Annotated in this window: 56 protein-coding genes, 1 tRNA gene, 1 pseudogene and 1 riboswitch (2 of these 59 only partly in view); of the genes and pseudogenes, 22 read left to right on the forward strand and 36 right to left on the reverse strand. The window is 69.9% G+C overall.

Features of this window, described 5'->3' with window-relative positions:
* From ACWGKT_RS02945 to ACWGKT_RS02955, 3 genes are all read right to left on the reverse strand, one after another.
* Positions 1–788, reverse strand: partial view of a DUF6531 domain-containing protein gene (locus tag ACWGKT_RS02945; RefSeq protein ID WP_453272214.1) — the 5' end (the start) only. 3,589 nt of this gene lie to the left of the window's left edge; the window shows 788 of its 4,377 coding nt (coding positions 1–788); it begins with the start codon at positions 786–788; its stop codon lies beyond the left edge, outside the window.
* 56 nt (positions 789–844) lie between these two features.
* Positions 845–1,156 (reverse strand): hypothetical protein, encoded by a 312-nt coding sequence (locus ACWGKT_RS02950; RefSeq protein WP_356159690.1) that lies wholly within the window; start codon positions 1,154–1,156, stop codon positions 845–847.
* A 126-nt stretch (positions 1,157–1,282) separates the two neighbouring features.
* Positions 1,283–2,074: a class E sortase gene (locus ACWGKT_RS02955; RefSeq protein WP_453272316.1), complete on the reverse strand. Its 792-nt coding sequence runs from the start codon at positions 2,072–2,074 to the stop codon at positions 1,283–1,285.
* A 225-nt stretch (positions 2,075–2,299) separates the two neighbouring features.
* On the opposite strand from ACWGKT_RS02955, the gene ACWGKT_RS02960 reads away from it, so the two are divergent.
* Entirely contained in the window at positions 2,300–2,737 is a 438-nt protein-coding gene (locus tag ACWGKT_RS02960) for a DUF3592 domain-containing protein (protein WP_453272215.1), read from the forward strand.
* A 183-nt stretch (positions 2,738–2,920) separates the two neighbouring features.
* Entirely contained in the window at positions 2,921–3,934 is a 1,014-nt protein-coding gene (locus ACWGKT_RS02965; protein ID WP_453272216.1) for a hypothetical protein, read from the forward strand.
* 51 nt (positions 3,935–3,985) lie between these two features.
* Here ACWGKT_RS02965 and ACWGKT_RS02970 read toward each other — a convergent pair whose 3' ends face one another.
* From ACWGKT_RS02970 to ACWGKT_RS02980, 3 genes are read right to left on the reverse strand one after another with little or no spacing between them, the layout of a single operon-like run.
* Positions 3,986–5,059 carry a YDG/SRA domain-containing protein gene (locus ACWGKT_RS02970; RefSeq protein WP_453272217.1) on the reverse strand — a complete coding sequence of 358 codons (1,074 nt, stop codon included), beginning with the start codon at positions 5,057–5,059 and terminating at the stop codon, positions 3,986–3,988.
* Between the two features lie 55 nt (positions 5,060–5,114).
* Positions 5,115–5,693 carry a class IV adenylate cyclase gene (gene cyaB / locus ACWGKT_RS02975; protein WP_453272218.1) on the reverse strand — a complete coding sequence of 193 codons (579 nt, stop codon included), beginning with the start codon at positions 5,691–5,693 and terminating at the stop codon, positions 5,115–5,117.
* Positions 5,694–5,716: 23 nt separating this feature from the next.
* Positions 5,717–6,568 (reverse strand): helix-turn-helix domain-containing protein, encoded by an 852-nt coding sequence (locus tag ACWGKT_RS02980; protein WP_453272219.1) that lies wholly within the window; start codon positions 6,566–6,568, stop codon positions 5,717–5,719.
* A 914-nt stretch (positions 6,569–7,482) separates the two neighbouring features.
* Here ACWGKT_RS02980 and ACWGKT_RS02985 point away from each other — a divergent pair.
* Together ACWGKT_RS02985 and ACWGKT_RS02990 are read left to right on the forward strand one after the other, a co-directional pair.
* A pseudogene (locus ACWGKT_RS02985) lies at positions 7,483–7,831 on the forward strand (hypothetical protein); the annotation flags it as partial.
* 170 nt (positions 7,832–8,001) lie between these two features.
* Positions 8,002–8,304 carry a hypothetical protein gene (locus ACWGKT_RS02990; protein WP_453272220.1) on the forward strand — a complete coding sequence of 101 codons (303 nt, stop codon included), beginning with the start codon at positions 8,002–8,004 and terminating at the stop codon, positions 8,302–8,304.
* A gap of 25 nt (positions 8,305–8,329) precedes the next feature.
* On the opposite strand, the gene ACWGKT_RS02995 is transcribed toward ACWGKT_RS02990, so the two are convergent.
* Complete coding sequence (locus ACWGKT_RS02995) at positions 8,330–9,304, reverse strand: GlxA family transcriptional regulator (protein WP_453272221.1); 975 nt, start codon at positions 9,302–9,304, stop codon at positions 8,330–8,332.
* Positions 9,305–9,447: 143 nt separating this feature from the next.
* On the opposite strand from ACWGKT_RS02995, the gene ACWGKT_RS03000 reads away from it, so the two are divergent.
* The gene (locus ACWGKT_RS03000) at positions 9,448–9,897 is read left to right on the forward strand and encodes a hypothetical protein (protein WP_453272222.1); all 450 of its coding nucleotides are present in this window, start codon (positions 9,448–9,450) and stop codon (positions 9,895–9,897) included.
* A 9-nt stretch (positions 9,898–9,906) separates the two neighbouring features.
* Here ACWGKT_RS03000 and ACWGKT_RS03005 read toward each other — a convergent pair whose 3' ends face one another.
* Positions 9,907–11,382: an MFS transporter gene (locus tag ACWGKT_RS03005; protein ID WP_453272223.1), complete on the reverse strand. Its 1,476-nt coding sequence runs from the start codon at positions 11,380–11,382 to the stop codon at positions 9,907–9,909.
* A gap of 51 nt (positions 11,383–11,433) precedes the next feature.
* A complete protein-coding gene (locus tag ACWGKT_RS03010) occupies positions 11,434–12,777 on the reverse strand; it encodes a DUF445 domain-containing protein (protein ID WP_453272224.1) in 1,344 nt (447 codons plus the stop codon).
* 165 nt (positions 12,778–12,942) lie between these two features.
* Here ACWGKT_RS03010 and ACWGKT_RS03015 point away from each other — a divergent pair, with 165 nt between their 5' ends.
* Entirely contained in the window at positions 12,943–14,307 is a 1,365-nt protein-coding gene (locus tag ACWGKT_RS03015) for an SGNH/GDSL hydrolase family protein (protein WP_453272225.1), read from the forward strand.
* A 43-nt stretch (positions 14,308–14,350) separates the two neighbouring features.
* Here ACWGKT_RS03015 and ACWGKT_RS03020 read toward each other — a convergent pair whose 3' ends face one another.
* From ACWGKT_RS03020 to ACWGKT_RS03035, 4 genes are read right to left on the reverse strand one after another with little or no spacing between them, the layout of a single operon-like run.
* Positions 14,351–15,208, reverse strand: coding sequence for a DUF1707 SHOCT-like domain-containing protein (locus tag ACWGKT_RS03020; RefSeq protein WP_453272226.1), 858 nt, complete (start codon positions 15,206–15,208; stop codon positions 14,351–14,353).
* A gap of 33 nt (positions 15,209–15,241) precedes the next feature.
* Complete coding sequence (locus ACWGKT_RS03025) at positions 15,242–16,207, reverse strand: ABC transporter ATP-binding protein (RefSeq protein WP_453272227.1); 966 nt, start codon at positions 16,205–16,207, stop codon at positions 15,242–15,244.
* 7 nt (positions 16,208–16,214) lie between these two features.
* Positions 16,215–16,991, reverse strand: a complete 777-nt coding sequence (locus ACWGKT_RS03030) for an ABC transporter permease (RefSeq protein WP_356142901.1) — start codon at positions 16,989–16,991, stop codon at positions 16,215–16,217.
* A gap of 37 nt (positions 16,992–17,028) precedes the next feature.
* Positions 17,029–17,829: an ABC transporter permease gene (locus ACWGKT_RS03035; RefSeq protein WP_453272228.1), complete on the reverse strand. Its 801-nt coding sequence runs from the start codon at positions 17,827–17,829 to the stop codon at positions 17,029–17,031.
* Positions 17,830–18,479: 650 nt separating this feature from the next.
* On the opposite strand from ACWGKT_RS03035, the gene ACWGKT_RS03040 reads away from it, so the two are divergent.
* Positions 18,480–21,119 carry a transglycosylase domain-containing protein gene (locus ACWGKT_RS03040; protein WP_453272317.1) on the forward strand — a complete coding sequence of 880 codons (2,640 nt, stop codon included), beginning with the start codon at positions 18,480–18,482 and terminating at the stop codon, positions 21,117–21,119.
* Positions 21,120–21,129: 10 nt separating this feature from the next.
* Here the strand turns inward: ACWGKT_RS03040 and ACWGKT_RS03045 are convergent, their stop codons facing one another.
* The 3 genes from ACWGKT_RS03045 to ACWGKT_RS03055 all read right to left on the reverse strand — a co-directional run bounded on the left by ACWGKT_RS03045 (position 21,130) and on the right by ACWGKT_RS03055 (position 22,336).
* Positions 21,130–21,450, reverse strand: coding sequence for a DMT family transporter (locus ACWGKT_RS03045; protein WP_453272229.1), 321 nt, complete (start codon positions 21,448–21,450; stop codon positions 21,130–21,132).
* Between the two features lie 32 nt (positions 21,451–21,482).
* A riboswitch (guanidine-III (ykkC-III) riboswitch) is annotated at positions 21,483–21,553 on the reverse strand.
* 52 nt (positions 21,554–21,605) lie between these two features.
* Positions 21,606–21,962: a GroES family chaperonin gene (locus ACWGKT_RS03050; RefSeq protein ID WP_356142842.1), complete on the reverse strand. Its 357-nt coding sequence runs from the start codon at positions 21,960–21,962 to the stop codon at positions 21,606–21,608.
* Positions 21,963–22,006: 44 nt separating this feature from the next.
* Complete coding sequence (locus ACWGKT_RS03055) at positions 22,007–22,336, reverse strand: DUF3618 domain-containing protein (RefSeq protein WP_356142840.1); 330 nt, start codon at positions 22,334–22,336, stop codon at positions 22,007–22,009.
* A gap of 94 nt (positions 22,337–22,430) precedes the next feature.
* On the opposite strand from ACWGKT_RS03055, the gene bcp reads away from it, so the two are divergent.
* The 4 genes from bcp (at position 22,431) to ACWGKT_RS03075 (ending at position 24,493) form a co-directional block, all read left to right on the forward strand.
* Positions 22,431–22,898: a thioredoxin-dependent thiol peroxidase gene (bcp, locus tag ACWGKT_RS03060; RefSeq protein WP_235458454.1), complete on the forward strand. Its 468-nt coding sequence runs from the start codon at positions 22,431–22,433 to the stop codon at positions 22,896–22,898.
* Between the two features lie 148 nt (positions 22,899–23,046).
* Positions 23,047–23,700, forward strand: coding sequence for an HNH endonuclease signature motif containing protein (locus tag ACWGKT_RS03065; protein WP_453272230.1), 654 nt, complete (start codon positions 23,047–23,049; stop codon positions 23,698–23,700).
* Positions 23,697–24,365 carry an HNH endonuclease gene (locus ACWGKT_RS03070; protein ID WP_453272231.1) on the forward strand — a complete coding sequence of 223 codons (669 nt, stop codon included), beginning with the start codon at positions 23,697–23,699 and terminating at the stop codon, positions 24,363–24,365. The genes ACWGKT_RS03065 and ACWGKT_RS03070 overlap by 4 nt, the downstream gene beginning before the upstream one ends.
* A gap of 55 nt (positions 24,366–24,420) precedes the next feature.
* A tRNA-Leu gene (locus ACWGKT_RS03075) sits at positions 24,421–24,493 on the forward strand.
* 57 nt (positions 24,494–24,550) lie between these two features.
* Here ACWGKT_RS03075 and rdgB read toward each other — a convergent pair.
* The 4 genes from rdgB to ACWGKT_RS03095 form a co-directional block, all read right to left on the reverse strand.
* Positions 24,551–25,153 carry an RdgB/HAM1 family non-canonical purine NTP pyrophosphatase gene (gene rdgB, locus ACWGKT_RS03080; RefSeq protein WP_453272232.1) on the reverse strand — a complete coding sequence of 201 codons (603 nt, stop codon included), beginning with the start codon at positions 25,151–25,153 and terminating at the stop codon, positions 24,551–24,553.
* A 47-nt stretch (positions 25,154–25,200) separates the two neighbouring features.
* Positions 25,201–25,608, reverse strand: coding sequence for a hypothetical protein (locus tag ACWGKT_RS03085; protein ID WP_453272233.1), 408 nt, complete (start codon positions 25,606–25,608; stop codon positions 25,201–25,203).
* Between the two features lie 126 nt (positions 25,609–25,734).
* Positions 25,735–26,472: a ribonuclease PH gene (gene rph / locus ACWGKT_RS03090; RefSeq protein ID WP_356142832.1), complete on the reverse strand. Its 738-nt coding sequence runs from the start codon at positions 26,470–26,472 to the stop codon at positions 25,735–25,737.
* A 77-nt stretch (positions 26,473–26,549) separates the two neighbouring features.
* Positions 26,550–26,783: a glucose PTS transporter subunit EIIB gene (locus tag ACWGKT_RS03095; protein ID WP_235458450.1), complete on the reverse strand. Its 234-nt coding sequence runs from the start codon at positions 26,781–26,783 to the stop codon at positions 26,550–26,552.
* 186 nt (positions 26,784–26,969) lie between these two features.
* Here ACWGKT_RS03095 and ACWGKT_RS03100 point away from each other — a divergent pair, with 186 nt between their 5' ends.
* Together ACWGKT_RS03100 and ACWGKT_RS03105 are read left to right on the forward strand one after the other, a co-directional pair.
* Positions 26,970–28,268 (forward strand): PTS transporter subunit EIIC, encoded by a 1,299-nt coding sequence (locus tag ACWGKT_RS03100; RefSeq protein WP_453272234.1) that lies wholly within the window; start codon positions 26,970–26,972, stop codon positions 28,266–28,268.
* 722 nt (positions 28,269–28,990) lie between these two features.
* On the forward strand, positions 28,991–30,256 hold the full coding sequence (locus ACWGKT_RS03105) for a PTS transporter subunit EIIC (protein WP_356142828.1): 1,266 nt from the start codon (positions 28,991–28,993) through the stop codon (positions 30,254–30,256).
* A 65-nt stretch (positions 30,257–30,321) separates the two neighbouring features.
* On the opposite strand, the gene ACWGKT_RS03110 is transcribed toward ACWGKT_RS03105, so the two are convergent.
* Positions 30,322–31,074: an MBL fold metallo-hydrolase gene (locus ACWGKT_RS03110; RefSeq protein ID WP_453272235.1), complete on the reverse strand. Its 753-nt coding sequence runs from the start codon at positions 31,072–31,074 to the stop codon at positions 30,322–30,324.
* A gap of 260 nt (positions 31,075–31,334) precedes the next feature.
* Between ACWGKT_RS03110 and ACWGKT_RS03115 the strand changes: the two genes are divergently transcribed.
* Positions 31,335–31,793 carry a type II toxin-antitoxin system PemK/MazF family toxin gene (locus ACWGKT_RS03115; protein WP_453272236.1) on the forward strand — a complete coding sequence of 153 codons (459 nt, stop codon included), beginning with the start codon at positions 31,335–31,337 and terminating at the stop codon, positions 31,791–31,793.
* A gap of 6 nt (positions 31,794–31,799) precedes the next feature.
* On the opposite strand, the gene ACWGKT_RS03120 is transcribed toward ACWGKT_RS03115, so the two are convergent.
* The 9 genes from ACWGKT_RS03120 to clpS all read right to left on the reverse strand — a co-directional run bounded on the left by ACWGKT_RS03120 (position 31,800) and on the right by clpS (position 39,639).
* On the reverse strand, positions 31,800–32,357 hold the full coding sequence (locus ACWGKT_RS03120) for a hypothetical protein (protein ID WP_453272237.1): 558 nt from the start codon (positions 32,355–32,357) through the stop codon (positions 31,800–31,802).
* Positions 32,358–32,483: 126 nt separating this feature from the next.
* Positions 32,484–34,541 (reverse strand): putative Ig domain-containing protein, encoded by a 2,058-nt coding sequence (locus ACWGKT_RS03125; protein WP_453272238.1) that lies wholly within the window; start codon positions 34,539–34,541, stop codon positions 32,484–32,486.
* A gap of 219 nt (positions 34,542–34,760) precedes the next feature.
* Positions 34,761–35,711, reverse strand: coding sequence for a PLP-dependent cysteine synthase family protein (locus tag ACWGKT_RS03130; protein ID WP_453272239.1), 951 nt, complete (start codon positions 35,709–35,711; stop codon positions 34,761–34,763).
* Positions 35,712–35,727: 16 nt separating this feature from the next.
* The gene (locus ACWGKT_RS03135) at positions 35,728–36,006 is read right to left on the reverse strand and encodes a MoaD/ThiS family protein (RefSeq protein WP_235460697.1); all 279 of its coding nucleotides are present in this window, start codon (positions 36,004–36,006) and stop codon (positions 35,728–35,730) included.
* A 123-nt stretch (positions 36,007–36,129) separates the two neighbouring features.
* The gene (locus ACWGKT_RS03140; RefSeq protein ID WP_356142817.1) at positions 36,130–36,237 is read right to left on the reverse strand and encodes a putative leader peptide; all 108 of its coding nucleotides are present in this window, start codon (positions 36,235–36,237) and stop codon (positions 36,130–36,132) included.
* Positions 36,238–36,316: 79 nt separating this feature from the next.
* The gene (locus tag ACWGKT_RS03145; RefSeq protein ID WP_235460698.1) at positions 36,317–36,739 is read right to left on the reverse strand and encodes a Mov34/MPN/PAD-1 family protein; all 423 of its coding nucleotides are present in this window, start codon (positions 36,737–36,739) and stop codon (positions 36,317–36,319) included.
* Positions 36,740–36,872: 133 nt separating this feature from the next.
* Positions 36,873–38,297, reverse strand: a complete 1,425-nt coding sequence (locus tag ACWGKT_RS03150) for an amino acid permease (protein ID WP_356142815.1) — start codon at positions 38,295–38,297, stop codon at positions 36,873–36,875.
* 406 nt (positions 38,298–38,703) lie between these two features.
* Entirely contained in the window at positions 38,704–39,309 is a 606-nt protein-coding gene (locus ACWGKT_RS03155) for a DUF2017 domain-containing protein (protein WP_235460700.1), read from the reverse strand.
* Positions 39,310–39,321: 12 nt separating this feature from the next.
* The gene (gene clpS, locus ACWGKT_RS03160) at positions 39,322–39,639 is read right to left on the reverse strand and encodes an ATP-dependent Clp protease adapter ClpS (RefSeq protein WP_235460702.1); all 318 of its coding nucleotides are present in this window, start codon (positions 39,637–39,639) and stop codon (positions 39,322–39,324) included.
* Positions 39,640–39,777: 138 nt separating this feature from the next.
* On the opposite strand from clpS, the gene ACWGKT_RS03165 reads away from it, so the two are divergent.
* Together ACWGKT_RS03165 and ACWGKT_RS03170 are read left to right on the forward strand one after the other, a co-directional pair.
* Positions 39,778–41,124: a nicotinate phosphoribosyltransferase gene (locus ACWGKT_RS03165; RefSeq protein WP_356142813.1), complete on the forward strand. Its 1,347-nt coding sequence runs from the start codon at positions 39,778–39,780 to the stop codon at positions 41,122–41,124.
* 128 nt (positions 41,125–41,252) lie between these two features.
* Positions 41,253–41,837 carry an isochorismatase family protein gene (locus ACWGKT_RS03170; protein ID WP_235460948.1) on the forward strand — a complete coding sequence of 195 codons (585 nt, stop codon included), beginning with the start codon at positions 41,253–41,255 and terminating at the stop codon, positions 41,835–41,837.
* A 12-nt stretch (positions 41,838–41,849) separates the two neighbouring features.
* Here ACWGKT_RS03170 and ACWGKT_RS03175 read toward each other — a convergent pair whose 3' ends face one another.
* Positions 41,850–42,179, reverse strand: coding sequence for a hypothetical protein (locus ACWGKT_RS03175; RefSeq protein WP_356142811.1), 330 nt, complete (start codon positions 42,177–42,179; stop codon positions 41,850–41,852).
* Between the two features lie 121 nt (positions 42,180–42,300).
* On the reverse strand, positions 42,301–44,655 hold the full coding sequence (locus ACWGKT_RS03180; protein WP_453272240.1) for an immune inhibitor A domain-containing protein: 2,355 nt from the start codon (positions 44,653–44,655) through the stop codon (positions 42,301–42,303).
* 407 nt (positions 44,656–45,062) lie between these two features.
* Between ACWGKT_RS03180 and ACWGKT_RS03185 the strand changes: the two genes are divergently transcribed.
* Positions 45,063–45,353 (forward strand): hypothetical protein, encoded by a 291-nt coding sequence (locus ACWGKT_RS03185; protein ID WP_356142807.1) that lies wholly within the window; start codon positions 45,063–45,065, stop codon positions 45,351–45,353.
* A 94-nt stretch (positions 45,354–45,447) separates the two neighbouring features.
* Here the strand turns inward: ACWGKT_RS03185 and ACWGKT_RS03190 are convergent, their stop codons facing one another.
* Positions 45,448–46,215 carry an RDD family protein gene (locus tag ACWGKT_RS03190; protein WP_453272241.1) on the reverse strand — a complete coding sequence of 256 codons (768 nt, stop codon included), beginning with the start codon at positions 46,213–46,215 and terminating at the stop codon, positions 45,448–45,450.
* A 64-nt stretch (positions 46,216–46,279) separates the two neighbouring features.
* Positions 46,280–47,815, reverse strand: coding sequence for an RDD family protein (locus ACWGKT_RS03195; RefSeq protein WP_453272242.1), 1,536 nt, complete (start codon positions 47,813–47,815; stop codon positions 46,280–46,282).
* Positions 47,816–48,075: 260 nt separating this feature from the next.
* Between ACWGKT_RS03195 and ACWGKT_RS03200 the strand changes: the two genes are divergently transcribed.
* On the forward strand, positions 48,076–48,489 hold the full coding sequence (locus ACWGKT_RS03200) for an SsgA family sporulation/cell division regulator (protein ID WP_453272243.1): 414 nt from the start codon (positions 48,076–48,078) through the stop codon (positions 48,487–48,489).
* A gap of 77 nt (positions 48,490–48,566) precedes the next feature.
* Here ACWGKT_RS03200 and ACWGKT_RS03205 read toward each other — a convergent pair whose 3' ends face one another.
* A complete protein-coding gene (locus tag ACWGKT_RS03205) occupies positions 48,567–49,982 on the reverse strand; it encodes an FAD-binding oxidoreductase (RefSeq protein ID WP_356142800.1) in 1,416 nt (471 codons plus the stop codon).
* A 92-nt stretch (positions 49,983–50,074) separates the two neighbouring features.
* Here ACWGKT_RS03205 and ACWGKT_RS03210 point away from each other — a divergent pair, with 92 nt between their 5' ends.
* Positions 50,075–51,547: a tetratricopeptide repeat protein gene (locus ACWGKT_RS03210; protein WP_453272244.1), complete on the forward strand. Its 1,473-nt coding sequence runs from the start codon at positions 50,075–50,077 to the stop codon at positions 51,545–51,547.
* A gap of 89 nt (positions 51,548–51,636) precedes the next feature.
* Here ACWGKT_RS03210 and hppD read toward each other — a convergent pair whose 3' ends face one another.
* A complete protein-coding gene (gene hppD / locus ACWGKT_RS03215) occupies positions 51,637–52,788 on the reverse strand; it encodes a 4-hydroxyphenylpyruvate dioxygenase (RefSeq protein ID WP_235452810.1) in 1,152 nt (383 codons plus the stop codon).
* Between the two features lie 121 nt (positions 52,789–52,909).
* Between hppD and ACWGKT_RS03220 the strand changes: the two genes are divergently transcribed.
* The 3 genes in view from ACWGKT_RS03220 to ACWGKT_RS03230 are tightly spaced (at most 29 nt apart) and all read left to right on the forward strand, a layout consistent with a single transcriptional unit that may run on beyond the window.
* On the forward strand, positions 52,910–53,389 hold the full coding sequence (locus tag ACWGKT_RS03220) for an Lrp/AsnC family transcriptional regulator (protein WP_453272245.1): 480 nt from the start codon (positions 52,910–52,912) through the stop codon (positions 53,387–53,389).
* Between the two features lie 29 nt (positions 53,390–53,418).
* Entirely contained in the window at positions 53,419–54,066 is a 648-nt protein-coding gene (locus ACWGKT_RS03225; protein WP_453272246.1) for an ABC transporter permease, read from the forward strand.
* On the forward strand, positions 54,059–54,776 hold the 5' portion of the coding sequence (locus tag ACWGKT_RS03230; RefSeq protein WP_453272247.1) for an ATP-binding cassette domain-containing protein. The gene runs 569 nt beyond the window's last position; the window shows 718 of its 1,287 coding nt (coding positions 1–718); the start codon lies at positions 54,059–54,061; the stop codon falls past the right edge of the window. Before ACWGKT_RS03225 ends, ACWGKT_RS03230 begins: the two co-directional genes overlap by 8 nt.

Here is a 54,776-nt window from a genome sequence, read left to right on the forward strand (position 1 = left end):
TCGAAGGCGGCGCAGTTGAGCTTCATCCCCTTGGCCAACTCGGCCAACTGGCTGGGCTTGAGCGCCTTGAGCCCCTTGCCGAGCGCCTTGCCCAGCACCCCGAAACCGACGCCCATCAACGCGCCCTCGGTGAGGATCCCGGCCAGCTTGTCCGGGTCCTCGAACGCGCCGGGATCCTTCAGCAGCGTCTCGAACGCCGAGAACTTCGCCCCCTCGGCCGCCATCTTGCCCACCTCGGCGACACCGCGGATCTCCTTCAGCGCCTTCAATGCCCGCTCCACGCCCCGGATGACCTCCATCACCCCGCGCACCACGGACCCGAGCGCCGTACCCTCCTCCTCGATCCGCCCGACCAGCGCCACGACCTTCAGCGCCCGCTCGCCGGCCATCAGGTTCGAGGCCACCTCCGAGGCACCAGCGGTGAGAATCGACAGCGCAAGCCCCGCGATCTCGAACTCGGCGATCTCCGCGAGCATCACGCCGATCTCGGACAGCATCTCGTGCGCCTTGTCCGCGAAGTCGTCCAGCGCCTTCGCGCCCTCCCGCAGCGAATGCGCCATCTCGTTCGCGCTCTTGCGGGCCGACTTGTTCCGCTTGTGGAAGGCCTTGGCCGCCTTCCCCTCCCACTCCACCCCCGACAACGCACGTTCGGCGGCCGACGACGCGTCCTCCAGCCCCTTCGCCAGATGCCGCCACTTCTTCGCGATCTCCCGGACCCCGTCCGGATCCACCGCCGGATCCGAGATCCCCAGAAACTCCAGACCGCTGGCGATCGAGTCGCCGAACATGTGGTTGAACTTGTTGACGTAGTGCAGCGGGTTGAGATCCACCATGACCGTGCCGCTCAGCCCTTCTTCGCCCGGGCCTGCGCCGCCAGCAGAAGGTCCAGCAGATCGAAGGCGTCGGACACCTCACCGATCAGCTTCGCCTCCGCCTCCCACTCCTCCTCCAGCTGCTTGGTCAGCTTGGACAGAGTGGTCATGCCCTTCTCTATCTCGTCCTTCGCACCCAGCAACGACCCCAGCGCCCCCAGCGCCTTCAGATGGTGCTGCTGCTCCTTGAACTCCGCCAGCGGCTTCGTCGTGTGATGCCCCACCGTCCGCAGCCCCGACGCCGCCTTGTGCATCGACGCGGCTTCCTTCGCCAAGTCAGACATGCGACCCACCCCCGTAACTTCCCCGTATGTGCACGCACTTCGCTCTGTGCACATGCCAACCCTCCGACACTAGGGAGAGGGGTCATGCGGAAGGTATGGCCGACGCCAAGTGCGGGCAAAGATCGGCTACGACCGAGGCCGCATCGACGTCAACTTCCCCCACACCACCATCCGGTACCGCGACGTGAACTCCGGCGTGCAGGTGGTGAGGGTGATGTAGTAGCCGGGGTCGTCGTAGCCGTAGGCGCGTCTCACGACGGAGTGCGGTACGGGACGTATCACGCCGGAGTCGCGGGACGAGGTCTGCGGGAGGATCTTGTCGACGGTGTACGTGTACGTCGCCGACCGCGTCTCGACCTCGACGACGTCCCGGGGCCGCAGCCGGGGAAGGTACCGGAACGGCTCGCCATGGGTGTTGCGGTGGCCGGCGACGGCGAAGTTGCCTGCCTGGCCCGGCTGTTGGGTGCCGGGGTAGTGGCCGACGTACCCCCTGTTCAGGACGTTCGGCTTGCTCACGCCCTCCGCGACCGGCACCCGAAGGTGCAGGCGGGGGATGGTCAGGATGGCGTACGCCTGGGAGCCGCGCGGCCGGGATGAGCCGACGGGGACGTACGACCGCTGCCGCGCGGCCGCCCCCGTACCAGGGGATGGGGACGACGATCCCGGCGGGGACGTGTCCGCATCGGTGGGCGGAGCGGAGGAGTCGCCCCCGTCCTCCCCGCCCCATTCCCGCTCCAGCGCCTCCACCTTCCGTTCGGCCGCCCGTCTGGCCTCCCGGTTGGTCCACCAGAGCTGGTGCACGACCAGCAGCATGAGGACGACCCCGACGGTGACGAGAACCTCGCCGCCGCCCCACAGCACCCGTCGGCGCCGAGCGCGCCGCCGCAGGTCGCCGTGTCCCACGACGGGAACCCGCATGACCCGCATGCGTACGCCTCCCTCCGGGCCAGTACCCTTCCACGGCCGGGCTCGCGGGGCCCAGCCCCGCTCATTCGGACCCGCGAAGACCCAGGCCTCCTCAATCGGGCCGACAGAGGCCCGGTCCCCCTCGATCGGACCCGCAGGAGCCCCGACTCCCCCTCCACCGGACCCGCACGATAAGCGCTCCCCCTCCAACTCACCAGACCCATAAGCTCCCTGCTCATGAGTGCGTACTGGCTTCTCGCCCTGGTCCCCTTCATCGCCGGCCTCGCCGTCACCGGCCACCAGGCCCGGATGGCGATCACCGAACACCTCCTGCGGCGCACGGGCCGTCGTGTGGAGGGGACGGTGACGGGACACATCGCGTCGCGGGAGGGGACGTACGCCGCACTGCACCCGGTGATCCGCTGGGTCGGCGAGGACGGCAGCGAGTACGAACGCGCCGTCCCCGACACGATCGGCGCCCACGCCCTCCCCGAGGGCAGCCGCGTCCACCTCCTGTGCACCCCGGGCTCCCCCGACACGGTGGCCCTGGACAACCTCGCCCGCTACCGCTCGGCGGTACTGGGGATGTGGCTGGGGGTGCTGCTGTGGGCGGGGGCCCTGACGGCGGTACTGATACGGATCGCGACGCTTCTGCCGGAGCCGTACCGGTACTGACGCAGCCGTACCGATACTGACGGCAGGCTGGCGCAAGGGCCGACGCCCGCCCTGCGCCTCTCCCAGCCCCCTTCACTCTGGGGTGTCACCCGCACCCGGCCCGCGCGGGAATCACGCCTCCTTGCCGCTGCCGACCAGCACATACCTCTCCCTATGTCGTTGGTCGGCAGTACGGTGTCCCCCATGCGCCCCGACACGCCTGCCGAGAACGTCGACCACACCGCCGAAGCGGCACGCCTGGAGCGGACCGCCGGCCTCTATCCCGAGGACACCGAGGCCCTGCTCCTCCAGGCCGCGGCCCACCTCGAACTGGCCGACGACCGCCCCGCCGCGACCGCGCTCTACGACCGCCTGCTGTCCACTCCGGACTCGCTGGAGAACCCCCATCTGGTACGAGCCCTGAAGGCCTCGAACCTCTGGGAGTACGGCCATGAGGCCGAGGCCCGCGCGATCATCGACGGAGTCCGCGTGTCCGCCCCGCGTGACCCGGCCCCGTGGGTGATCGTCGCCGAGGCCCTGGAGTCCCACGACGAACTGGAGGCGGCGCAGGACACGTTCACGGAGGGCACGACCCTGCTCCTCACGGACGCGACGGAGACCCCGTACTCCACACACCCCCTCCTCTACGGCCGCCACAGGGTCCGCCGCATGCTGGGCCTGCCCCACGACGAGTGGGACGCCCTGGCGGACACCCTGCACTCCTCGTCGGTGTCGCTGGACGAACTCCACGACCCCAAGCGCGTCTGGTCCCTGGGCTCGGACAACCCGGCGGAACTGGAGGCGGAGATCTCGCGGCTGCGGGCGGAACTGGGGGCATACCGAGAGGCCCTGTCCCGCCCGTTCCCGGTGGCGGTGCTGCACTGGGCACAGGGTGAGCTGGAGGAGCTGGTGGGGACGTATCCCTCCCTGGCGACCGAGTATCCGTCCCGCGAGGAGCACCTGGCGACGATAGAGGCCTCGCTCCGCGAGCTGGCATCGTCCGGCACGCCGAACCTGGGGATCGTGACGGGGACGGTGCCTTCTTATGAGGCCTTCGCCGCGTCGGAGGGGGCATCACCGGGAGACGTGACGCTGCTGCCGCAGTATGCGACGACGTTGGCGGCGCGGGGGCGGGCGGTGGTTTGGCCGCCGCAGCGGGGGGCCGTTTGTTGGTGTGGGGCGGGGCAGGTCTATGGGGTGTGTCACGGGGCCGAGTAGACACTTCGGCCCCTAACACCGGCGTCCCACTTGAGGCTGTGAGCCCCGGCCTTACGGCTGGCTGGGGCCACCACGTCGTTGCCACCAGTCTCGGTGATACCGGATGTACTCCTGGTGCACCCTGTGCTTCTTGTGCGTATTGAGCTTCACCCGCACATTTTCTCCGAACACTCCAGCGCGCACAATGATCGACCAGTCATCCCCGATAAGGATCGCCCCAATATCCAGTCGCACATGACAGTTAGGGCAGAGGCACAGAATGTTCCTCTCAACGTCTGGGCCATTGTGCGGCGCACCGAGGGGTTTTATGTGGGCGCCTTCGCTGTACGACTTCCCATCTGGGCCAGCCAAACGAAGGTCGCATATCTGGCACTCATCGTTGTAAAGATCCTTGATGCGCCGCGCTGCAGCAGCATCGCGCACTATGCGCTGTATGCGCGTCGCGCGTGTCGTGGGGAACCTCTCCCCTTCCGGCCACTCGCCATCGCTTCGCTCGTCCGATCCGCTCTCCGGTTTGTCGTCGAGCAGCTCTTCCTGCTGCTCCAACACCGAGGCGATCCTGCGCTCCGCGGAGGTCAGCTCCTGCTCAGGCCCAGGGAGTCGCTCCAAGTCGAACTGGCATATCTCGATGGGTGAGCCATCGGGGGCTGAAGACTTAGAGAGAGCAGTACGGACGGCCGCGATCGCGTACAGGCCGTCATATCGGTAGCTATCGGGAAGCGAATACCTCGGGTCACCTTCAGGACCACGAATTATGCGGATCTTATACCCACGTTCAAAACTAAGCTTCAGCGCCGCGTTGTCTCGGTACTCCCAAGATTGGCTCCGCAGGAGTGTCTTACCGTCCTTGCTCTTTTCTTTGTCCGGCGAGGCGCCCGTGTATTGAATCCAGTTCCAACCGTCCTCATCGTCTTCGTATCCCCCGTTCAAGACGATGGCGTCGGCAACGTAACTGCCGTCCTCGTCCTTCAGACGAGAGATTCCTCGCATGGTGTCGCCATGCAGATTGGCGTTCTTCACATCCGTCCGACGCGGGAAGACCGCACCAGGGACGACGCCGTGTATGTGACCGATGACTCGCTCTCCCATCGCCCCATGGTGGCGCATGCCGATCACTCGTGTCACACATCAAGCGAAAACTTGGCCGGTAGCTGTAGGTCCGTGATCACTGTGGTCCTAGCTACTGGCCACTACCTGGAGTTCGGCAGCCGCGTTGCGCCGCCACGGCGCCCGTGTAGGTCTCGCGGGTCAGGTCCTCGGGCCCAATGCCTAGCTCGATCAGGACAGAGCGAATGTCATCGAGGGCCTTGCTCACCTCGCCCTCGTCGACGAGCGTCTCCACCTCAAGAAATGTCCCATTGATCCCGGGTACACGAACGAGGGTGGCGAGCATACGGCGGCCGCGCGTTACGAACTCGTAGTTGTGACAACGTTTTTCGAACGCGATGACCTCGACGTAACCGAGACCGCGCAGGATGGCGTGCGTGGCTTCTGCATCCTCCACACGGGTCTCGTGCTCGGGCTTGGACCCCGAGTCTTTATTGACCGCGGCTTCCTTGAAGGTGAGCAGCGTGCGTGTGCTGTCCGCGCCGTGCACGGTCCGGACGCGCAACTCCTGGTCCTTCTTCTCTAGCGAATCGTCGGGACGGTCGTAATACGTATCCCGGTACACCTCGACTCGTGCCGTGGCACGTTCGTCCAGGTACCTCATGACCGACTCCGGTGAGTGGACTCGGGCCTTCAACTCCGCCTCGATCACGAACTCTTCCCCTCTCCTCGTCGTCAAACTGTGCGGCGTGCGTCGGCGATAACCGCCTCAAACATCCTGTGGAAACCCCGAAACAAGGGGCCGTGCGGCGTCTCCATGACTTTGTATGTCGCCGACTCATGCCCTTCCCACCCTGCATCAAAGGCACCAACGAACATGGTGGAGTCCATTCGGATGAGCCGCCAGGTGGGCATCGTGCGGTACCGCCACACACGGATGTCGCATGCGCCGGCCAACTCCCGCAGGCGCGCCTCGGCCAAGCGCACACCTCCGGCGAGGGCATCGGAGGACTCCCCGATCTCAGCTGCGCGGTGGGCCAGGGCGTCGCTATCCGGATCAAGGAGTGCCACCCGCGCCCGAAGGCCCTTTGCACCGCTCTCACGCGGTAGACAGGCGCGGAGCAGACTGTCGTTCAGCCCGATGAGCCCGAGCCCGCGCACCGCCAGTACATCCAACTCTTGTGCTTCGCGCGCCTGCTGTTGAATCTCCTCGGCTGCCGAGTTTTGCGCGGCGTACACACGCACGACTTCAGGGAAGGCAGCCAGGTCGAAGGCCGCACCACCGGCACGCTTCTCCCTACTCGCCGCCAGACCGAGTAGGTGGCGAGCGTCGTCAGGCATGTGAAGGCCATCCGCAATGCGCTCGTAGACATCGAGCCGGATCACTTCGCGGCGCCCATTGATGATCTCGTTGACGCGGGCCTGCGTCATACCCGTGGCTGCAGCTATGCGGGACTGGCTGACACCGGAGTACTGCTGCGCGTATCGGAAGACGGCGCCCATGTTCCGCGCGCGTAGGGCCTGTCTTACCTCGGCGCGCTCCCATGCCCAGTCCGGCAGTTCGATTGGCGTAAGCGGTGTGGTCATAGCTACTCAACCCTCGCTATCTGCGCACGAGATGAGAATCCATCCCACGGTGAGATTACCGGGCGGGTATCGAGTCGACACACCGCGTCACCCGATGGTGACTACATGAGCACCCCCTCTCTGGCTTGGATGCCCGCCAGCAGCTCGATGTCGTTGCTCCCCGCAGGCAAGTGGTGGGACGCCGTGAAGGTCCCCCACGCGATCGCGTTGGAGACGCTCAAACGCCTGCGTGGCGACACGGGGGCCGTCATCGAGGATCCGTGGTCCGGCAACTTCTACTGGCTGGTGCCTGCGGGACAAGGCTCCGAATGGGAGATGCCCGAGGCAGCGAGGATTGCCGTGCTAAGCGACACCGCGCACCTCATCGTGCCGGGACCAGAATGTACGACTGGACCGCGCTGGCGTGTCCTGCCCACCAGCAGTAGCTGGCTGGCAGAACCTGAGAAGCTGCACAACGCGTTGGCACGCGCGGCTGCGGTCGTTACCAAGCAATCGCCCGGCGAAACGTACAGAGCTCTTATCGGTCACTACCAGGTGTGCCCAGGTTGCGCACACAACACCGAACCCTGCGCCCGAGGACGGCAGCTGCGACAAGCATGGGTGGCTGTCCGGTGGTCTTGATCTGTTGTCGATGCCAACTCGGCATCCCGCCCGGCGAGTCATACAACAGGCACATCCACGACAGGGCATCCGGACCGCCGTACGTGGCCTACAGCCATCGCGACGTGTGTCCGACAAGCCCGGCTGCCGGAGTTCAGACCCGCGCCGATGGCGTGACGTTCGAGGGTCCGCCAAACGCGACGTGATCAGCGCACATCCGCCGATTTTTCGACGTAGGCGCGCTTTGCGAACCACGGAGCCGGGACCGGCTCCTCGTAGATCTTCAATATCCACGACACCGAGTGAGATAACTGGTGCACCACCACGGCTATCTCTGGGTCGGGCCGAAAGCACGTTTCGACGACGACGCCCTACGGCGGCCTCCTCATCCGGAGCCGCCCCCGGCTGGAAGCAGACCCGAGCTGCTCCGGCGCTACCGCGAGGTCGCCGCGGAGTTCCCGGTCGTGGATCTTCCGCCGCGGGCGGGAAACGGCGTACTGGCTGGTCAAACCGCGATCCCTGGTGCGTGGCACTTGGGGCGAGGCCAAGGAGGCGGCTCTATGGCTCGGTGCACGCGTGAGCGAGTATGAGCCTCGGTTCGCCTCCGGTCGGGATCGTGACACCACCGATCTGGCGTTGCTTGTCGACTCCGCTGCCGAGAGGCGTTGACTGTGGGGTGCTCTCCGGCCGCATGCACGCCGGGATGGTGGCTGACGGTCTCGCGCCCACGCTCACCGCCGGCGGCCGACTTGACAGGCCTCGACTCAGGTTCGGCTTCCCGATCATTCCGGGCGTTAGCCTCGACCTCGCAACACAGACAAAAGGAGGCAGGCATGGCCAAGGTTCCCAGCGCGGTGGTCGCCGCGAGCGGGCTCGTCGGTGGGTACGGTGTCGCCCGCTGGACCAAGAAGCGGCAGCTCGGCGGGGTCGTCCTGGCCGGCGCGGGCGTGGTCGCCGCGCGGCAGTGGCGCAGGCAGGCCGGCGGGGTGGCCGCGGGGGCGCTGAGCGCCGCGTACGTCGCCGCCTTCGCCGGGTCCCACCCGCTGGCGAAGAAGGTCGGCGCCTGGCCCTCCGTCTTCGGGGTCGCGGGCGCCGTGGCACTCGCCTCCTGGGCCGTCGCCGACCGCCGAGCCTGACGGCAGGGCGTCTCAGGACGTCGTCTCAGGCGGCCGGCAGCGGGTCCCCCTCCGTCCGCCTGAACGCCCTCCGGTACGCCTGCGGGCTCGTCCCCACCACCCGGCGGAAGCGTTCGCGGAACGCCGTCGGGGAGCCGAAGCCGGCCTGTGCGGCGATGCGTTCGACGGGGTGCTCGGTGTTCTCCAGCAGGTACTGCGCGCGCCGCACCCGCGCCCGGTGCAGCCACCGCAGCGGTGTCGTGCCGGTCTGTTCGCGGAAGCGGCGGTTGAGGGTACGGGTGCTCATGCCCGCCTTCGCGGCGATCTCGTCCAGGGTGAAGTCCTGGTCGCAGTTGTCCTCCAGCCAGTCCAGGAGCGGCTCCAGGGTGGCGCCGGCCGGGACCGGCGGCTGGTCGTGGACGATGAACTGGGCCTGTCCGCCCTCCCGTTCGAGGGGCATGACGCACAGCCGGGCCGTGTGCGCGGCGACGGCGGAGCCGTGGTCGCGGCGGATCATGTGCAGGCACATGTCCATCGCGGCGGCCGCGCCCGCCGAGGTGAGGAACTGGCCGTTGTCGACGTACAGGACGTTCGGGTCGACGGTCACCTCCGGGTGCATCGCGGCGAGGTGCGGGGCCGCCACCCAGTGGGTCGTCGCGCGCAGGCCGTCGAGCAGGCCGGTCGCCGCGAAGACGAACGCCCCGACGCAGATCGACGCGATGCGCGTGCCGTTCGCCGCCGCCGCGCGCAGCGCCTCCTTCACCTCCGGCTGCAGCGGCACCTTGGGGTCCGCGACGCCGGGCAGGATGATCGTGTCGGCCTCGGCCAGCGCCTCAAGGCCGTACGGCGCCCGCACGGTGAACGCCCCGGCCGCCGCGCTCACCTCCCGCGCGGGCGAGCAGACCCGCACCCGGTAGGCCGGGCGGCCGTCCGGCAGCCGGACCCAGCCGAACGCGTCGATCGCGGCGGTGAGGTCGAACGGGATGACCTGGTCCAGCGCCAGTACGGCCACGGTGTGCATGGCAAGAAGGTAGCCGTACGACGGGATATGGCCAACGGGACCCTCACAAAGCCTCGTCGGCGACCCTGATCGTGGCGAGAATCCGTTGGCTCGTGGCAGTAGTGCCACTTCTGCAAGATCCAGTGCCCGCCTAGCGTCGGCGCGTGACCAAGTTCCTGCTCGCCGTCCATGTCCTGGCGGCCATCGTCGCCGTCGGGCCCGTTACCGTCGCCGCCAGCATGTTTCCGCCCGCCGTCCGCCGGGCGCTGGCCTCGCCCGATGACGCGCGGGCGGTGGAGACCGTGGCGCTGCTGCATCGGATCTGCCGGGTGTACGCCCTCGTCGGTGTCGTCGTTCCGGTCTTCGGGTTCGCCACGGCGAGCGACATGGGGGTGCTCGGCGACGCCTGGCTGGGGGTGTCGATCGCGCTGACGGCGGTCGCCGCGCTGGTGCTTCTCGCGCTGGTGCTGCCGCGGCAGAGTGCACTGGTGGAGGGTGGCGGTACGCGGGAGGCGACCGTACGGCTCGCCATGTTCACCGGGCTGTTCAATCTGCTGTGGGCCATCGTGACGGTCCTGATGATCGTGCGGCCGGGGTCGACCACCGGCGCGTGAGCCGGGGTGTCACGCCTGCGCTCGGCTCGCCGTCGTCGCCGCCGTGAGCGGGCGGGCGATGTCCTCCAGGGGGCGGCGTTCCGCCCGCACCGCCAGGGCCGCGGCCACCAGGCCGGCCGCGCACATCAGGGCCGCGCCGATCTGGAAGGCGAGGACCGTGTCGGCGACCTTGCCCGTGCCGGTGAGGTCGGCGAAGAGCAGGGGGCCGCTGATGCCGCCGGCCGCGGTGCCGAGGGCGTAGAAGAAGGCGATCGACATGGCGCGGGTCTCCATCGGGAAGATCTCGGAGACCGTGAGGTAGGCGCTGGAGGCGCCCGCCGAGGCGAAGAACAGCACCGCGCACCAGCACGCCGTGAGGGTGGTCGCGCTCAGCACGCCCTGGGAGAAGAGCGAGGCCGTGCCGAACAGGAGCAGGCCGGACAGCAGGTAGGTCGAGGAGATCATCACACGGCGGCCGAGCGTGTCGAAGAGCCGGCCGAGGAACAGCGGGCCCATGAAGTTGCCGATCGCGATGACGGCGAAGTAGTAGCCGGTGTGGTCGGTGGGGACGTCGAAGAACTTCGTGAGGATCGCGCCGAAGCCGAAGGTGATCGCGTTGTACAGGAACGCCTGGCCGATGAAGAGGGAGAACCCGAGCACGGCCCGCCTGCGGTAGTCGGAGAAGACCGTGCGGGCGATCTCGGCGAAGGACACGCTTTCGCGCTGGTGGATGGTGAGCTCGCCGTGCGGTTCGGGCAGTGGTTCGTCCCGTTCCGCCTCGACGCGTTGCTCGATGCCGGAGACGACGTCCTGCGCCTCGCGGTCCCGGCCGTGGATCAGCAGCCAGCGTGGACTCTCGGGGACGTGGCGGCGTACGAGCAGGATCACCAGGGCGAGGACGGCCCCGAGCGCGAACGTCAGCCGCCAGCCCACGTTCTCGGGCAGCAGGGCGGTGTTGAGGGCGACGATCGACAGCAGCGAGCCGCCGACCGCGCCGAGCCAGAAGCTGCCGTTGATGATCAGGTCGACGCGGCCGCGGTAGTGGGCGGGGATCAGCTCGTCGATCGCGGAGTTGATCGCCGCGTACTCGCCGCCGATACCGAAGCCGGTCAGGAAGCGGCAGAGGAAGAACCACCAGGCCTCGGTGGAGAGCGCGGTCAGGGCGGTCGCCGCGAGATACGCCGCCAAAGTGATCATGAACAGCTTCTTGCGGCCGTGGCGATCGGTGAGCCGGCCCCAGAACAGGGCGCCGACGCAGGCGCCCGCCACGTACAGTGCGGCCGCGACGCCGGTGACCTGGCCCGATGAGATCGTCAGGCCGCTGCCGGGCTCGGACAGACGGCTCGCGATGTTGCCGACGACCGTGACCTCCAGGCCGTCGAGGATCCACACGGTGCCGAGGCCGATCACGATGGTCCAGTGCCAGCGCGACCAGGGCAGCCGGTCGAGCCGGGCGGGGATGTCGGTGGTGATGGTCCGGCCGGTCCCGGCCGCCGCTGTGTTCATGGGCTCCCTCCGCGTCTAGGAACCCGGCACGAGTACCCGCGGCCGGTGGGCCTACGCTCCCAGCAGCCGCGACACCGTGAAGATCAGCAGGCCGGCCAGCGAACCCACCACCGTGCCGTTGATCCGGATGAACTGCAGGTCGCGGCCGATGTGCGCCTCGATCTTGCGGGTGGTGTGCTCGGCGTCCCAGCCGGCCACCGTGTCGGTGATCAGGGAGGTGATCTCCTTGCGGTAGGTGGTGACGACGTGCACCGCGGCGCCCTCGACCCAGCTGTCGACCTTGTCCTGGACCTTGGGTTCGCTCGCCATCCGCGTGCCCAGCGAGAGCAGCGAGGCCCGCACGCGCAGGCGCAGCTCGCTGCGCTCGTCCTCGGCCGCCGAGACGATCATGGATCGTACGGCGGTCCAGGCGGAGGCGATCAGGTCCTGGACCTCGCCGCGGGCCAGCACCTCGCCCTTCAGCCGCTCGACGCGCGCCCGGGTCTCGGTGTCGGACTGGAGGTCGGAGGCGAAGTCGGTGAGGAAGCGGTCGAGGGCGCCGCGGGCGGGGTGGGAGGGCATGTCGCGCATCTCGGCGCAGAAGCGCAGCAGCTCCTTGTAGACGCGCTCGCCGACCTTCTTGTCGACGAAGCGCGGGGTCCAGCCGGGGGCGCCGCCCTGGATGGCGTCCATGACCTGCTCGTCGTGCAGCACCAGCCAGTCGTGCGCCCGGGAGACGATCAGGTCGACGAACCGTCTGTGGCCGCCGTCCGCGACGATCCTCTCCAGCAGCTTGCCCATGCCGGGCGCGATCTCCCGGGCGTCGGCGCGGCGGGTGATGGCCTCGCCGACCACCGCCTGCACGTCCGAGTCGCGCAGGACGGTGAGCGCGCCGCGCAGGGCCGTGGCCAGTTCCGCGGTCACCCGGTCCGCGTGCTCGGGTTCGGCCAGCCAGGCGCCGAGGCGGCTGCCGATGCCGACGGTGCGCAGCCGCTGTCGTACGACGTCCTGGGACAGGAAGTTCTCGCCGACGAACTCGCCCAGGGAGACGCCGAGCTGGTCCTTCTTGGTGGGGATGATCGCGGTGTGCGGGATGGGCAGGCCGAGGGGGTGGCGGAAGAGGGCCGTGACCGCGAACCAGTCGGCGAGCGCGCCGACCATGCCGGCCTCGGCGGCCGCGGCGACGTACATCGCCCAGTTGCCCGCGCCCGCGTTCGACGCCCACTTGGCGAGGACGTAGACCAGGGCCACCAACAGCAGCATCCCGGTCGCCGTGAGCTTCATGCGCCGTACCCCGCGCTGTCGCTCCATGTCCGCGGCGGTGAAGGCGGTCATGGCGCGATAGGTCGGGGCGGTGCCCCGTGTCGCCGTCTCCGTACGTTCCATTTGCTCCACCCGTTCGGTGATCCCGCACACATTGTCCCTTCCTGACCGACTCCCGGAACGGAACAGGAGTTCCCGGCGTCTGTCAGAAAGGGGGTTTTGGGCAGGGCCCTGTCAGCTCTCCCCAGTCCATGAAGCATCATGGACTCGTCAGATCGGAGCCTCGGGCTCCTACCTCCCGAGGAGAACAGAAAACCGATGACCAGGCGTCACGCCGAAGGTGCGGGGCCTTCCCCCGTATGGCACCGCGCCGTCATCAGCGGTCTCGTGGCGCTGATCCTGGGCCTGTCCGCCGCCCTCTACGCCGCGGTCACCTCCGGCGGCACCACTCCCCGCGACGCCCTCGCCGACAGCCGCCCCCACCGCGAGTCCGCGGCCGCACCCGCGTCCGCCGGCACCTGGGTCGGCTCCTGGTCGGCCTCCCCGGTGGGCGGCGAGCCGGGCACGGAGACGGCCGGCATGGCGGGCCGCTCGGTGCGCAACGTCGTGCACGCGGACGCCGGGGGTACGAGTGCCCGCATCACGCTGTCCAACCTCTACGGCCAGTCGCCGCTGACCATCACGCACGCCTCGATCGCGGTCGCGGCCGGCGAGAACACCGCGGCGGCCGCGGTGGAGACGATGCGCCGGCTCACCTTCGGCGGCCGGGCGGCCGTCGTCGTGCCGCCCGGCGGCCAGGTGCTGAGCGACGCCGTCCGCGTCGACGTCCCGCGCGGCGCCGACGTCCTGGTCACCACGTACTCCCCCACCCCGTCGGGTCCGGTCACCTACCACCCGCACGCGCGGCAGGTGTCGTACGTCGCACAGGGCGACCACACCGAGGACGCCACGGCCACCTCGTACACCGAACAGACCCCGTACTGGCGCTATCTGACGGCCCTGGACGTGCTGAGCAACGAGTCCCACGGCACGGTCGTCGTGCTCGGCGACTCGCTCACCGACGGGATCACCTCCACCGTGGGCGCCAACCACCGCTGGACCGACGTCCTTTCCGAGCGGCTGCGCACGGCGCTCATCAGCGGCCGGGACCTGCCCCGCTACAGCGTCGTCAACCAGGGCATCAGCGGCAACCAGGTGCTGGCCGACGGCCTGGGCCGGCCCGCCGAGAACCAGAGCGGCCTCGGCCGCTTCCGCCGCGACGCGCTGGCCCGGACGAACGTCAAGGTCGTCGTCATCGACCTCGGCGTCAACGACATCCTGCGCAACCCGCGACTGCCCGACCCGAACCGGATAGCCGAGGGACTGCGCACCCTCGTCCGCCAGGCCCACGCCCGCGGCCTCAAGGTCGTCGGCGCCACCCTGATGCCCTTCCAGGGCCACCCCGGCTGGACGCCCGCCCGGGAGGCGGTGCGCGAGCAGGTCAACGCCCAGATCCGGGCGGGGCGGGTGTACGACGCCGTGGTCGACTTCGACAAGGCGCTGCGGGACCCCTACAACCCGCGCAGGCTGCGGTCCGACTACGACTCGGGCGACCATCTCCACCCCAGCGACCGGGGGTACCGCACGATGGCGGAGGCCTTCGACCTGCGGGAGCTGAAGGGGGCGGGGCTGACGGAGCTGTGACCGCCCGGCGGCCCGCTCAGTGGTCCGCGCCCGGTGGTCCCGCTCAGTGGTCTCCGTACCGGTCGCGCCTGCGCCGTTCGCGCCGCTCCTCATGACGTTCGCGCCGCTCCTCGTGGCGCTCCCACCGCTCCTCGTGGCGCCGGCGCCGCATGTCGAGGTGGGCGTCGAGCATCTCGCGGTGGGCCTCGTGCACGTCGTCCCGGAAGGACCCCTGCAGCTCCTTCATGGTGGCCTTGCGGTCCAGCTTCTCCTGGCGCCGCTCCTCCTTGAGCCGCTGCCGCTCCGCCCGCGTGACCTTGCGCTCCACGCCGACGCCGCCCCAGAAGGCGAACCCGGAGACGATCACGCGCGGGGCGCCCGGCTCTCCCCGCACCCCGTCCTCGCGCTGGTCGAAGCCGCCCATGATCCCGATGCCGCGCACCACGACCTCGACCCCGGGCGGCACGATGATCTGCATCCCGCCCATGATCGCGACGCAGTTGATCTCGACCTCGTGGTCCGCGAAGTCCGCCTCCCGCAGGTCGATCTCCCCGCCGCCCCAGAAGGCGAAGCAGGAAAGCCGCTTCGGCATGGTCCAGCGCCCCTTGCGCTGGAAGCCGGACAGGATGGCGACGGCCCACGAGGACGAGCCCTCGCCGCCGACCACCCGGCCCGCCCAACTCCCGCTCCGCGGCACTTCCTTGCTCAGCGACACGACGGGAGGAGCCGTCACGCCCGCCCCCGGCAGATCCCGGGTGATCGGCGTCAGCTCCCCGTACGTCCGCGCCTTGTACGTCGCTTCCAGCCGCTCCTCGAACTCCTCCATGTCGAGCCGCCCTTCGGCCAGGGCGTCCCGCAGGACCTCGGCGACTCGTTCACGATCGGCGTCGGAGGCACGCAACTCCGGTGCATCGTCGGTCATACGGAGCAGCCTACGAGGTCGTCGCGCCGGAGACTATGCGGTGGCCCGGTCCGCGTACATCTGCGCGATCACCGCCTCGATGTCCGGCTCCCGCACCGACAGGTCCACCAGCGGATACTCGGCCGCGATCCGCGCCACCAGCGGTGCCGCCGAACCGGAGGCGGGGAAGGCCAGCCACTGCCGCGGCCCCTCCACCTTCACCACCCGGGCCTCGGGCACCTCGATCGGCGGCAGCTCGCGCTCCAGGTCCACCACCAGCGTCCGTTCGCTCTCGCCCACCTCGTGCAGGCCGGCGAGCGGGCCGTCGTACATCAGCCGCCCGTGGTCGATGACCATCACCCGTGAGCACAACTGCTCGATGTCCTGGAGGTCGTGCGTGGTCAGCAGGACCGTCGTGCCACGCTCGGCGTTCAGGTCCCGCAGGAAGCCGCGCACCTTGGCCTTGGAGATGACGTCGAGGCCGATCGTCGGCTCGTCCAGGTACAGCACCTCGGGGTCGTGCAGCAGCGCCGCCGCGATGTCACCGCGCATCCGCTGGCCGAGCGAGAGCTGCCGTACGGGCACGTCCAACAGGTCGGCGAGGTCGAGGAGTTCGACGCAGCGGTCGAGGTTCTCGCGGTAACGCCCGTCGGGGATCCGGTACATGCGGTGCACCAGCCGGTACGAGTCGATCAGCGGCAGGTCCCACCACAGCGTGGTGCGCTGCCCGAACACCACCCCGATGCGGTGCGCCAGCCGGGTGCGCTCGCGGGAGGGGTCGATCCCGGCGACCCGCAGCCGGCCCCCGCTCGGGGTCAGAATCCCGGTCAGCATCTTGATCGTCGTCGACTTCCCGGCGCCGTTGGGGCCGATGTAGCCGACCATCTCGCCGCGCGGCACCGTGAAGGAGATCGAGTCGACCGCCCGCACCTGCCGCCGCTCCCGCTTGAGGAACCCGGTCTTGCGCCGCACCTCGAAGACCTTCTCGACCCGGTCGAGTTCGATGAAGTCGCCGTCCATGAACCCCTCAGCTCCCCGTGCTCCGATACGAGCGAAGTCCCGTCCGCCACGCCGCCCCGGCCAGCGCGCAGCACCCCACGGCCACCAGCGGCGGCGCGAACGCCGTCCACACCGGCAGGTCCAGCGGGTAGGGCCGCCCCAGCACATAGGTCGCGGGCAGCCAGTTGACGAAGGCCAGCGGCAGCACGAAGGTCACCCCGCGCACCAGCTCCTTCGCGAACACCGTGGGCGGGTACTGCAGCAGCGTCGTGCCGCCGTACGTGAACGCGTTCTGCACCTCGGACGCGTCCTGCGCCACGAACTGGAAGGCCGCCCCGGCCACGAACACCGCGCTGAAGATCGCGGCGCCGCTGACCACCATCAGCGGCATCAGCAGCAGCTTCAGCGGGGTCCACGCGATGTCCAGGGACGTCAGCGCGTAGCCGAGCACCAGGGCGCCCTGCGTCACCCGGCCCAGGCGGCGCAGCGCGAACCGGTCGGCGGCCAGTTGGGCCAGCACCGGCGCCGGGCGGACCAGGAGGGTGTCGAGGGTGCCGTCGCGTACCCGGCGCCCCAGCCGTTCCATCGAGCCGATCGTCAGGTCGGCCAGCCCGAAGGCCGTGCCGGACAGCCCGTACAGGAAGGCGACCTCGGGCAGGGTGTAGCCGCCGAGCGCGTCCACGCGGGAGAACATCAGCAGGATCGCCACGAAGTCGAGGGCGGTCGCGGCGAAGTTGGCGACCGTCGTCATCACGAAGGAGGCCCGGTACGCCATCGTGGAGCGGATCCACATCATCGCGATCATCCGGTAGGCGCGCAGCCCCTCCGCGACCCGGCCCGGCTCAGCCACCCTGCACCACCACCCGTCGGGTCGCCACGGACTGCACCAGCCGCCCCAGCGCCAGCAGCGCGAGCGCCCATACGCCCTGGAAGGCGAAGACCCCCCACGGCTCGGCACGCCCCAACAGCACGTCCGCGGGGGCCTGGAGCAGCGAGGACCAGGGCAGGGCGCGTACGGTCTCGCCGATCGCGCCCGGGAACACGTTCAGCGGGAGCACCATCCCGGAGCAGAAGAACCCCGTGATCCACGCCGTCTGGGCCACCCCGGTGCCGTCCAGCAGCCAGAACGCGCTCAGCGCCACCAGGAAGCGGATCCCGAAACCGACCAGCATCGCCAGCAGGACGGCGACGAGGAAGGCGGCCCAGGTCCCCGCGTCCGAGGGCAGCGCCACCCGGAAGAAGACCGCGCCGAAGACGAACGGGAGCACGCCCCGGCCCATCAGCTGGAACAGGGCCCGGCCCAAATCGGCGAAGAGCCACCACAGTTGCAGATCGGCGGGCCGGTAGAGGTCGATCGCGATGTCACCCGTACGGATGCGTTCCATCAACTCGTCCTCGACGCCGCCGCCCCCGATCGCGAGCGTCGACAACAGCGCCTGCCCGAGCCAGACGTAGGTGACGGCCTGCGCCTGGTCGTAGCCGCCCAGGTGCGGTTTCTCGTCCCACAGGGCCAGATACGTGTAGACCAGGATCAGGCCGAAGACGGTATTGGTGAACACCCCTGCCGCCGTGGCCGCCCGATAGGTCGCGTACCGTCGGAACGCCCCCGAGGCGACGGCCGCGTACAACCGTCCCGCGCCCACGCCAGTCAACCTCCCGGACCCAACGACACCGAAGCGCAGGAGCCTAGCCCGCGCCCGACGGGGTCTGCCACGCATTTTCGGTACCGGACACGCCCCGGAATCCTGGAACGGAACGCTTGGTGCGAGAGTCTTCATCACGGGGCCCAGATGGCGTACGAGGCCGTACGGGAACGTACGAGGCGAAACAGGAGTCCGTGCACGACATGAGCGACGAGCCGCAGCCGCTGCCGCAGCAGAAGAACGAGGGCGGTGCGACGACAGAGCCGCCGGCGGCTGGAGAGCCCGCCGGACAGGGCGGCAAGGCGGCCGAGAACGCCAAGGCCGTCCCGAACGCGCGGAAAGCCGAGCCGAACGAGCCCGCCGAGCCTGCGAAACGCGCGGAGCGCGCGGAGCCGCCCGAGCCGGCGGAACCGTCGAAGCCCGCGTCGGCCGGCAACTCCGCGGAGCCCGCCAAGAAGCCGGAGGCGACGGGGCCCGCGTGGAGCGCCGACACCACCAGGCTCAACAGGGTCAAGGAGAGCGCGGGGGCCAACGCCGGGGCCACCGGGAACGCCGGGAACAGCGGGGCCACCGACACCACGAAGCTCGCGAAGGTCACGGAGAACACGCCGCCCGCCGCCGGAGCGGCCGACACCACCAAGCTCACCCGCATCAAGGACAACGCGCCCACCGCCAAGCCGACCCAGCCCGCCGGCGCGGCGGGCGCGGGGAACGCGGCGGCCGCGGGGAACACGCCGGGTGCCGGCAGCGCCGACACCACCAGGCTCACCCGGATCAAGGAGAACGCCCCGGCCCCGAGGCCCGGCCGGCCCGCCGGCCCGGCGCAGCCCCCGCGGAGAGCGCCGGGCGCGGCGGCAGCAGCCGCGAGTGCCGCAGTCGCGGCCAACGCCGCCGGCCCGGCAGCCCCGCCCGCCGCGGCCGCCCCCGCGAGCACCGCGCCCCCGACTCAGGGCAAGAAGGCGAAGCGTCCCAGGCGCACCGGCTGGCGGCGGCTCGTTCCGACCTGGCGCATGGTGCTCGGTACCTGCGTCATCGGGGTCCTGCTGATCATCGGGCTGTTCGTCCTCGGGTACTCGCTCGTGAAGATCCCGCCGGCCAACGCCATGGCCATGAAGCAGAGCAACGTGTACCTGTACGCGGACGGCTCCCAACTGGCCCGTGACGGCGAGATCAACCGGGAGAACGTCAGCCTCGCGCAGATCTCCAAGGCCGCCCAGCACGCCGTACTGGCCGCCGAGGACCGGGACTTCTACACCGAGTCGGCCATCGACCCCAAGGCGATGATCCGCGCGGCCTGGAACACCGCGACCGGCAAGGGCAAGCAGTCCGGTTCGACGATCACCCAGCAGTACGTGAAGAACTACTACCTGGCCCAGGAACAGACGGTCACCCGTAAGGCCAAGGAGTTCTTCATCTCGATCAAGCTGGACCGCAACAAGAGCAAGAACGAGATCCTCGAGGGCTACCTCAACACCAGCTACTTCGGCCGCAACGCCTACGGCATCCAGTCCGCCGCCCAGGCCTACTACGGCGTGGACGCCACCGACCTGGACCCGGCCCGCGCCGCCTACCTCGCCGCGCTGGTCAACGCGCCCAGCGAGTACGACGTGATCGCCCACCCGGAGAACAAGCCGGCGGCCGTGGCCCGCTGGAGGTACGTGCTGGACGGCATGGTCAAGAAGGGCTGGCTCAGCGAGTCCGAGCGGGCCGGCATGAAGTTCCCGATGCCGAAGGAACAGACCGTCTCCACGGGCCTGTCCGGGCAGCGCGGCTACATCGTCGAGGCGGTCAAGCACTACCTCATCACCAACAAGATCGTCGACGCGGACGCGCTGGAGGCGGGCGGCTACCGCATCACCACGACGCTGCACAAGGACAAGCAGAAGGCCTTCGTCGCGGCGGTCAACGACAAGCTGATGGACAAGCTGGACAAGAAGAACCGCAAGGTGGACAACTACGTCCGCGCGGGCGGTGCCTCCGTCGACCCGAAGACCGGCAAGGTCGTCGCGATGTACGGCGGCGTCGACTACGTGAAGCAGTACACCAACGGCGCCACCCGCGGCGACTACCAAGTCGGCTCCACCTTCAAGCCGTTCGTGTTCACCTCGGCCGTGGAGAACGGCTCCGTGACGCAGGACGGCCGGACCATCACGCCGAACACGTACTACGACGGCACCAACCGGCGGACCGTGCAGGGCTGGAGCGGCGGCGCGTACTCGCCGGAGAACGAGGACTCCCGGTCGTACGGCGAGATCACCGTGCGCAAGGCCACCGATCTGTCGGTCAACTCGGTGTACGCGCAGATGGCCGTGGACGTCGGCCCGTCGAAGGTCAAGCAGACCGCGGTCGACCTCGGCGTACCCGCCGACACCAAGGACCTGCAGCCCTACCCGTCCATCGCCCTGGGCACGGCCACCGCCAGCGTCCTGGACATGGCGGAGGCGTACGCCACGCTCGCCAACCACGGCAAGCACGGCACGTACACGATGATCGAGAAGATCACCAAGGACGGCACGTCGGAGGTGAAGCTGCCCGACCAGCCGGTCAAGCAGGCCGTCAGCCGTGAGGCCGCCGACACCACGACGTCGATCCTGCAGAGCGTGGTCGAGACCGGCACCGCGACCGCCGCCCAGGCCGCCGGCCGGCCCGCGGCCGGCAAGACCGGTACCGCGGAGGAGGACACGGCGGCCTGGTTCGCCGGTTACACGCCCGACCTCGCCACGGTCGTCGCCGTCATGGGCCAGGACCCGGTGACGGCCGCCCACCGGCCGCTGTACAACGCGCTGGGCCTGCAGCGCATCAACGGCGGCGGGGCGCCCACCGAGATCTGGGCGCAGTACACCGAGGCCGCGCTCAAGGGCGAGCCTGTGAGCGACTTCGACCTCCAGCTGGAGCCGGGCGCCGAGGAGACCCAGGAGCCCACCGGTGCGCCCTCGACGGAGCCGGGCACCGGCGACCAGGACAACGGCGGCACCACGGACGGCGGTCAGGACACCCAGGGGCAGACCCAGGGCCAGACGGACGGCCAGGACAACGGCGGCGGCACGACCGGGAGCACCACGGACGGTTCGACGACCACCGACGGCGGCACCACGACCGACGGCGGGACGACGACGGACGGGGGCGCGACGACCACCGGCGGCACCACGGACGGCTCGACGACCACCGACGGCGGCCCGACCACCACCGGCGGCGACCCGACCACCAACGGCGGCACCACGGACGGCACGACCGACGGCACCACGACCGCGGGGCCGGGCGGCCAGCCGCTCTTCGGCCGACGGGAGTGACCGCCCCCGGTCAGTGACCGGAGGTCGCCTTCAGCCCGACCACGGCGACCAACAGGAGAACGACGAAGAAGACGCGGGCGGCGGTCACCGGCTCCCCCAGCACCACCATGCCGAGCACCGCCGCCCCCGCGGCCCCGATGCCCACCCACACGCCGTAGGCGGTACCGATGGGCAGGGACCGGGCCGCGTACGACAGCAGCAGCATGCTGGCGACGATGCCGGCGCCGGTGAACAGGCTGGGGACGGGACGGGTGAAACCGTCGGTGTACTTCATGCCGATGGACCAGGCGACTTCGAGAAGACCGGCGACGACGAGCAGGACCCAGGCCATGGGGAGCACCTCCGTGGAACGTACTGACGGGTGGTGCGTCGTCTTGCGTACGTCCCGGTACGGCGCGTCTCGTCGGGCTGGCTACTGTCGAATTTAGCAAAGGAACGACAAAAAGGGCTGGTGACCCTGGTCACCAGCCCTTTTCCGCTGCTGTTTCAGAGGTACAGACCTGTCGAGTCCTCCGAGCCCTCGAACCGGTCCGCGGCCACCGCGTGCAGGTCCCGTTCGCGCATGAGCACGTAGGCCACGCCCCGCACCTCGACCTCGGCCCGGTCCTCCGGGTCGTACAGGACGCGGTCGCCCGGCTCCACCGACCGTACGTTCTGCCCGACCGCGACGACCTCGGCCCAGGCCAGCCGTCGTCCGACCGCCGCCGTGGCGGGGATCAGGATGCCGCCGCCCGACCGTCGCTCGCCCTCGCTGGTGTCCTGCCGGACGAGCACGCGGTCGTGCAGCATCCGGATGGGCAGCTTGTCGTGGTGGGTGCTGTGGTCATGTCTGTTGGCGCTCACGCCTTCGAACCTACCTGCCTTTGACGCGTCCGTACGCGACCGGGTCAGCCCTTGCGTCGCCGGGAGCCGAGGGCCAGCAGCCCCACGACGCCGACGGCGAGGAGCGCGACGGGCACGATCCGCTCGACGCGGGGCGCCCCCTCCTCGTTCACGAACTGGGCCTTCACATCGCTGACCACCCGGTTGACCTGCACATAGGCCCGACCGAGGGTGTGGTCGACGTTGGCGACGACCTTCGCCTTGGCATCGCCGACGATGGTCTTCGGATGCACCCGCACCCCGATCTCGTCCAGCGTCTCGGCCAGCACCTCGCGGCGGCGCTTGATGTCCGCCTCGATCTGCGCCGGGGTTCTGGTGTCCGACGTCTCCGCCACCGTTCGGCCTCCGAAGTCTTCGATGCTGTTCCGGACAGTCTGTCAGCTTCGGGCGCCGCCGCGCCCCAAGGGGCCCCACCGTTACGCTGGACCGATGAGCGAGCGACTCCAGCCCGGGGACGTGGCCCCCGCCTTCACCCTGCCCGACGCCGACGGCAACGAGGTGTCCTTGTCGGACCACAAGGGCCGCAAGGTCATCGTCTACTTCTACCCGGCGGCCCTGACGCCCGGCTGCACCAAGCAGGCCTGCGACTTCACCGACAACCTCGACGTGCTGGCCGGCGCGGGGTACGACGTGATCGGCATCTCCCCCGACAAGCCGGAGAAGCTGGCCAAGTTCCGCGAGAAGGAATCCCTGAAGGTCACGCTCGTGGCCGACCCCGACAAGAAGGTCCTGGAGGCGTACGGCGCCTTCGGCGAGAAGAAGCTGTACGGCAAGACGGTCGTCGGCGTCATCCGCTCCACGGTGGTCGTGGACGAGGAGGGCAAGGTCGAACGCGCCCTCTACAACGTCAAGGCCACCGGCCACGTGGCGAAGATCATCAAGGATCTGGGCGTCTGAGGCATCCGACGGCACGCTTCTGCTGCTCGGCGGCCCGCACCGGGGCGACCTGGTGCGGGCCGATTTGCATCTCGGGCGTGACTGTCCGATAAGCGGTTCGTTACTTCGTGCGAGGCCGGGAACATGCGGCCGGGAACGGAGGGGGCTCATGGGGGCCAGTGCGTACACCAAGGAGCGGCTGGAGGAGGCGGCTCGGGGGGCGCGGACGTTGTCGGAGGCGTTGGTGCGGTTGGGGGTGGATCCGGGAAGTTCGACGCGGCGATATGTGGCCGAGCGGATGAGGAAGCTGAGGGTGGATACGTCACACTTTGAGCGGGAGGGGGTGAAGTGGACGAGGGAGGTCCTTCAGGCCGCGGTTTCGGCCTCGACGAACATGTGCGAGGTGCTGCGCAATCTTGGGCTGGGCGTCGTTGGCGGACACCACACGCACATCAGCCGCCGGATCAAGGCGTACGGAATCGACACGTCGCACTTCCAGGTACCAACCCGCCGAGGCAGACCCTGGCGCCCGCGGACTCCGGAAGGTTTGCTCGTCGAGCAGCCCGCCGCACAGGCCCGGCGCATTCCGAGTGACCGTCTCAAGTGGGCTATGACGGTGTCGGGCGTTCCGGAACGATGTGCCGTATGCGGTGCGGAGGCGAGCTGGCGAGGCCATCCTCTTCCCCTGGAGGTCGATCACATCGACGGCGACTGGCGAGACAACCGCATCGAAAACCTGAGGTTCCTCTGCCCCAACTGCCACTCGACGACGGACAATTACCGCGGACGCGGCAAGGCCCGCATCAGGAACGGCTCGGTATGAGCGCGAGCGTGCAGTACACCGCCGAACGGTTGACCGAGGCCGCAGCACAGTGCTCCGACATCGGCGAGGTCATCGCGTTCTTTGGCACCCAGCCGTACGGCAATCTTCGCCGCCACCTGTTCCGGCGCTTCGACCATTTCGGGATCGATGTCTCTCACATGCCGCGGCAAAGGCGAACAGGCGGAACACCCGACAGGCCGACGGCCGACGAGCTCCGACGCGCAGTCGAGCAGGCGACATCCATCGCAGGCGCTCTCCGCGCACTCGGGAAGGAGCCTTACAGCAACCGACTGCGCACCCTGTTCCATCAGTGGGTGGCGGAGGACGGCCTCAGCACCGACCACTTCTTGGGGCAAGCACACCAGCGGGGAAAGACCCCTCCGGGCCTCGGCAGGTCTCCCGAGGACATCTTGATCGAGCACGCCGGCAAGCGCCGAACACGAACGGCGCTCCTGCATCGAGCACTCCTTGCCATCGGCGTGCCCGAGGAGTGCGCCGAGTGCGGCATAGGCCCTGAGTGGCTCGGCAAGCCCATGACGCTGGAGGTTGATCACATCAACGGAGACTGGGGCGACGACCGGCGCGAGAACCTTCGGCTGCTGTGCCCCAACTGCCACGCAGTGACCACTACATGGTGCCGAGGCGGTCGACGGCGGGTCCCATAGGGGACGTCTCACCACCGGCCAGCAGCTCGGCCCAGTACAGTAGGGCGCGGCACACGCGCCCGTACGCCAACGGCCGAGCGGCGATCTTTAGGTGGTCGTGTTTGTCGGTTCGAATCCGACCGGGCGCACAGAAGTGGTAGGCCCCCTACCTACGATTCGTAGGTAGGGGGCCTACCTACGCGGGATCAGCCCAGCAGTTCCTTGACCACCGGCACCAACGCCCGAAAAGCCTTCCCCCGATGGCTGATCGCGTTCTTTTCCTCCGCGGTCAGCTGGGCGCACGTCCGCGTCTCCCCCTCCGGCTGGAGGATCGGGTCGTAGCCGAAGCCGTTCGTGCCTACCGGGGCGTGCCGGAGAACGCCCCGCAGCCGGCCCTCGACCACCCGCTCCCGCCCATCCGGCAACGCAAGCGCCGCCGCGCACGCGAAGTGTGCACCCCGGTGTTCCTCCGCGATGTCGGCCAGCTGGGCCAGCAACAGCTGCAGGTTGGCCTTGTCGTCACCGTGGCGGCCGGCCCAGCGGGCCGAGAAGATTCCCGGCGCGCCGTTCAGAACATCGACGCACAGGCCCGAGTCGTCGGCGACGGCCGGCAGGCCCGTGGCCCGGGCCAGGGCGTGGGCCTTCAGGAGCGCGTTCTCGGCGAAGGTCACGCCGGTCTCCTTGACGTCGGGGACGTCGGGGAAGGCGTCCGCGCCGACGAGGTCGTGCGGCAGACCTGCGTCGGCGAGGATCGAGCGGAGCTCGGTGATCTTTCCGGCGTTGCGGGTGGCGAGGATCAGGCGGGTCATGGGGGTCAGTATCCCCCAGGGCCTGTCGGCCCCGGCCCGCACCGGGTCTACGAGGTGCAGACCTTGGTCAGTTCGCCGGCCGCGTCCGTCACCGGGCTGATGTCCGGGGTCTCGTCGCCGTTCTTGATCGCCGTACGGACGTTGTCGACCGCCTTGCCGAGGTCGTCGACGGCCTTGTTGACGTCGGCGTTGTCCGTCTTGTCGCCGATCTTGTCGAGGTTGCGCTCGATCGAGGCCAGGGACTCGTCGGTCTGGGTCGGGTCGTTGGCCGCGTTCTCCACCGCCTGCTGGAGGTCGGTGACGCTGTCGGCGATGTTGTCGGCGGTCTGGACGCAGTCCAGGGCCTTGTTGACGGCGTCGCAGCCGGTGGTGAGGCCGGCGGTGAGCGCGGCGGCCGCCGCGACGGCGGCGATGGCGGTGAGACGGGCTCGACGTGGGCGTCGGCTCGCGGCCATGGTGGTGGTCCCTCCCCCTGGATCGGCTGGCCGAGCGCACGGTGGTGTGCCGTGCGCCCGTACCCATAGGGACGCCGGGGAGGTTGGTGGGGTTGCCCTTTGCGGCCTCGGGTTTTGGTGGTCCCTTTACTTTTCGGTGGCCGCTTCCAGGGCCTGGCGCTGGATGGCGGCCAGGTCGGCGCAGCCGCCCACCGCGAGGTCGAGCAGCGCGTTGAGCTCGTCGCGGGCGAACGGCTCGGCCTCGGCGGTGCCCTGGACCTCGACGAAGCGGCCGTCGCCGGTGCAGACGACGTTCATGTCGGTCTCGGCCCTGACGTCCTCCTCGTAGCAGAGGTCGAGGAGGGGGACGCCGCCGACGATGCCGACCGAGACGGCGCTGACCGTGCCGGTCAGCGGCTGGCGGCCGGGCTTGATCAGCTTCCTGCCGCGGGCCCAGGTGATCGCGTCGGCCAGGGCCACGTAGGCGCCGGTGATGGCCGCGGTGCGGGTGCCGCCGTCGGCCTGGAGGACGTCGCAGTCCAGGACGATGGTGTTCTCGCCGAGCGCCTTGTAGTCGACGACGGCGCGCAGGGAGCGGCCGATGAGCCGGCTGATCTCGTGCGTACGGCCGCCGATCTTGCCCCTGACGGACTCGCGGTCGCCGCGGGTGTTGGTGGCGCGGGGCAGCATGGCGTACTCCGCGGTGACCCAGCCCTCGCCGCTGCCCTTGCGCCAGCGCGGGACGCCTTCGGTGACGGAGGCCGTGCAGAGGACCTTGGTGTCGCCGAAGGAGACGAGGACGGAGCCCTCGGCGTGCTTGCTCCAGCCACGTTCGATGGTGACGGGGCGGAGCTGTTCGGGAGTGCGGCCGTCGATTCGAGACATGGCGACGAGCCTAGCCGCACATACGGAAGGGACTCCTCCCGCGTCGGGAAGAGCCCCTTCCAGGTGAACCGTGAGGCTCACATCATGTCTTCGATCTCCGCGGCGATCGGGTCGGCGTCGGTGCCGATGACGACCTGGATCGCGGTGCCCATCTTCACGACGCCGTGGGCGCCGGCGGCCTTCAGGGCGGTCTCGTCGACCAGCGAGGGGTCGGAGACCTCGGTCCGCAGGCGGGTGATGCAGCCCTCGATCTCCTCGATGTTGTCGATGCCGCCGAGCCCGGCGACGATCTTCTCAGCCTTGGTGGCCATGTTCCTTCTCCCTGATCCGAACCGCTTTGTCGCAGTAACCCACAGTTGGCCCATCTTCGCGAGCGGCCGTGTCGTACGTCCCGAATGATGGCGTTCACGACAGCGGAACCGTCCGCCGACTGGTCTACACCACCCTGTGGACGGCCGCCAAACCCGCCTCTCAGCAGAGCGGTTCGGAGGACGCCGATGAGCGCCGAGAGCAGCGCCGAGAGCACGGTCAGCCCCGGGCGGGCCCGGTGGAACGCGCTGTTCCAGGGGCTGCAGAAGATGGGGCGCAGTCTGCAGTTGCCGATCGCGGTGCTGCCGGCCGCGGGCCTGCTCATCGCCCTGAGCCAGCCGGGCCTGCTCGGCGCGGACGGGCTCGGCTGGACGCCGGTCGCGAAGGTGATGAGCGGCGCGGGCGGCGCGCTGCTCGACGGGTCGCTCGGTCTTCCGCTGCTGTTCTGCGTGGGCGTGGCGATCGGCATGGCCAAGAAGGCGGACGGTTCGACGGCGCTCGCGGCGGTGGCGGGCTTTCTCGTCTACTACGGCGTGCTGCGCCAGTTCCCGCAGGATTGTGCCGCGGGGTCGAGGCCGGTGGCGACGGGCTGTCTGGTGAAGGACGGGACGGTGACCGCCTTCACGTACCAGAACCCCGGGGTCTTCGGCGGCATCGTGCTGGGTCTGATGGCGGCCTTCTTCTGGGTCCGCTTCCACCGCACCCGGCTCGTGGACTGGCTCGGCTTCTTCAACGGCCGCCGGCTCGTCCCGATCATCATGGCGTTCGCCGCCGTCGTCTTCGCGGTGCTGTGCCTGTGGGTCTGGCCGCCGATCGGCAGCGCGCTGGAGAGCTTCAGCGACTGGCTCAGCGGCCTCGGCGCGTGGGGCGCGGGCGTCTTCGGCGTCGCCAACCGCGGGCTGCTGGTGATCGGACTCCACCAGTTCCTCAACGTGCCCATCTGGTTCCAGTTCGGCAGCTACACCAAGCCCGACGGCACGGTGGTGCACGGCGACATCAACATGTTCCTGGCGGGCGATCCGGACGCGGGGCAGTTCACCTCGGGCTTCTTCCCGATCATGATGTTCGCGCTGCCGGCCGCCGCGCTGGCCATCACCCACTGCGCCAAGCCGCACCGCCGCAAGGAGGTGGGCGGCCTGATGCTCTCGGTGGCGCTGACCTCGTTCGTCACCGGCATCACCGAGCCCCTCGAATACTCCTTCCTGTTCGTCGCCCCCCTGCTCTACGCCGTGCACGCGCTGCTCACCGGGGTCTCGATGGCGGTGACGTGGGGGCTCGGCGTGCACGACGGCTTCAGCTTCTCGGCGGGCCTCATCGACTACGTCATCAACTGGCACCTGGCCACCAAGCCCTGGGCGATCATCCCGATCGGCCTGTGCTTCGCCGCCGTCTACTACGTGGCCTTCCGCTTCGCCATCACCACGTTCGACCTGTTGACCCCGGGCCGAGAACCGGAGGAAGAGGTCGAGGACACCACGAAGGCCTGAGGCCGTCCGCCGGTGCCGACGCGACGTAGCTGAACGGGGCATGGGGGCGGCCGTTGCTCGAGCGAAGTCGAGAGCTCGGCGGGAGCGTCCAGCTGCAAGGCGGATGAGGGCGAGTCGGCCGGCCGCGTCGACGCGACACAGGTGAACGGGAGCATGGGGGCGACCCCTGCCATGAGCGAAGTCGAGACCTCGGGGGAGCATCCAGCCGCAAGGCGGGATGAGGGCGGCGACGCGACGACCCCTGGCTCGTGGACCTCGGAACAGGGCGGGCCAGGCCTCGCATCCCCGGACGATCCGCGGACAGGCCCCTGGGCCGAGCGACGCGCGGCCGTCCGGCGAATCAGGGCGAGTCCGCCGGCAGCGGCACCGCCGCGGCACAGGTGAACGAGAGCATGGAGGCGACCCCTGCTTGAGCGGGCCGGGCCCCGTTTCTTCGGGTGACCGCGGACTGGCCCCTGGGCCAGGCGGCGCGCGCCCCGGTGACGGTCGGGTTCTGGGCCCGGGTCGGACGGTCCGGGGACCTTTGTCGTGACCTGCGGCAGGGCCGGGGTGTAGCCCAAATCGTTACGGGAATCGCGGGTTCCTTATGCCGCCTTCATCGTGCTACAACAGGTCTACACCACTCAGTGGTGTAGACCAGAGACGCCGCCGTCCCTTGCCTTCCCGGGCGGCGCCATGCCCACTCCCGGCCTTCGGCTCGGGGGTACCCCCAGGAGGAAGTTGTGACCACGGCCAGCGCCGCTCCCGCGGCCGAGAAGAAGAAGGGCTCCGGCGCGATGGCTGTTCTGCAGCGCATCGGCCGCAGCCTGATGCTGCCGGTGGCGGTCCTGCCCGCCGCCGCCCTTCTGGTGCGCCTCGGCAACACCGACATGCTGGGCCGCCCCTCGTTCCCGACCTTCTTCACGAAGATCGCGGGCTTCATGGCGGCCGGCGGCAACGCGATCCTCGACAACATGGCGCTGCTGTTCGCCGTGGGCATCGCGATCGGCTTCGCCAAGAAGTCGGACGGTTCGACCGCGCTCGCCGCGGTCGTCGGCTATCTGGTCTTCAAGAACGTCCTCGGCACGTTCACCGACAAGAACCTGCCGAAGGTGGCGACGGCCGTCGACGGCAAGGTCGTCATGGTGGACGCCCCGGTGGACGCCAAGGTCCTCGGCGGCGTGGTGATGGGCATCGTCGTCGCCCTGCTCTACCAGCGCTTCTACCGCACCAAGCTGCCGGACTGGGCGGGCTTCTTCGGCGGCCGCCGTCTCGTCCCGATCCTGTCGGCCCTCGCGGGCCTGGTCATCGGCATCGTCTTCGGCTACATCTGGCCGGTCCTGGGCACGGGTCTGCACAGCTTCGGTGAGAAGCTCGTCGGTTCGGGCGCCGTCGGCGCCGGCATCTTCGGTGTCGCCAACCGCGCGCTGATCCCGATCGGCATGCACCACCTGCTGAACTCGTTCCCCTGGTTCCAGGCGGGCGACTACCACGGCAAGAGCGGCGACATCGCCCGCTTCCTGGCCGGCGACCCGACCGCGGGCCAGTTCATGACCGGCTTCTTCCCGATCATGATGTTCGGTCTCCCGGCGGCCTGCCTGGCCATGGTCCACTGCGCCCGCCCGGAGCGCCGCAAGGTGGTCGGCGGCATGATGCTCTCGATCGCGCTGACCTCGTTCGTCACCGGCGTCACCGAGCCGATCGAGTTCACCTTCATGTTCATCGCCCCGGTCCTGTACGCGATCCACGCGGTCCTCACCGGCGTCTCGCTGGCGCTGACCTGGGCGCTCGGCATGAAGGACGGGTTCGGCTTCTCGGCCGGCGCGGTCGACTTCGGACTGAACCTCGGCATCGCGACCAACCCATGGGGCCTGGCCGTGGTCGGCCTGTGCTTCGCGGCGGTCTACTACGCGGTCTTCCGCTTCGCGATCATCAGGTTCAACCTGCCGACGCCGGGCCGCGAGTCCGACGAGGAACTGGCGGAACTGCAGAAGGCCGAGGCCAAGTAGCCCGGTCCGCGAACAGTGCGACGGCCCCGGAACTCCCGTTCCGGGGCCGTCGTGGCATGGGGGGTTCAGACCTCGTACGTCACACGCGGCGCGGCCAGGTCCACCGGGCCGTCGAAGACCTCGCGGGCGTCGGCGAGGTTGATCTCGGGGTCGGTCCAGGGCGGGATGTGGGTGAGGATCAGGCGGCCCGCGCCCGCCCGGGCCGCCGTCTCGCCCGCCTCGCGGCCGTTGAGGTGCAGGTCCGGGATGTTCTCCTTGCCGTGCGTGAACGCGGCCTCGCACAGGAACAGGTCGGTGTCCCGGGCCAGCGCGTCGAGCGCCCCGGTGACGCCGGTGTCGCCGGAGTACGTCAGCGACTTCCCGCCGTGCTCGATCCGGATGGCGTACGCCTCGACGGGGTGCCGGACCTTCTCGGTGTGCACCGTGAACGGGCCGATCTCGAACGTGGACGGCTTGACCGTGTGAAAGTCGAAGACCTCGCTCATGGACGACGCGGTGGGAGTGTCGGCGTAGGCGGTGGTCAGGCGGTGTTCCGTGCCCTCGGGTCCGTAGACGGGGATCGGGTCGGCCGGGCCGCCGTCGTGCCGGTAGTAGCGCGCCACGAAGTAGGCCAGCATGTCGATGCAGTGATCGGCGTGCAGATGGCTGAGGAAGATCGCGTCGAGGTCGTAGAGACCGCAGTGGCGCTGCAGCTCGCCGAGGGCGCCGTTGCCCATGTCGAGAAGCAGCCGGAAGCCGTCGGCCTCTACGAGGTAGCTCGAACAGGCCGATTCCGCGGACGGAAACGACCCCGAGCAGCCGACGACGGTGAGCTTCATGAAGCAGAAACCTCCGTGGACGGGACATCGGGAGATCCGGACGATGACGGATCCGGTCGGATACGGGGAGAGGTCAGACGAGAGGCTGACGGGAGTCGTGCGGTTTGTTGAGCGTAAGGCGCAAAAGGGCCGGTCGCTCCTCCGCCAGGGGCCGTTGTGGGCGAACTCACCTGTGCTGTCACCGGTTCGGCTGGACCCGGGGCGCAGCAGGCTTGTGAGAGGGCGCGCATTGGGGGGCGCGCGCCGGTAACGTCGTGCGTATGGACACGTCATGGTGGCTGGCGCTCGCGGCAGTGGTGCTGCTCGCGCTGGTCGCCACGCTCGTCGACGGGTGGGGGCGGGGACATCGGGGGCAGCGGCTCCGGACCCGGCCGCCGGGACGGCGGGAGGGTCCTCGGGAGCGGGCGGCACGGCCGCACCCCGGGGACATCTGGTGGGCGAACGTGCCGTACGAACAGGAGCCGGGTGGCAAGGACCGGCCCTGTCTGGTGCTGGCCGTGCGCGGCAACCGGGCGACGGTCGCGAAGATCACCAGCAAGTACCACGACGAGCGGGCCGGGGTGATCCCGCTGCCGCCGGGCTCGGTCGGCGACGCCCACGGCCGTCCGAGTTTCCTGGAGACCGATGAACTGCGGCAGGTCCCGGTCCGGGACTTCCGCCGCCGGGTGGGCGTGGTCGATCCGGTCCTGTGGGACCAGGTTCGACACCTCGCGGGCTGAACGGGTTCAACGTACCCGCACCGTGACCGTCCATTCCTCGATCCCCTGGCAGGACATCTGACCGGGGCTGCTGGGCTGCGCGCACAGCGGCCGCGACGAGGAGAGCTTCGCGGTGCCGCGGGCCACCGCGTCGTAGGCCGCGACGGCGTCGCCCGGGAGGATGACGATGCCCGCGTTGGCGGCCTTCAGCGCGTCGCCGGTGACCGTGACCGGCTTCCACGGGCGGTCCTGGGTGCCGTCCAGGGTGAGCCGGACCTGTCCGCCCGTCGTCAGGCAGAGGGTGCGGCCGTTGTCGGCGGCGGTGAGTTCGGTGTGGCTCACGCAGTCGGCGGCGTCGGTGCGGGTCGGCGCGGGTGACGTGCTGGAGGACGTACCGGGGGACGTGCCGGAAGAAGGGGACGTGGGGGTGGTCGTCCCGGTCGCACCAATCGTCGCGGAGGACGTGCTCGGTGACACCGTGCCGCTGCCCCCGCCCGTCCCCCCGTTCTGCGAGCCGCAGCCCGCGATCGCGACCGTGGCCGCTGCCGCGAGGACGAGCGTCGCTACGAACCTCGTACGGAACATGGGGGTGACCGCCTTTCCGCGTGGACCGGAACCTGGTGCAGATGTGACGTTCCACCTGTGCATCCGGATCCCGGAAGGACCCCGGCCGAGTCCGACGGCCGGGGTCCCCCACTCAGCGGAACGCGATCAGCCGGTCGTCACGGCGGTGTCGTCCACCACGAAGCTGGTCTGCAGCGAGGAGTCCTCCACGCCGCTGAACTTCAGGGTGACCGTCGAGCCCGCGTACGAGGACAGGTCGAAGGACTTCTGCGCGTAGCCGGTGGCGGCGTTGAGGTTCGAGTACGTCGCCAGGGTCTTCGAACCGGCGGTCACCGTCAGCTTGTCGTACTGGGTGCTGCCGGTGGTTTCGTCGGTGTCGACGTGCAGGTAGAAGGTGAAGGTGGCCTTGCACCCGGCCGGGACGGTCACCGACTGGGACAGCGTGTCGGTGTGCGAGGAGCCGTAGCCGTCCAGCCAGGCCTTGTAGGAACCGCCGTGCGCGGCCTCACCGCTGTCGCTGGTGATGACACCGCTCGACGCGGTCCAGGTCGTGTTGCCCGACTCGAAGCCCGGGTTGCCGAGCAGCTGCGCGGAGGTGCAGGTGCCGCCGGAGGAGCCGACGGTCCAGCCGAAGGACGTCGAGCCGGTGGCGCCGGTGGAGTCGGTCGCGGTGACGGTGACCTGGTAGGTCCCCGCGGTGGACGCCGTACCGGAGATCAGGCCCGTGGAGCCGTTGATGGACAGGCCGGTCGGCAGTCCGGACGCGCTGTAGGTGAGAGCCGCGCCCGCGCTGTCGCTCGCCGATATCTGCAGGCTGACCGAGCCGCCGGTGGTCGTGGACTGGCTGCCGGGGTTGGTGACGGTCACCGTGTTGCCGCTGCTGGTGCCGGAGACGAAGGCGGCGGTGCCGTTCGGGGTGCCCCACCCGGTCGGGCCGTCGTAGCCGGTGCCCGCGGTGCAGAAGTACGAGGTCGAGCAGCTGCCGTTGTTGCCGCTGGTGACGTCGTACAGGTTGGAGGTGTGGGAGTAGGGGTACTTCGCCGGGTAGTCGGCGGAGCCCGGGGTGCCCGCGAGGGCGTAGACGCCGGCGACGATCGGGGCGGAGGCGCTGGTGCCGCCGTAGACCGCCCAGCCGGAGCCGCCGTAGGTGTCGTAGACCGCCACGCCGGTGGCCGGGTCGGCGACCGCGGAGACGTCGGCCTCCATGCGCTTGGAACAGCCGCTGTCGGTCTGCCAGCTCGGCTTGGGGTCGTAGGCGGAGCATCCGGAGCCGGTGCCCTCGGTGGAGCTGGTCTTCCAGACCGACTCGCTCCAGCCGCGCGCGTTCGAGGCGGTGGTCAGCGCGGTGCCGCCGACGGCGGTCACGTACTGGGAGGTCGCCGGGTACTCGGCGCCGTAGGCGGAGTCACCGGAGGAGACGGTGATCGCGACGCCCGGGTGCTTGAAGTACTGGGTGTCCTCGCTGGTCTGGGAGGAGGACTCGGAGCCGCCCCAGCTGTTGGAGACGAACTTGGCGCCGAGCGCGACGGCCTCGTTCTCGGCGATGCCGAGGTCGGTGTCGTTCGCGGAGTCGGCCTCGACCAGGATGATGTTGCAGTTGGGGCAGACCGCGCTCACCATGTCGATGTCCAGCGCCTCTTCACCGGCCCAGCCGGTGTCGTTCGTGGGCAGCGAGGTGGTCGAGCCGGTCTGACTTACCTGCTTGAAGCAGCCGTTGGCCTTGGTGCAGGCGGACAGGCCGTACGTCGAGCGGTAAGTGGCCAGGTCCGACTCGGCGTTGGGGTTGTTGTAGGCGTCGACGATGGCGACGGTCAGGCCGGAACCGCCGGTCGAGGGCAGGTTGTAGGCACTGTGCAGGTTGGCCGGGCCGAGGCCGGAGGGCGCGGCGGCGAGGGCCGCGGCCAGCCTCTGCTTGATGTCGGTGCGGCGCTGGGCGTAGCAGGAGGCGTGGCCCGGCTTCGCGGTGGCGCACAGGTGCGTGGTCGGCACCTTCTGACCGGCCTTGCCTGTGGAGTGGAAGGCCTGCCGCTCCGGGGCGGTCAGGGCCTTGGCGTTCTGGGTGGCCCGAGTGGTGTGGGTGGGGGTCTGCGCCCCGGCCGTGGGCGCCGCGACGAGTCCGGCGACGGTGAGGGCGAGGGCGGGCGCGGCGACGGCCACGAGTCTTCGCAGACTCCGGCGACGCCCGCTCGGGCGTGAGTCACGCATGGGGTACTGCCTCCATCGGTGGGGTCGAACTGGATGGGCAGGCCCGTGACGCGCGTAGCGGCGGCGAACCGCGCAGCCATGAGCATGACACTCAAGGGAGTGCGCTGGGACCGTAGTCCCGGCCCGACGACCCGGGCAGTACCGGAGAAAGATCTTTGCCGCTCCATAGTCAGCGTTTAGCCCCCTCATGAGAGGGGGCTGGCGGCTGCTTGATGAGCCCTATGCCCAGAGCTGACCCTGGAGCGTCTCGATGGCCTCCTCCGTCGTGGCGGCCGTGTAGACGCCCGTGGAGAGGTACTTCCAGCCGCCGTCGGCCACGATGAAGACGATGTCGGCGCTCTCGCCGGCCTTCACCGCCTTCTTCCCGACGCCGATCGCGGCGTGCAGGGCGGCGCCCGTCGAGACGCCCGCGAAGATGCCCTCCTGCTGGAGGAGCTCCCGGGTGCGGGTGACCGCGTCGGCCGAGCCGACCGAGAAGCGGGTGGTGAGGACGGAGGCGTCGTACAGCTCCGGTACGAAGCCCTCGTCGAGGTTGCGCAGGCCGTAGACCAGGTCGTCGTAGCGCGGTTCGGCGGCGACGATCTTCACGTCAGGCTTGTGCTCGCGCAGATAGCGGCCGACGCCCATCAGGGTGCCGGTGGTGCCGAGGCCGGCCACGAAGTGGGTGATCGACGGCAGGTCCGCGAGGATCTCCGGGCCGGTCGTGGCGTAGTGCGCGCCGGCGTTGTCCGGGTTGCCGTACTGGTAGAGCATCACCCAGTCGGGGTGCTCGCCGGCCAGCTCCTTGGCTACGCGTACGGCCGTGTTGGAGCCGCCCGCGGCCGGGCTGGAGATGATCTCGGCGCCCCACATGCCGAGCAGGTCCCGGCGCTCCTGCGAGGTGTTCTCGGGCATCACGCAGACCATGCGGTAGCCCTTGAGCTTCGCCGCCATGGCCAGGGAGATGCCGGTGTTGCCGGAGGTCGGCTCCAGGATGGTGCAGCCCGGGGTGAGCCGGCCGTCCTTCTCCGCCTGCTCGATCATGTGCAGGGCGGGACGGTCCTTGACCGAGCCGGTCGGGTTGCGGTCCTCCAGCTTCGCCCAGATCCGGACGTCGGCGGACGGCGACAACCGCGGCAGGCGCACCAAGGGGGTGTTGCCCACCGCGGCCAGCGGGGAGTCGTAGCGCATCGGGGATCGCGGCCGATCAGGCCATGCCGCCGGCGACGGCCGGCAGGATCGTCACGTTGTCGCCGTCGGAGAGCTTGGTGTTGATGCCGTCGAGGAAGCGGACGTCCTCGTCGTTGAGGTAGACGTTGACGAAGCGGCGCAGCTGGTCGCCGTCCACGATGCGGGCCTGGACACCCGCGTGCCGGGTTTCGAGGTCGGCGAACAGCTCGGCGAGGGTCTCACCGTTGCCCTCCACCGCCTTCTGACCGTCGGTGTACTGGCGGAGGATGGTGGGAATGCGGACCTCGATGGCCATGGTGGCGGGCTCCTGTCGGGAAAGGTTCAGGATGGGGCGCCCCCTGCTCCGACGGAGCTGAGAGCTTGGGGAGGGCGTGCGGCGCCGCGCCGCGGCTCACGGCCGTGCGGCGGCAGGGGAACGTCAACAGATGGCGCTGTTCAGCCTGCACAGGTCGACGTGCAGCCGCGCCACGAGCAGCAATGCCCAAAAGGGCTCCGACGCCTTCTCGCTCACGTCGTTCAGAACCATGGGCTCATCGTATCGATTCCCGGTCCGGGTCCCGGAATGTGATCTCGCATCGTGGATGGGAACTGACCGCATCGCGGGATCAGTAGGCCTCCACGACCTTGACCTCTTCCTCCGTGACCTCGCCCTCGACGATCCGGAAGGACCGGAACTGGAACTCGCCCGCCCCGTCGGCGTCCGCCGTCGACACCAGGACGTAGTGGGCACCGGGCTCATTGGCGTAGGAGATGTCGGTGCGGGAGGGGTAGGCCTCGGTCGCCGTGTGGGAGTGGTAGATGATCACCGGCTCCTCGTCGCGGTCGTCCATCTCGCGGTAGAGCTTGAGGAGGTCCTGCGAGTCGAACTCGTAGAACGTGGGCGAGCGGGCCGCGTTCAGCATCGGGATGAAGCGCTCGGGCCGGCCGGCGCCCACCGGGCCCGCGACCACGCCGCACGCCTCGTCGGGGTGGTCCTCACGCGCGTGGGCGACGATCTTGTCGTGCAGGGCCTGGGTGATGGTCAGCATGCCGGCCAGCATAAGCAGAGGGCCGTCCCGTACCGAAGACTGGTACGGGACGGCCCGTATGCCGGACGCCCTGAGCGGCGGCCGCAAAGGGTGCCACGAGTACTCCCTGCGGCCGGGCGTCCTCCCGGTGAGGTCAGCCGACCTTTTCGAGCTCCGGCTCGCGGCGCTCGGCGACCTGCGGATTGCGGGCCTTGAGGACCGCCCAGCCGACGCCGAGGGCGGCGGCCCAGCCGGCCATCACGTAGAGGCAGATGCGGGAGTCGGCGTCGTACGCGATCAGGCCGGTGACGAAGAGCAGGAACACGATGGCGATCCAGCTGCACACCGCGCCGCCCGGCGCCGGGAAGGAGGAGGCGGGCAGCTTGCCCGCGGCGACCGCGCGGCGGTAGAGCACGTGGCTGATCAGGATCATCAGCCAGGTCCAGATGCCGGCCGCGGTGGCGACGGAGGTGACGTAGCCGAAGGCCTTCTCCGGGACGATGTAGTTGAGGACCACACCGATGGCCATGAAGGCGACGGAGACGGTGATGCCGAACGCCGGGGTCTTGGAGGCGGACAGCTTCCGGAAGATGCGGGGGGCCTCGCCGTTGTCGGCCAGGGTGCGCAGCATGCGGCCCGTGGAGTACATGCCGGAGTTGCAGGAGGACAGGGCCGCGGTCAGCACCACGAAGTTGACGATGCCCGCGCCGGCCGGGATGCCGATCATCGCGAACGCCTTCACGAAGGGGCTGACGCCGTCCGCGAACTCGGTCCACTTCACCACGCACAGGATGACGGTGAGGGCACCGACGTAGAAGAGCGCGATGCGCCAGGGCAGGGTGTTGATCGCCTTCGGCAGGGTCTTCTCGGGGTTCTCGGACTCGCCCGCCGTGACACCGACCAGCTCGACCGCGAGGTAGGCGAACATGACGCCCTGCAGGGTCATCAGGGAGGAGCCGACGCCCTTGGGGAAGAAGCCGTCGAACTGCCACAGGTTGGCGACCTGCGCGGTGTCACCGGCGGCGCTGAAGCCGAAGGTGAGGACGCCGAGGCCGATCACGATCATGCCGATCAGCGCGGTGACCTTGACCATCGAGAACCAGAACTCGATCTCGCCGAAGAGCTTCACGGAGATCAGGTTGGCCACGAACAGGACCACCAGGAACACCAGTGCGGTCACCCACCGCGGGACCGACGGGAACCAGTAGTTCACGTAGATCGCGGCGGCCGTCAGCTCGGCCATGCCGGTGACCACCCACATCAGCCAGTACGTCCAGCCGGTGAAGTAGCCGAAGAACGGGCCGAGGAACTCGCGCGAGTACTCCGCGAACGAACCCGAGACGGGGCGGTAGAGCAGCAGCTCGCCGAGCGCCCGCATGATGAAGAAGACGATCACGCCCGCCAGGGCGTACATCAGGATGAGGCTGGGACCGGCCTTGGCGATGTTCGCCCCGGCTCCCAGGAAGAGGCCGACGCCGATGGCGCCGCCGATCGCGATCATCTGTACCTGGCGGCTGCCAAGTCCGCGCTCGTACCCCTCTTCGGGGGTCTTCTCCGTGTCGACCTGAGCGGAGGTCATGTGTGCTGTGCGCCTTTCTCCATGCCGAACCGGGCCTTTCGTCGGCCTCGGATCGGGTTTCGATCCCCCCGGATTGATGGAGCGGGGCGTGCTTCGCGAGCCTGCCCGTGCCTGGCCGGCGGTCGCCGGCTCGGTGGCGCACCCGGCCGAACATGGGTGGTGTTCGCCGGGCGGTCGTGAAGATTTATCACGGCCGCAACAATGATCGGCGGGGCCGCCTGTGGCGCACGACACAGGAAGAACCGGACAAAAAACGCCCAGTGGGTGCATACCAGGCCGCAACGGTGACGGGATCGTTATCCGGATTTGAGCGTCCTCTGAGCGAACGCGAAACCGGGACGGATCACGACATCAGGGACGTCGTGATCCGTGCGAGAAATTCCGGGCCGGGATTACGGCATCGGGATTACGGCATGAGGGTCTCGACGAGACTCTCCTGGAGGCCGCCCAGCCACAGGTACGCCATCACCATCGGCTTGCGCGGGTCCTCGTCCGGCAGCCGGTAGAGCAGCTCGGTGTCGTCCTCGCCGACGATCTCCAGCCGGGAGCCGATCGCCAGGCGCAGGTCGTTGAGCGCGCCCAGCCACTGCCGGGACTCCTCGGGGGAGAGCTTGAGGACCGCGCTCCCCTCGCCCACCGGGGACAGCGCGTCCAGCGAGCGGATCACCATGAGGGCGTTCTCCCGCTTGCCGGCCCGCAGGTCGTTCTCGGTGTAGCGGCGGAACTCGGCCGAGTGGGCCTGCTGCTCCTCGGCCTCCCCCGGCGAGTCCGGGACCCGTTCCGGGTCGCAGTAGGCGTCCGGGAAGAGGCGGCGCAGCACCGGGTCGGCGGGCGGCTCGCTCGGACCCTCGGCGAACAGCTCGGCGAGCGGGTCCGCGGGGGCGTCCTCGGCGGGGCCGGGGCCGATGAGCTCCATGAGCTGCACGGCCAGCGACCGGATGATGGAGATCTCTACGTCGTCCAGGGCGACGGCCGCGCCGCCGCCGGGGAGCGGTTCGAAGGTTCCTGACATGGAGGCGATTCGCTACTTCCGGTCCTGCTGGAGGGTGGCCCACAGACCGTAGCCGTGCATGGCCTGCACGTCGCGTTCCATCTCCTCGCGACTGCCACTGGAGACGACCGCCCGGCCCTTGTGGTGGACATCGAGCATGAGCTTGTGGGCCTTGTCCTTGGTGTAGCCGAAGTACGTCTGGAAGACGTACGTCACATAGCTCATGAGGTTGACCGGGTCATTGTGGACGATCGTGACCCAGGGGACGTCCGGCTCGGGGACGGCGAAGACCTCCTCCGCCGACTCGGTGCGTTCGATCTCTACGGGAGCGGGTGACGTCACATGGCCCATGCTGCCACGCACGCGATAAATCGTCACACTGACGAAATGGGCGTAGCATGCATTGCCATGCTCCATACACCGGGGGGACAACCCCCGGACCCCCGGCCGGGCCGGGGACCCGGAAACTAATGGGCCAGGTGAGGTTTAGTGAGCGTGGCGGACCTTGGGCTGCCGGTGGATGTCCCTTCGACGGCGCTCTTCACGGACCAGTACGAGCTGACGATGCTGCGGGCCGCGCTGAAGGCGGGTACGGCCGAACGGCGCAGCGTGTTCGAGGTCTTCACCCGGCGGCTGCCGGAGGGGCGGCGGTACGGCGTCGTGGCGGGCACCGGACGGGTGCTGGACGCGGTGGCGAACTTCCGGTTCGACGCCCGCGTCCTCGACTTCCTGCGGGAGCGGAAGATCGTCGACGAGGCGACCCTGCAGTGGCTGGCCGACTATCGCTTCGGCGGTGACATCTGGGGCTACCCGGAGGGCGAGGTGTACTTCCCAGGCTCGCCGATCCTGCGGGTCGAGGGCTCGTTCGGGGAGTGCGTGCTGCTGGAGACGGTGATCCTCTCCGTCCTCAACCACGACTCGGCCATCGCGGCCGCCGCCTCGCGCATGTCCTCCGCCGCGGCCGGCCGCCCGCTGGTCGAGATGGGCGCCCGCCGCACCCACGAGCTGGCCGCCGTCGCCGCCTCGCGGGCCGCCTACATCGGCGGCTTCGCGAGCACCTCCGACCTGGCCGCCGGCTTCCGCTACGGCATCCCGACGGTGGGCACGTCCGCGCACGCCTTCACCCTGCTGCACAACCGCGAGCGGGACGCGTTCCAGGCCCAGATCGACTCGCTGGGCCGGGGCACCACGCTGCTCGTGGACACCTACGACGTCGCCGAGGCCGTCCGGACGGCCGTCGAGGTGGCCGGGCCGGAGCTGGGCGCGGTGCGCATCGACTCCGGCGACCTGCTGCTGGTCGCGCACCGCGTGCGGCAGCAGCTGAACGAGCTGGGCGCCGTCGACACGAAGATCATCGTGACCTCCGACCTCGACGAGTACGCCATCGCCTCGCTGGCCGCGGCGCCGGTGGACGCGTACGGCGTGGGTACGCAGCTGGTGACCGGCTCCGGGCACCCGACCTGCTCGATGGTCTACAAGCTGGTCGCGCGCGCCGAGTCCGCCGACCCGACGGCGCCGCTGGTGCCGGTGGCGAAGAGGTCCACCGGCGGCAAGACGTCCGTCGGCGGGCGCAAGTGGGCCGCGCGCCGGCTCGACGCGTACGGCGTGGCGGAGGCCGAGGTCATCGGCACCGGAGCGGTGCCCCCGGACCTGGCGGAGCACCAGCTCCTGGTCGAGCTGGTCAAGGGCGGCGAGATCGTCGCCCGCGAGCCGCTGGACGCGGCGCGCGACCGGCACGCCGCCGCCCGGGCCGATCTGCCCCTGTCCGCCACCCAGCTGTCGCGGGGTGAACCGGTCCTCGCGACGGAGTACGTCCAGGGGCGCTCGGGTAGCTAGAGCAGGTGCCCGCCGTAAGCGCCCCCGAAGGCCCCCTCCCCTACGCCCCCGTAACTCTCTAGGCTCGGAAGTTCACGGCCGGGCCCGCAGCCTTCACCACGAGATCCCATAGCCGAAGGACACCCACCATGCGCCGCGCCTTGATCGTCGTCGACGTGCAGAACGACTTCTGCGAGGGGGGCAGCCTCGCGGTGGCCGGCGGCGCCGACGTGGCCGCCGCCATCACCGAGCTGATCGGGCAGGCGCCCGCCGGATACCGGCACGTGGTGGCCACGCGCGACCACCACATCGCGCCCGGTGGCCACTTCGCCGACAACCCCGACTACGTCCGCACCTGGCCCGCACACTGCGTCGCCGGTACGGAGGGCGTCGGCTTCCACCCGAACTTCGCGCCCGCGGTCGCCTCCGGGTCGGTCGACGCGGTGTTCGACAAGGGGGCCTACGCGGCGGCCTACAGCGGGTTCGAGGGCCGGGACGAGAACGGGGTCCCGCTCGGCGACTGGCTGCGGGCACGGCAGGTCGACGAGGTGGACGTGGTCGGCATCGCCACGGACCACTGTGTGCGCGCCACCGCGCTGGACGCCGTGCGCGAGGGCTTCCGTACGCACGTCCTGCTGGACCTGACCGCCGGGGTGTCCGAGGAGACCACGGGGCGCGCCCTGGAGGAACTGCGGGCGGCGGGCGTCGAGCTCTCGGGCAAGCCGGTCGTCTGAGAGCCGAGCCGCCTACACCGGGGCCACGGGCGGCCTGATCAGACTCCGGATGGGGCGCCACAGCTCCGTGGTGGAGACACCGTTGTCGGGAGCCGTACGCCATATCAGGCCGTCCGGGTGGTGCAGGACCGCGGTGATCTCGTCCGGGGTGGGCGGGGCCGCGTTGCCCCGCAGGTAGACCGCGCGCATGCCGAGATTGCGCAGCCTGGTCAGGGCTCGCGCCCGGTTCTGGGCGTGCACGAGTACGCGCACGCTGCCGGAACCGTCGGCGGCGGGGCGGGGCAGATTCAGCGCCACCACCACCGTGCCGTTCGGCAGCTTGCAGAAACCTCCTGCGGCCATGCGGTCACACCCCCGTGTGCGTCAGTGTCAATAAGGGATCCACAGGACGCACCTAAACACGATCGGCGGCGACCCGCCAGGGGGTCACCGCCGATACGCTTCTGACCTGCAAAAACGTGGACTACTTCACCGCAGGACCGACCTGGAGGAAGATCGTGGAGCCGTTCTTGGCCTCCTTGACAATCTTGATCTTGGTGTCGGTGTCAGTGATCTTGACGCCACCGGTCGGGTTCGACTCGTCGTAGTAGGTGCTCGTGTGGTCGTTGAAGACCGACACACCCTTCGACGACTTGATCTTGGTCGCCTTGTCCGCCAGGTGCAGCGTCATGCCGTCCGTGCCGTACAGGCTGAACGGCGAGTCGTACGCCTGGATGCGGTTGCGCATCAGGGTGCCGTCGGCCCACTTCAGCGCCGTCGGGTGCGAGTCGACCGGGAGGACCAGGCCGACGCCCGGGTGGACGCTGGTGTTGTTGTCCGCCTGGGAGGTGTCCCACTTCCAGATCAGCAGACCGTTCTGGTACGGGTAGTGCTCCACCCAGTCCGGACGGGTCGTCGAGAAGCCGAAGTTGTACGGGCCGACCTTGAGGGTCTTGTCGTACGACACGTACTGGCGGTTCTCCGCGATGTAGTACTGCGCGTAGTCCTTGGTGAAGGACGCGCCGATGCGGGAGAAGCCGTTCGCGGTCCAAGCGGCGTCCGCGGACTCGGCGTTGTCGGAGAACACGGTCGCGCCGTCGGCGGTCAGCGTGATCTCGTCGGCCGCGAAGCCCTTCTGGGCCACGCCACCGTCGGTCGCGTAGCGGAAGCGGACGTCGATCTTCTTGCCCGCGTAGGCGTCCAGCGAGTACGACAGCTTCTTGTAGCCGTCGAGCGTGCCGGTCAGCGCCGGGGCGCCGCTGGCGTCGCGCGGGATGGCCTGGCCGTCCACCGTGCCGTCGATCGCGGTCCAGTTGGCACCGCCGTCGGTCGACACCTCGGTGTAGAGGTAGTCGTAGTTGGCCTCGATGTCGTACCAGCCGTCCAGGGACAGCGTGGCCGAGGACTTGCCGGTGAGGTCGACGGAACGGGTCAGCGTGTTCTTGAGGTTGTCACCGCTGCCGCTCCACCACTGCGTCGAACCCTGGGCCGGGTTCACGATGGTGGTGGTGACCGCCTTGTCCGGCAGGTTGACCACGAGGGCCTGCTTGTCCCAGGTGTTGTACTCGGCGACGCCCAGCTTGTGCGTGGACTGCTTGCCGGCCTTGGCCGTGTCGTAGTTCAGCCAGCCGAGCTGCAGCTTGTCCCAGGCGCTGAAGTCGCCCGGCAGGTCACCGATGGAGTCCTTGCCCCGGCCGAGCCAGGAGCCGGAGGACATCAGCGTCCAGAAGCCGGTGGAGTTGTCCCCGTTGCCGGTGGTGTCGTAGTGGTCCGGCAGACCGAGGTCGTGGCCGTACTCGTGGGCGAAGACGCCGAGTCCGCCGTTCTCCGGCTGGATGGTGTAGTCGCCGACCCAGATGCCGGTGTCGCCGATCTGCGCGCCGCCCAGCTTGTTGCCCGTGGGGCCGGTGGCGCCGGCGTCGGTGCCGAACGCGTACCAGCGGTGGGCCCAGATCGCGTCCTTGCCCTGGACGCCGCCGCCCGCGGACTCGTCCTCACCGGCGTGCACGATCTGGAAGTGGTCGATGTAGCCGTCGGGCTCGTTGAAGTTGCCGTCGCCGTCGAAGTCGTAGCGGTCCCACTGGTCGAACTTCGCCACGTCCGCCTTGATCTGGGCGTCGGTGCGGCCGGCCGCCTTCTGCTGGGCGACCCAGGAGTTCAGACCGTCGCTGACGACGTTCCACACGCTCGGGCAGTTGGTGGAGCCGCAGGCGTTGTTGCCGTAACGGGCCTCGTTGTACGGGACCTTGACCCAGTCGGCGACCTCGCCGTCGACCGAGTAGCGGCCCGAGGACTCCTTCTCGTAGAACTTCTTCATCGACTCGACGTTCTTGCCGGTGCCGAAGTAGAGGTCCTGGAAGTGCTTCTTGTTGTAGTCCTTCTGCCAGGCCGTCGAGTTGTCCTTGGCCCGGTCCGGCGCGGCTATCTTGTTGTGCAGCGGGCCTGCCGTACCGCCGTACTTCGGGTCGGTCTGGTCGCCGAACTCGACGAGGATCGTGAAGATCTTGTCGGTCTTCTCGCGGCCGAGTTCGACGAACTTGCTGTCGCCCTTCTTGCTCTTGAGCTGGACGACCTGCGAACCGTTGCGGTCCTTGACCTTGGCCTCACCGGATATGACCTGGTTCAGCGCCTCCTGGCGCTGGGCCTCCTGGGTCTTGCTGAGTGGACCGTCGAGGTTGTGCTCCTGCTGCTTCACCGGCGCCGGGTCGTGCCGGTGAACCGGGGCGGACTTGGCTGTCGTGCTCGCCTCCGCGACCGCGAAGGTCGAGAACGTGGCCGAGGCCGCCGCGAGCGCGACGCCGATCGCGGCCGCTCTGAACTGCCAGGTTCTACTGATCACTTGAGTTCCTCCCCCGCGCCGCGCGCACGGGAAGAGGGATCCTGGTCTTGGAGGGTCCGTGCGCGCACGATCAACGCGTTGTAATCAAGTGACGACATTTGACTAGAGGTTTACGAGAAAAGACAGACCTTGACTTGGCCACATCAAGTGCACTATGCGGAGACGGCGTTCGCTTTGCGAACACCACCTCGCGTACGACTCGACCGGCGCGCGAGCCTGTCCGCCTGGTGGACGCCATGACTCCGTGCGCCCCCGATGCACCGGTACCGTGGGTTAGGTCACGCTTACCGGCGGTTCCTCTCGGGCATGCACGCGATTAGAGTCGAATGGTGGAACGCCCGGAAGTCGGCGGAAAGCCAGGCCGGTTACCCGTCTCACCCCCAATATCTTCCGAGGACACGATTGCCATGCCTCGTCCGACTGCCGCACAGCTCGCCTACGGTTCGTGCACCGTGATCTTCTCGACGCTCGCCATGCTGCTGCTGTCTCAGACGAGTTCGGGTCTGGGGATCACGGTCATCGCCCTCGCCGCGCTCGCCCTGGGACTGCTGGTCGCCATGACGGTGCCCCTGCCCGGGCCACGCACGCTCGTTCCGGCGGACCAGGCCGCGGCGCCGGCCCCCGAGGAGCGGGTGCCGGCTCCCCGGGAGCCCGTGGCCGCCGCGGTCGAGCCGATACGGGAGCCGACCGCTCCCTGACGCACGCGAGACGGCGGGTCCGTGAGACTTACGGACCCGCCGCCTGCTGTCGCCCCTGTGTTCGGCTCGCACCGCTCGGCTCGCACCGCTCGGCTCACGTGGTGCTGACCACCACCGTCTTGGCCGCCTTGTCGTGCACGCCCTGCTTGTAGGGCCGGTCGAAGTAGCTCCAGCCGCCCGCGATCGCGGTCCAGATGCAGGCGCAGCAGAACGCGAACGGGATCCACAGCACGAGCGCGCGGACCAGCGAGGTCTGGGTGGAGGGCGTGGAGCCGTCGTCGAGGTTGGCCACGCGCATGCCCAGCCACTTCTTGCCGAGCGTCTGTCCGGTCCTGGCGATCAGGACGGTGTCGTAGGCGACGAAGAGCACGGCCGCGATGAGCGACTGCGCGAACGACTTGGTGACCTCGATCCGGTCGCCGGTCATGGTGTACTCGCGGACCCCGAAGGCCAGGGTGAGCAGCCAGACGACAATGCCCACCAGGATCATGTCGATGATCCGGGCGAGCGTGCGCTTGCCGCTGTCGGCGAGCGGGGGCATACCGGCGAGGGGGTCGGCGGGGTAACCGCCGCCTCCGTAGGGGCTGCCGGGGGGTGGGGGGCCGCCCGGAGGAGGCCCACCGGGGGGTGGAGGTCCTCCCGGAGGAGGCCCGCCTGGAGGTGGGGGCCCGCCCGGGGGCGGCGGCTGGCCGCCCGGACCGCCCCAGGGCGGGGGTTCGCCGCCCTGGCCGCCGGGCGGAGTACCGCCGCCGGGCGGGGTGTCGTACGGCGAGCCCGAACCCTGGCCCGACGGGGGCCGTTTGATGAACGGGTCGTCTTCCGGGGGCTGCTCTCCGGAGCCGGGGGGCGGTTCGGTACTCATGGCCCGAGTGGACCGCGAACCCTCGGGCTCCGCATCCCACGGGCATCCGTACGGGGGACGGAACTCAGCCGGCGACGAAGGTGTGCGCCGCCTTGTCGTGCCAGCACTGGTGCCAGGGGCGGTCGAACAGACACCAGAGGATGCCGACGACGCCGATGCCGAGCAGGCCGGGGACGGTGTACACGAACCAGCGGCGCAGGGACAGGCCGAAGGTCGGCGGCTCGTGGCCCTCGATGTCCCGCACCGCCACACCGCACAGCCTCTTGCCCAGGGTGCGGCCCCACTTGGCGGTGGGCAGCACCTCGTAGAGAAGGCCGGTGACGAGGAGGACGGCGAGGACGATGCCGAGGTACGCGCCCGTCGTGCCGTCGAGCAGCCAGACGGTGACGGTACGACCGGAGAGCTCGGCCGCGTCGATCTTCTCCTGGACGTGGTCGATCGTCCGGCCGGCGAACGGCAGGGCCGCCGCCGCGGTCACACCGCCGACGACCAGGGTGTCGATGAGCCGGGCGAGCAGCCGCTTGCCGAGGCCCGCGGGTCGCGCCGCCGCCTGCCGCCGTGCCATCGCCTGGAACGGGTCCTCCACCGGCGGCTTCCACGGGGCCACGGGCTGCTCGTCGCCCGCGCCCGCGAGCCGGTGCACCTGCTGGGCCCAGGACGACTGCCCGCCACCGGAACCGGAGGTCACGGGCGTGGCCGAACCTGCCTGCGCGGGAGCCCCGGAACCGGCCTGCATCGGGGCACCGGCCCCTGACTGCGGGGGAGGCACCGCCGCCGACTGCTGGGGCACGGACGGCGCGGCGGGCGACATGGGCGACGCCGCACCGGAGGGCTGCCCGGCCTGCGGGACTCCCCCCGCCACCTGCCCCGGCATCCCGGACTGCGCCTGCCCCGGCGCCGCCTGGGCCTCGGACTGCGCCTGGGCCGCCGCGGCGCGGGCCGCCGCCTTCCCCGCTCCGAAGCCGGGCCGACCGGCATTGCCCGCGCCGCCGCCGCCCGAGCCCGCCCCGCCAACACCCGCGGTACCGGCCGCGGTTCCCGGCGTACCCACCCCGACGGGTCCCTGCACCGGCCCGCCGGCCGCTCCCGCCGCCCCCTGGCCGGGGACGCCCGCGGCACCGGAGCCGGCGCCCGGGACGGGGCGGCGGAACACGAACGTGCCGTCGGAGGGGACGTCGGTCGGGTCGGCCGGCGGGATCGTCGCCGTGCCGTCCGTGCGATGGGCGTGGCCGTCCGGGTGGGACGGGAGGTCCGCGGGGATCCTCGGGTCGGCGCCCCAGGAGACCCGGCGGTCCTGCTCGCCGCCGAACCCGGCCTGCCGGGACCGGTCGGCCGCCCAGGCCGAGGCCGGTTGCTGTCCCGGAGACGCGGGCTGCGGGTCCTCGTCGAAGAAGTGCGGGCCCGTCTCCTCCACGACGGGAGCCGCCGGCAGCCTGCCGGGCGGCGGGGCGAGCGGTTCGCCGTCCGTCGGCGCCGGCCGGCTCGTGCCCGGCACCCAGGCCGCGCCGTTCCAGTACCGGACATATCCAGGAATGGACGGGTCCGGGTAATACCCTTCGCGGGGCCTGTCGTCGCCGGGGGCCGGGGTTGGGGCGCTCATGTCCGTCGTCCCGTATCTGCTCGGGGGTCGTCTGGGAGCCTCCACATCTATCAGACCCGCACCTCCCCCAGCGCCAGTCCCGCCGTACCCACTCCTTTCCGGGCAACGCCGTACACCTGCTTCACAGGTCCGACAGGTTCGGAAACCGGCTCGGAAAAAAGTTCTCCGATTCCGCGTAATGCCCGCGCCCCCGCCCCCTCTCACCCGTACGGGCCCGCCGACGGGACCCGTACACCCGCCCGAGAGAGGAAACCCACGCCATGGACTACACAGTGGTGGAGCGCGAGCTCGAACTGCGGCTCGTCCTGTCGCCGGAGCGCAGCGTCCCGGTCCCGGCCCGGCTGAGCTACCGCACCGACGACCCGTACGCCGTCCACGTCACCTTCCACATCAACTCCGAGCACCCCGTGCACTGGACGTTCGCCCGCGAGCTCCTCGTGGAGGGGGTGTTCCGGCCGTGCGGGCAGGGGGACGTACGGGTGTGGCCGACGAAGGTGGACGGCCGCAGCGTCGTCCTGATGGCGCTCAGCTCGCCCGACGGCGAAGCCCTCCTGGAGGCGCCCACCGCCCAGGTGTCCGCCTGGCTGGAGCGGACGCTGCGGGCGGTGCCCCCGGGGACGGAGGGCGAGCAGCTGGGGATGGACCACGTGCTCGACCAACTGCTCGCCCGGTGAGACGACGGCAACCAGAGTCGGAGTCAAAGCCAGAGCCAGAGCCAGAGCCAGAGCCGGAGCCGGGGCTGGAGCCGGAGTCAGAACAGCTTGCCCGGGTTCAGGATGCCGAGCGGGTCGAAGACCTGTTTCACCGCCCGCTGCATCTCCACCCCCACCGGGCCGATCTCCCGCGCCAGCCACTCCTTCTTCAGGACGCCGACGCCGTGTTCGCCGGTGATGGTGCCGCCGAGTTCCAGGCCGAGGGCCATGATCTCGTCGAAGGACTCGCGGGCCCGCCGCGACTCCTCGGCGTCCTGGGCGTCGAAGCAGACGGTGGGGTGCGTGTTGCCGTCGCCCGCGTGCGCGCAGACGCCGATGGTGAGCCGGTACTTCTCGGCGATCCGCTCGACGCCTTCGAGCATCTCGCCGAGCCGGGACCGGGGCACGCACACGTCGTCGATCATCGTCGTGCCCTTGACCGCCTCCAGGGCGGTCAGGGACAGCCGCCGCGCCTGCAGCAGCAGCTCGGACTCGGCGGCATCGTCGGCCGGTACCACCTGGGTGGCGCCGGCGGCCTCGCACAGCGCGCCCACGGCGGCGAGGTCCGGGGCCGGATCGGGCGTGTCGAAGGCGGCCAGCAGCAGCGCCTCGGTGGACTCCGGGAGGCCCATGTGGGCGAAGTCGTTGACCGCCTTGACCGTCGTACGGTCCATGAGTTCCAGGAGCGACGGCACATGGCCGCCGGACATGATCCGGCACACGGCGTCGCAGGCGGCGGCCGCGGAGGGGAACTCGGCGGCGAGCACCAGCTGTTGCGGCGGTTTCGGCTTCAGCGCCAGGACGGCCCGCACGACGATGCCGAGCGAGCCCTCGGAACCGACGAACAGGCGGGTCAGGTCGTAGCCCGCGACGCCCTTCGCCGTACGGCGCCCGGTGGACATCAGCCGGCCGTCGGCCAGGACGACGTCCAGGCCGAGCACGTACTCGGCCGTCACCCCGTACTTCACGCAGCACAGCCCGCCCGAAGCCGTCCCGATGTTGCCGCCGATCGTGCACATCTCCCAGCTGGAGGGGTCCGGCGGGTAGCACAGGCCGTGCTCCTCGACGGCGCGGGAGAGGGTGGCGTTGACGACGCCGGGCTCGACCACCGCGATCCGGTCGACCGGGCTGATCTCCAGGATGCGGTCCATCTTGGTGAGGGACAGCGCGATGCAGCCCTCGGCGGTGTTGGCCCCGCCGGACAGACCGGTGCGGGCTCCTTGCGGGACGACCGGGACGCGTAGCTCGGTCGCCGTGCGCATGACGTGCTGGACCTCTTCGACCGTGCGCGGCAGGACGACCACGGCCGGGGCGCCGGCCGGGCAGAAGCTCGCCATGTCGTTGGCGTACGAGACCGTGACGTCGGGGTCGGTGACGACCGCCTCGGCGGGCAGGCCGGCCCGCAGCCGAGCGACGAGGTCGCCGGTCACCGCAGTGTCTTCATCGCGACGCGCTTCGATACGGCTCATGATCACAGCGTCGCACCCGGGGCCATCGGTGTGAACCCCGTCGGCCCCCGCCTTCGGCTGACGGGATGAGCTCGCCGCCTTGGCGCACAGTGAGCGCCATGGAGAACCGACAGTCCCAGCCGGGTACGTCCCTGGTGACGGAGCGGGCGCGGCCGCGGCGCTCCCGTCTGCTGCGGCGCGTGGTGCTCGCCTCGGCCGCCGTCGCCGGCGCCGCTGCCCTGGTCGGCGGGGTGCTGATGCTGCTGCCCGAAAAGCCGCCCGCGCGCAGGCCGCCCGCGCCGGCGCCCGCCCCCGGACCGCCGCGGGCGCTGACGGCGGTGACCGCCGGGGTGCCGGCCGCACTGTCCGCCCTCGCGGCCACGATCGGGGACCGCGAGGCCCGTCTGCGGACGCATCCGCGGGACGCGATGGCCTGGGCCGTGCTGGGGACGGCCTATGTGGAGCAGGGACGGCTGACCGCCGACGTCACGAACTATCCGAAGGCCGAGCGGGCGCTGCGGAGCTCGCTGCGGGTGAAGGGCGAGAAGAACGCCGAGGCCCTGGACGGGCTGGCGGCGCTGGAGAACGCCCGGCGGGACTTCGCGGCGGCCAAGGACTGGGGCGAGCAGGCGCTGAAGGCGGCGCCGAAGCGGTGGACGTCGTATCCGCCGCTGATCGAGGCGTACAACGGGCTCGGCGACTACGAGGCGACCCGCAAGACGCTGGACAAGCTGATGGCGCTGAAGCCGGGAGGCGCCGCGCGGCCGGCCGTGATGGCGCAGGCCGCCGCCGTCTACCGGGACCGCGGCTGGCGCGAGGACGCGGCGGCCCAGCTGTCGGACGCGGCGGCGATCGCGCGCACGCCCGCCGAGCAGGCGGGCTATCTGGAGCGGTCCGGGCAGCTGGCCTGGGAGCGCGGGGACCGGGAGGACGCGCTGCGGCACTTCGAGGCCGCCGTACGGCTCGACCCGGAGCAGTCGGCCGCGCGGGCCGGGCAGGGGCGGGCGCTGGCGGCGCTGGGCCGGAGCGGGGACGCGCTGAAGGCCTACCAGGCGGCTCTGGCCAAGCGGCCGAGTCCGCAGTACACGCTGGAACTGGGCGAGTTGTACGAGTCGCTGGGCATGGGCCAGGAGGCGCGCGCCCAGTACGAGCTCGTGCGGGTGCGGGCCGCGCGGGACACGGCGGCCGGTGTCGACGACGAACTGCTGCTCGGCCAGTTGGAGGCGGACCACGGGGATCCGGCGGACGCGGTGGAGCGGCTGCGCGACGAGTACGAGTGGCAGCCCGGTATCGAGGTGGCCGACGCGCTGGGGTGGGCGCTGCACCGGGCGGGGGACGACACTCAGGCGCTGAAGTTCGCGGCGATCGCGACGGACAAGGCGCACGGGGGCGGGGTGCTCAGCGCGCTGTACGCGTATCACCGCGGGGTGATCGAGCGGGAGCTGGATCTGGACGGGTCCGCGCGACGGCATCTTCAGCAGGCGCTGCGGATCAATCCGTACTTCTCGCCGTCGCGGGCGGCCTCGGCCCGGGAGCTGTTGCGGGAGCTCGGAGAGCCGGGTGAGGACGGGATGCCGCCGGATGTCATGTGACCGTCGACCGGCGATCGTGACCGGTGGGCGCGGGGTGGTCCCCCGTCCTGCGGGTGCCCCTCCGTGGCACCCGCAGGACTGCTACGAGCTCACAGGTTGCCGCGTCGCTCCTGCTCGCGCTCGATCGCCTCGAACAGGGCCTTGAAGTTGCCCTTGCCGAAGCCCATGGAGCCGTGCCGCTCGATGATCTCGAAGAAGACGGTCGGACGGTCCTGGACCGGCTTGGTGAAGATCTGGAGCAGGTAGCCGTCCTCGTCGCGGTCGGCGAGGATCTTCAGCTCGCGCAGCGTCTCGATCGGCACCCGGGTGTCGCCGACCCACTCGCCGAGGGTGTCGTAGTAGGAGTCCGGGGTGTCGAGGAACTGGACGCCGGCCGCGCGCATGGTGCGGACCGTGCGGACGATGTCGTTCGTGTTCAGCGCGATGTGCTGGACGCCGGCGCCGCCGTAGAACTCCAGGTACTCGTCGATCTGGGACTTCTTCTTGGCGATGGCGGGCTCGTTGATCGGGAACTTGACCTTGAGCGTGCCGTCGGCGACGACCTTCGACATCAGCGCGCTGTACTCGGTCGCGATGTCGTCGCCCACGAACTCCTTCATGTTCGTGAAGCCCATGACCTTGTTGTAGAAGCCGACCCACTCGTTCATCCGGCCGAGCTCGACGTTGCCCACGCAGTGGTCGATGGCCTGGAAGGTGCGCTGGGCGGGCGGCTCGACCATCGGCTTCGCGGCGACGAAGCCGGGGAGGTAGGGGCCGTCGTAGCCGGAGCGGTCGACGAGGGTGTGGCGGGTCTCGCCGTAGGTGGCGATGGCGGCGAGGACGACGGTGCCGTGCTCGTCCTTCACCTCGTACGGCTCGGTCACCGAGCGGGCGCCGTGCTCGATCGCGTAGGCGTACGCGGCGCGCGCGTCCGGCACCTCGATCGCCAGGTCGATGACGCCGTCGCCGTGCTCGGCCACGTGCCGGGCGAGGAACTCGCCCCAGGCGGTGGTGGCCTTGATCACCGAGGTGAACACGAAGCGGGCGGAGCCGTTCTCCAGGACGTAGCTCGCGGTCTCGCGGGTGCCGTTCTCCGGTCCACAGTAGGCGACCAGCTTCATGCCGAAGGCGGTGGAGTAGTAGTGCGCCGCCTGCTTGGCGTTGCCCACGGCGAAGACGACCGCGTCCATTCCCTTGACCGGGAAGGGGTCGGCCTGCCGGGCGGTCGTGGCGGGAGAGAGGTCTGTGGTCTGCTGCGTCATAGCCGAAGGGTGGCCCCGCTCTGCAAGGTGCGCAATAGTTTGCGTCTTCGCTGGGCAATGTGTTCAGCGGTACGGCCGAAGCGGCGGCCTATCTGTACAGGATGACCATCCGGGAGGCGTCGTGGCGATCGATCATCTGGACGGATGCATCATCGTGCTGCTGGCCCAGGAGCCGCGCATCGGGGTCCTGGAGATGTCGCGGCGGCTGGGGGTGGCCCGGGGGACCGTGCAGGCGCGGCTCGACCGGCTTCAGTCGAACGGAGTCATCCGCGGCTTCGGGCCGCAGGTGGACCCGGCGGCCCTCGGCTACCCGGTCACGGCCTTCGCCACGCTGCAGATCCGGCAGGGGCAAGGTCCCGACGTCCGGGCGCATTTGGCGACCGTGCCGGAGGTGCTGGAGCTGCACACCACCACCGGCACCGGGGACATGCTGTGCCGTCTGGTGGCCCGCTCCAACGCCGATCTCCAACGTGTGATCGACCGGGTTGTCGGTTTTGATGGCATCGTCCGGGCCTCCACGGCGATCGTCATGGAGAACCCCGTTCCGCTGCGGATCATCCCGCTGGTGGAACAGGCGGCGGAGGACCGGGAGAGGACCTGACCGACCCGGCCGACCTGGGGTGAGGGCGCGTGAGCTTCTGGGAGTACCTGGTCGACCGGCACCAGCAGTTGTTCACGGACGCCTTCCAGCACGCGAGCGTCGTCTTCCAGTGCATGGTCGTGGCGACCGTGCTGGGCGTGCTGATCGGTGTGCTCACCTACGGCCACGAGTGGGCGGGCACCCTCGCGACCACGACCACCTCGACCTTCCTGACCATTCCCTCGCTCGCCCTGATCGGCCTGCTCATCCCGCTCGTGGGTCTCGGCGTGCCGCCGACGGTGATCGCGCTGACGCTGTACGGGCTGCTGCCGGTCGTGCGGAACGCGATCGTCGGGCTGCGCGGCGTCGATCCGGCGCTGGTGGACGCGGCGCGCGGCATCGGGATGTCCCGGCCGATGCGGCTGGCACGCGTCGAACTGCCGCTGGCCTGGCCGCCCATCCTGACCGGCATCCGGGTCTCCACGCAGATGCTGATGGGCATCGCCGCGGTCGCCGCGTACGCGTCCGGGCCCGGTCTGGGCAACGAGATCTTCCGCGGGATCGCCTCGCTGGGCAGCGCGAACGCGCTCAACCAGGTGCTCTCGGGAACGCTCGGGATCATCGTCCTGGCGCTGCTGTTCGACGCCGTGTGCGTGCTGATCGGGCGGCTGACGATCTCCGGGGGAATCCGTGCCTGAGCCCCGCGGCGCCGGCGGCGCGGGCAAGGGCACCGGCAGCGGCAGCGGCAGCGGTTCGCACGGCGCCACGATCGAGCTGGACGACCTGACCAAGCGGTACCCGGGCAGCACGAGCCCCTCCGTCGACGGCGTCAGCATGGCGATCCGGGCGGGCGAGACGGTCGTGCTCGTCGGGCCCTCGGGGTGCGGGAAGTCCACGACGCTCAAGATGATCAACCGGCTGATCGAGCCGACCGGCGGCCGCATCCGGATCGGCGGCGAGGACGTCACCGGCATCGACCCGGTGCGGCTGCGCCGCAGGATCGGCTACGCGATCCAGTCGTCCGGGCTGTTCCCGCACAAGACGGTCGCGCAGAACATCGCGCTCGTACCGCGGACGGCCGGCTGGCCGAAGGGGCGGATCGCGCGCCGGGTGGAGGAGATGCTCCACCTCGTGGGGCTCGACCCCGGCGAGTTCCACGACCGCTATCCGCGCCAGCTCTCCGGCGGACAGCAGCAGCGGGTGGGCGTGGCCCGGGCGCTGGCGGCCGATCCGCCGGTGCTGCTGATGGACGAGCCGTTCGGCGCGGTCGACCCGGTCACCCGTGACCGTCTGCAGGACGAACTGCTCCGGCTCCAGGGCGAGCTGCACAAGACGATCGTGTTCGTCACGCACGACTTCGACGAGGCGATCAAGCTGGGCGACCGCATCGCCGTGCTGCGCGAACGCT

This window comes from Streptomyces sp. NPDC054794 (genome assembly GCF_053611585.1).

What these genes read in the sequence shown, in the direction of transcription:
- ACWGKT_RS03030 (WP_356142901.1), bottom strand. Translation starts at nt 16,991, where the DNA reads ATGATCGCGATGATGTGGATCCGCTCCACGATGGCGTACCGGGCCTCC.
- ACWGKT_RS03210 (WP_453272244.1), top strand. Translation starts at nt 50,075, where the DNA reads ATGGAGAACCGACAGTCCCAGCCGGGTACGTCCCTGGTGACGGAGCGG.
- ACWGKT_RS03065 (WP_453272230.1), top strand. Translation starts at nt 23,047, where the DNA reads ATGGGGGCCAGTGCGTACACCAAGGAGCGGCTGGAGGAGGCGGCTCGG.
- ACWGKT_RS02955 (WP_453272316.1), bottom strand. Translation starts at nt 2,074, where the DNA reads ATGCGGGTTCCCGTCGTGGGACACGGCGACCTGCGGCGGCGCGCTCGG.
- ACWGKT_RS02980 (WP_453272219.1), bottom strand. Translation starts at nt 6,568, where the DNA reads ATGACCACACCGCTTACGCCAATCGAACTGCCGGACTGGGCATGGGAG.
- ACWGKT_RS03135 (WP_235460697.1), bottom strand. Translation starts at nt 36,006, where the DNA reads ATGGCCATCGAGGTCCGCATTCCCACCATCCTCCGCCAGTACACCGAC.
- ACWGKT_RS02960 (WP_453272215.1), top strand. Translation starts at nt 2,300, where the DNA reads ATGAGTGCGTACTGGCTTCTCGCCCTGGTCCCCTTCATCGCCGGCCTC.
- ACWGKT_RS03150 (WP_356142815.1), bottom strand. Translation starts at nt 38,297, where the DNA reads ATGACCTCCGCTCAGGTCGACACGGAGAAGACCCCCGAAGAGGGGTAC.
- ACWGKT_RS03125 (WP_453272238.1), bottom strand. Translation starts at nt 34,541, where the DNA reads ATGCGTGACTCACGCCCGAGCGGGCGTCGCCGGAGTCTGCGAAGACTC.
- ACWGKT_RS03085 (WP_453272233.1), bottom strand. Translation starts at nt 25,608, where the DNA reads ATGGCCGCGAGCCGACGCCCACGTCGAGCCCGTCTCACCGCCATCGCC.
- ACWGKT_RS03020 (WP_453272226.1), bottom strand. Translation starts at nt 15,208, where the DNA reads ATGACCGACGATGCACCGGAGTTGCGTGCCTCCGACGCCGATCGTGAA.
- ACWGKT_RS03200 (WP_453272243.1), top strand. Translation starts at nt 48,076, where the DNA reads ATGGACTACACAGTGGTGGAGCGCGAGCTCGAACTGCGGCTCGTCCTG.
- ACWGKT_RS03110 (WP_453272235.1), bottom strand. Translation starts at nt 31,074, where the DNA reads ATGAAGCTCACCGTCGTCGGCTGCTCGGGGTCGTTTCCGTCCGCGGAA.
- ACWGKT_RS02995 (WP_453272221.1), bottom strand. Translation starts at nt 9,304, where the DNA reads ATGCACACCGTGGCCGTACTGGCGCTGGACCAGGTCATCCCGTTCGAC.
- ACWGKT_RS03095 (WP_235458450.1), bottom strand. Translation starts at nt 26,783, where the DNA reads ATGGCCACCAAGGCTGAGAAGATCGTCGCCGGGCTCGGCGGCATCGAC.
- ACWGKT_RS03015 (WP_453272225.1), top strand. Translation starts at nt 12,943, where the DNA reads ATGACCAGGCGTCACGCCGAAGGTGCGGGGCCTTCCCCCGTATGGCAC.
- clpS (WP_235460702.1), bottom strand. Translation starts at nt 39,639, where the DNA reads ATGGGCCATGTGACGTCACCCGCTCCCGTAGAGATCGAACGCACCGAG.
- hppD (WP_235452810.1), bottom strand. Translation starts at nt 52,788, where the DNA reads ATGACGCAGCAGACCACAGACCTCTCTCCCGCCACGACCGCCCGGCAG.
- ACWGKT_RS03100 (WP_453272234.1), top strand. Translation starts at nt 26,970, where the DNA reads ATGAGCGCCGAGAGCAGCGCCGAGAGCACGGTCAGCCCCGGGCGGGCC.
- ACWGKT_RS03070 (WP_453272231.1), top strand. Translation starts at nt 23,697, where the DNA reads ATGAGCGCGAGCGTGCAGTACACCGCCGAACGGTTGACCGAGGCCGCA.
- ACWGKT_RS03120 (WP_453272237.1), bottom strand. Translation starts at nt 32,357, where the DNA reads ATGTTCCGTACGAGGTTCGTAGCGACGCTCGTCCTCGCGGCAGCGGCC.
- ACWGKT_RS03195 (WP_453272242.1), bottom strand. Translation starts at nt 47,815, where the DNA reads ATGAGCGCCCCAACCCCGGCCCCCGGCGACGACAGGCCCCGCGAAGGG.
- ACWGKT_RS03155 (WP_235460700.1), bottom strand. Translation starts at nt 39,309, where the DNA reads ATGTCAGGAACCTTCGAACCGCTCCCCGGCGGCGGCGCGGCCGTCGCC.
- bcp (WP_235458454.1), top strand. Translation starts at nt 22,431, where the DNA reads ATGAGCGAGCGACTCCAGCCCGGGGACGTGGCCCCCGCCTTCACCCTG.
- ACWGKT_RS03130 (WP_453272239.1), bottom strand. Translation starts at nt 35,711, where the DNA reads ATGCGCTACGACTCCCCGCTGGCCGCGGTGGGCAACACCCCCTTGGTG.
- ACWGKT_RS03140 (WP_356142817.1), bottom strand. Translation starts at nt 36,237, where the DNA reads ATGGTTCTGAACGACGTGAGCGAGAAGGCGTCGGAGCCCTTTTGGGCA.
- ACWGKT_RS03005 (WP_453272223.1), bottom strand. Translation starts at nt 11,382, where the DNA reads ATGAACACAGCGGCGGCCGGGACCGGCCGGACCATCACCACCGACATC.
- ACWGKT_RS03190 (WP_453272241.1), bottom strand. Translation starts at nt 46,215, where the DNA reads ATGAGTACCGAACCGCCCCCCGGCTCCGGAGAGCAGCCCCCGGAAGAC.
- ACWGKT_RS03045 (WP_453272229.1), bottom strand. Translation starts at nt 21,450, where the DNA reads ATGGCCTGGGTCCTGCTCGTCGTCGCCGGTCTTCTCGAAGTCGCCTGG.
- ACWGKT_RS03115 (WP_453272236.1), top strand. Translation starts at nt 31,335, where the DNA reads ATGGACACGTCATGGTGGCTGGCGCTCGCGGCAGTGGTGCTGCTCGCG.
- ACWGKT_RS02965 (WP_453272216.1), top strand. Translation starts at nt 2,921, where the DNA reads ATGCGCCCCGACACGCCTGCCGAGAACGTCGACCACACCGCCGAAGCG.
- ACWGKT_RS02990 (WP_453272220.1), top strand. Translation starts at nt 8,002, where the DNA reads ATGGCCAAGGTTCCCAGCGCGGTGGTCGCCGCGAGCGGGCTCGTCGGT.
- ACWGKT_RS02950 (WP_356159690.1), bottom strand. Translation starts at nt 1,156, where the DNA reads ATGTCTGACTTGGCGAAGGAAGCCGCGTCGATGCACAAGGCGGCGTCG.
- ACWGKT_RS03185 (WP_356142807.1), top strand. Translation starts at nt 45,063, where the DNA reads ATGCCTCGTCCGACTGCCGCACAGCTCGCCTACGGTTCGTGCACCGTG.
- ACWGKT_RS03025 (WP_453272227.1), bottom strand. Translation starts at nt 16,207, where the DNA reads ATGGACGGCGACTTCATCGAACTCGACCGGGTCGAGAAGGTCTTCGAG.
- ACWGKT_RS03170 (WP_235460948.1), top strand. Translation starts at nt 41,253, where the DNA reads ATGCGCCGCGCCTTGATCGTCGTCGACGTGCAGAACGACTTCTGCGAG.
- ACWGKT_RS03175 (WP_356142811.1), bottom strand. Translation starts at nt 42,179, where the DNA reads ATGGCCGCAGGAGGTTTCTGCAAGCTGCCGAACGGCACGGTGGTGGTG.
- rph (WP_356142832.1), bottom strand. Translation starts at nt 26,472, where the DNA reads ATGTCTCGAATCGACGGCCGCACTCCCGAACAGCTCCGCCCCGTCACC.
- ACWGKT_RS03145 (WP_235460698.1), bottom strand. Translation starts at nt 36,739, where the DNA reads ATGCTGACCATCACCCAGGCCCTGCACGACAAGATCGTCGCCCACGCG.
- rdgB (WP_453272232.1), bottom strand. Translation starts at nt 25,153, where the DNA reads ATGACCCGCCTGATCCTCGCCACCCGCAACGCCGGAAAGATCACCGAG.